General features: G+C 66.6%; 56 protein-coding genes and 1 riboswitch. Of the genes, 29 read left to right on the top strand and 27 right to left on the bottom strand.

Annotation, left to right across the window (positions count from 1 at the left end):
* Positions 1-67: 67 nt before the first annotated feature.
* From hemP to bfr, 7 genes are all read right to left on the bottom strand, one after another.
* A complete protein-coding gene (gene hemP / locus ACIPRI_RS00280) occupies positions 68-235 on the bottom strand; it encodes a hemin uptake protein HemP (RefSeq protein WP_446587300.1) in 168 nt (55 codons plus the stop codon).
* Positions 236-375: 140 nt separating this feature from the next.
* Positions 376-789: an ExbD/TolR family protein gene (locus ACIPRI_RS00275; protein ID WP_446587298.1), complete on the bottom strand. Its 414-nt coding sequence runs from the start codon at positions 787-789 to the stop codon at positions 376-378.
* 5 nt (positions 790-794) lie between these two features.
* Entirely contained in the window at positions 795-1,514 is a 720-nt protein-coding gene (locus ACIPRI_RS00270) for a MotA/TolQ/ExbB proton channel family protein (RefSeq protein WP_446587296.1), read from the bottom strand.
* Positions 1,515-1,537: 23 nt separating this feature from the next.
* Positions 1,538-2,209, bottom strand: coding sequence for an energy transducer TonB (locus ACIPRI_RS00265; protein WP_446587294.1), 672 nt, complete (start codon positions 2,207-2,209; stop codon positions 1,538-1,540).
* Positions 2,210-2,310: 101 nt separating this feature from the next.
* Positions 2,311-2,580, bottom strand: a complete 270-nt coding sequence (locus ACIPRI_RS00260; protein WP_446587292.1) for a (2Fe-2S)-binding protein — start codon at positions 2,578-2,580, stop codon at positions 2,311-2,313.
* 96 nt (positions 2,581-2,676) lie between these two features.
* Entirely contained in the window at positions 2,677-3,357 is a 681-nt protein-coding gene (locus ACIPRI_RS00255) for a Fe2+-dependent dioxygenase (RefSeq protein ID WP_446587290.1), read from the bottom strand.
* A gap of 121 nt (positions 3,358-3,478) precedes the next feature.
* The gene (bfr, locus tag ACIPRI_RS00250) at positions 3,479-3,955 is read right to left on the bottom strand and encodes a bacterioferritin (RefSeq protein WP_446587288.1); all 477 of its coding nucleotides are present in this window, start codon (positions 3,953-3,955) and stop codon (positions 3,479-3,481) included.
* A gap of 234 nt (positions 3,956-4,189) precedes the next feature.
* Here bfr and ahpC point away from each other — a divergent pair, with 234 nt between their 5' ends.
* Together ahpC and ahpF are read left to right on the top strand one after the other, a co-directional pair.
* On the top strand, positions 4,190-4,753 hold the full coding sequence (ahpC, locus tag ACIPRI_RS00245) for an alkyl hydroperoxide reductase subunit C (protein ID WP_446587286.1): 564 nt from the start codon (positions 4,190-4,192) through the stop codon (positions 4,751-4,753).
* Positions 4,754-4,837: 84 nt separating this feature from the next.
* On the top strand, positions 4,838-6,397 hold the full coding sequence (ahpF, locus tag ACIPRI_RS00240; protein WP_446587284.1) for an alkyl hydroperoxide reductase subunit F: 1,560 nt from the start codon (positions 4,838-4,840) through the stop codon (positions 6,395-6,397).
* A 121-nt stretch (positions 6,398-6,518) separates the two neighbouring features.
* On the opposite strand, the gene ppsR is transcribed toward ahpF, so the two are convergent.
* A complete protein-coding gene (ppsR, locus tag ACIPRI_RS00235; protein WP_446587282.1) occupies positions 6,519-7,340 on the bottom strand; it encodes a posphoenolpyruvate synthetase regulatory kinase/phosphorylase PpsR in 822 nt (273 codons plus the stop codon).
* Between the two features lie 205 nt (positions 7,341-7,545).
* On the opposite strand from ppsR, the gene ppsA reads away from it, so the two are divergent.
* The 7 genes from ppsA (at position 7,546) to dnaB (ending at position 13,746) form a co-directional block, all read left to right on the top strand.
* Positions 7,546-9,939, top strand: coding sequence for a phosphoenolpyruvate synthase (gene ppsA / locus ACIPRI_RS00230; RefSeq protein WP_446587280.1), 2,394 nt, complete (start codon positions 7,546-7,548; stop codon positions 9,937-9,939).
* A 142-nt stretch (positions 9,940-10,081) separates the two neighbouring features.
* Positions 10,082-10,555: a hypothetical protein gene (locus ACIPRI_RS00225; protein WP_446587278.1), complete on the top strand. Its 474-nt coding sequence runs from the start codon at positions 10,082-10,084 to the stop codon at positions 10,553-10,555.
* A gap of 152 nt (positions 10,556-10,707) precedes the next feature.
* Complete coding sequence (rpsF, locus tag ACIPRI_RS00220) at positions 10,708-11,088, top strand: 30S ribosomal protein S6 (RefSeq protein WP_446587276.1); 381 nt, start codon at positions 10,708-10,710, stop codon at positions 11,086-11,088.
* Positions 11,089-11,101: 13 nt separating this feature from the next.
* On the top strand, positions 11,102-11,395 hold the full coding sequence (gene priB / locus ACIPRI_RS00215; RefSeq protein WP_446587273.1) for a primosomal replication protein N: 294 nt from the start codon (positions 11,102-11,104) through the stop codon (positions 11,393-11,395).
* Positions 11,396-11,416: 21 nt separating this feature from the next.
* Positions 11,417-11,698, top strand: a complete 282-nt coding sequence (gene rpsR, locus ACIPRI_RS00210; protein WP_446587271.1) for a 30S ribosomal protein S18 — start codon at positions 11,417-11,419, stop codon at positions 11,696-11,698.
* 12 nt (positions 11,699-11,710) lie between these two features.
* Positions 11,711-12,163, top strand: a complete 453-nt coding sequence (gene rplI, locus ACIPRI_RS00205; protein ID WP_446587268.1) for a 50S ribosomal protein L9 — start codon at positions 11,711-11,713, stop codon at positions 12,161-12,163.
* A gap of 179 nt (positions 12,164-12,342) precedes the next feature.
* Positions 12,343-13,746, top strand: a complete 1,404-nt coding sequence (dnaB, locus tag ACIPRI_RS00200; RefSeq protein WP_446587266.1) for a replicative DNA helicase — start codon at positions 12,343-12,345, stop codon at positions 13,744-13,746.
* A gap of 29 nt (positions 13,747-13,775) precedes the next feature.
* Here dnaB and ACIPRI_RS00195 read toward each other — a convergent pair whose 3' ends face one another.
* The 6 genes from ACIPRI_RS00195 to ACIPRI_RS00170 all read right to left on the bottom strand — a co-directional run bounded on the left by ACIPRI_RS00195 (position 13,776) and on the right by ACIPRI_RS00170 (position 18,693).
* Positions 13,776-14,477, bottom strand: coding sequence for a helix-turn-helix transcriptional regulator (locus ACIPRI_RS00195; RefSeq protein ID WP_446587264.1), 702 nt, complete (start codon positions 14,475-14,477; stop codon positions 13,776-13,778).
* A gap of 21 nt (positions 14,478-14,498) precedes the next feature.
* On the bottom strand, positions 14,499-14,966 hold the full coding sequence (locus ACIPRI_RS00190) for a GyrI-like domain-containing protein (protein ID WP_446587261.1): 468 nt from the start codon (positions 14,964-14,966) through the stop codon (positions 14,499-14,501).
* Between the two features lie 16 nt (positions 14,967-14,982).
* On the bottom strand, positions 14,983-15,354 hold the full coding sequence (locus ACIPRI_RS00185; protein ID WP_446587259.1) for a VOC family protein: 372 nt from the start codon (positions 15,352-15,354) through the stop codon (positions 14,983-14,985).
* 230 nt (positions 15,355-15,584) lie between these two features.
* Entirely contained in the window at positions 15,585-17,330 is a 1,746-nt protein-coding gene (locus ACIPRI_RS00180) for a PhoH family protein (protein WP_446587257.1), read from the bottom strand.
* 200 nt (positions 17,331-17,530) lie between these two features.
* Entirely contained in the window at positions 17,531-18,007 is a 477-nt protein-coding gene (locus tag ACIPRI_RS00175) for a peroxiredoxin (protein WP_446587255.1), read from the bottom strand.
* 299 nt (positions 18,008-18,306) lie between these two features.
* A complete protein-coding gene (locus tag ACIPRI_RS00170; protein ID WP_446587253.1) occupies positions 18,307-18,693 on the bottom strand; it encodes an Mth938-like domain-containing protein in 387 nt (128 codons plus the stop codon).
* A gap of 67 nt (positions 18,694-18,760) precedes the next feature.
* Here ACIPRI_RS00170 and ACIPRI_RS00165 point away from each other — a divergent pair, with 67 nt between their 5' ends.
* Genes ACIPRI_RS00165 through moaD form a run of 6 tightly spaced genes read left to right on the top strand, consistent with a single transcriptional unit; the run spans position 18,761 to position 24,878 of the window.
* The gene (locus tag ACIPRI_RS00165; RefSeq protein ID WP_446587251.1) at positions 18,761-19,987 is read left to right on the top strand and encodes a pyridoxal phosphate-dependent aminotransferase; all 1,227 of its coding nucleotides are present in this window, start codon (positions 18,761-18,763) and stop codon (positions 19,985-19,987) included.
* Between the two features lie 58 nt (positions 19,988-20,045).
* Positions 20,046-21,368: a homoserine dehydrogenase gene (locus tag ACIPRI_RS00160; RefSeq protein WP_446587248.1), complete on the top strand. Its 1,323-nt coding sequence runs from the start codon at positions 20,046-20,048 to the stop codon at positions 21,366-21,368.
* Positions 21,368-22,783 carry a threonine synthase gene (gene thrC / locus ACIPRI_RS00155; RefSeq protein ID WP_446587246.1) on the top strand — a complete coding sequence of 472 codons (1,416 nt, stop codon included), beginning with the start codon at positions 21,368-21,370 and terminating at the stop codon, positions 22,781-22,783. The genes ACIPRI_RS00160 and thrC overlap by 1 nt, the downstream gene beginning before the upstream one ends.
* 25 nt (positions 22,784-22,808) lie before the next feature.
* Positions 22,809-23,390, top strand: a complete 582-nt coding sequence (gene mobB / locus ACIPRI_RS00150; RefSeq protein WP_446620343.1) for a molybdopterin-guanine dinucleotide biosynthesis protein B — start codon at positions 22,809-22,811, stop codon at positions 23,388-23,390.
* A gap of 19 nt (positions 23,391-23,409) precedes the next feature.
* Positions 23,410-24,624, top strand: coding sequence for a molybdopterin molybdotransferase MoeA (locus ACIPRI_RS00145; RefSeq protein WP_446620342.1), 1,215 nt, complete (start codon positions 23,410-23,412; stop codon positions 24,622-24,624).
* Positions 24,621-24,878, top strand: a complete 258-nt coding sequence (gene moaD / locus ACIPRI_RS00140) for a molybdopterin converting factor subunit 1 (RefSeq protein WP_446587244.1) — start codon at positions 24,621-24,623, stop codon at positions 24,876-24,878. The genes ACIPRI_RS00145 and moaD overlap by 4 nt, the downstream gene beginning before the upstream one ends.
* Here moaD and dapA read toward each other — a convergent pair.
* Positions 24,865-25,749, bottom strand: coding sequence for a 4-hydroxy-tetrahydrodipicolinate synthase (gene dapA, locus ACIPRI_RS00135; RefSeq protein ID WP_446587242.1), 885 nt, complete (start codon positions 25,747-25,749; stop codon positions 24,865-24,867). The two genes, moaD and dapA, sit on opposite strands and share 14 nt — an antisense overlap.
* A 277-nt stretch (positions 25,750-26,026) precedes the next feature.
* Here dapA and ACIPRI_RS00130 point away from each other — a divergent pair, with 277 nt between their 5' ends.
* Positions 26,027-26,503: a molybdenum cofactor biosynthesis protein MoaE gene (locus ACIPRI_RS00130; RefSeq protein WP_446587240.1), complete on the top strand. Its 477-nt coding sequence runs from the start codon at positions 26,027-26,029 to the stop codon at positions 26,501-26,503.
* 18 nt (positions 26,504-26,521) lie between these two features.
* Here the strand turns inward: ACIPRI_RS00130 and ACIPRI_RS00125 are convergent, their stop codons facing one another.
* Positions 26,522-27,517, bottom strand: coding sequence for a Bug family tripartite tricarboxylate transporter substrate binding protein (locus tag ACIPRI_RS00125; protein WP_446587238.1), 996 nt, complete (start codon positions 27,515-27,517; stop codon positions 26,522-26,524).
* A gap of 123 nt (positions 27,518-27,640) precedes the next feature.
* Here ACIPRI_RS00125 and clpB point away from each other — a divergent pair, with 123 nt between their 5' ends.
* The 4 genes from clpB to arfB all read left to right on the top strand — a co-directional run bounded on the left by clpB (position 27,641) and on the right by arfB (position 32,437).
* A complete protein-coding gene (clpB, locus tag ACIPRI_RS00120) occupies positions 27,641-30,262 on the top strand; it encodes an ATP-dependent chaperone ClpB (RefSeq protein ID WP_446587236.1) in 2,622 nt (873 codons plus the stop codon).
* A 6-nt stretch (positions 30,263-30,268) separates the two neighbouring features.
* Positions 30,269-30,604 carry a hypothetical protein gene (locus ACIPRI_RS00115; protein WP_446587234.1) on the top strand — a complete coding sequence of 112 codons (336 nt, stop codon included), beginning with the start codon at positions 30,269-30,271 and terminating at the stop codon, positions 30,602-30,604.
* A gap of 124 nt (positions 30,605-30,728) precedes the next feature.
* On the top strand, positions 30,729-31,913 hold the full coding sequence (locus ACIPRI_RS00110; protein WP_446587232.1) for an acetyl-CoA C-acyltransferase family protein: 1,185 nt from the start codon (positions 30,729-30,731) through the stop codon (positions 31,911-31,913).
* A 107-nt stretch (positions 31,914-32,020) separates the two neighbouring features.
* Complete coding sequence (gene arfB / locus ACIPRI_RS00105) at positions 32,021-32,437, top strand: alternative ribosome rescue aminoacyl-tRNA hydrolase ArfB (RefSeq protein ID WP_446587230.1); 417 nt, start codon at positions 32,021-32,023, stop codon at positions 32,435-32,437.
* A 686-nt stretch (positions 32,438-33,123) separates the two neighbouring features.
* Here arfB and ACIPRI_RS00100 read toward each other — a convergent pair.
* Complete coding sequence (locus ACIPRI_RS00100; protein WP_446587228.1) at positions 33,124-34,833, bottom strand: SulP family inorganic anion transporter; 1,710 nt, start codon at positions 34,831-34,833, stop codon at positions 33,124-33,126.
* Positions 34,830-35,663 (bottom strand): AraC family transcriptional regulator, encoded by an 834-nt coding sequence (locus tag ACIPRI_RS00095; protein WP_446620341.1) that lies wholly within the window; start codon positions 35,661-35,663, stop codon positions 34,830-34,832. The genes ACIPRI_RS00100 and ACIPRI_RS00095 overlap by 4 nt, the downstream gene beginning before the upstream one ends.
* 142 nt (positions 35,664-35,805) lie before the next feature.
* Between ACIPRI_RS00095 and ACIPRI_RS00090 the strand changes: the two genes are divergently transcribed.
* The 3 genes from ACIPRI_RS00090 to ACIPRI_RS00080 all read left to right on the top strand — a co-directional run bounded on the left by ACIPRI_RS00090 (position 35,806) and on the right by ACIPRI_RS00080 (position 38,227).
* Complete coding sequence (locus tag ACIPRI_RS00090; protein ID WP_446587226.1) at positions 35,806-37,047, top strand: MFS transporter; 1,242 nt, start codon at positions 35,806-35,808, stop codon at positions 37,045-37,047.
* Between the two features lie 79 nt (positions 37,048-37,126).
* Positions 37,127-37,885, top strand: a complete 759-nt coding sequence (locus ACIPRI_RS00085) for a sulfite exporter TauE/SafE family protein (protein WP_446587223.1) — start codon at positions 37,127-37,129, stop codon at positions 37,883-37,885.
* 102 nt (positions 37,886-37,987) lie between these two features.
* Positions 37,988-38,227, top strand: a complete 240-nt coding sequence (locus ACIPRI_RS00080) for a hypothetical protein (protein ID WP_446587221.1) — start codon at positions 37,988-37,990, stop codon at positions 38,225-38,227.
* Between the two features lie 36 nt (positions 38,228-38,263).
* Here the strand turns inward: ACIPRI_RS00080 and ACIPRI_RS00075 are convergent, their stop codons facing one another.
* The 6 genes from ACIPRI_RS00075 to ACIPRI_RS00050 form a co-directional block, all read right to left on the bottom strand.
* Positions 38,264-38,833, bottom strand: a complete 570-nt coding sequence (locus ACIPRI_RS00075) for a DUF924 family protein (RefSeq protein ID WP_446587219.1) — start codon at positions 38,831-38,833, stop codon at positions 38,264-38,266.
* Positions 38,830-39,348, bottom strand: a complete 519-nt coding sequence (locus ACIPRI_RS00070) for a 6,7-dimethyl-8-ribityllumazine synthase (protein ID WP_446587217.1) — start codon at positions 39,346-39,348, stop codon at positions 38,830-38,832. The genes ACIPRI_RS00075 and ACIPRI_RS00070 overlap by 4 nt, the downstream gene beginning before the upstream one ends.
* Positions 39,349-39,445: 97 nt before the next feature.
* Positions 39,446-39,604: riboswitch (FMN riboswitch) on the bottom strand.
* 76 nt (positions 39,605-39,680) lie between these two features.
* Positions 39,681-41,000 (bottom strand): threonine/serine ThrE exporter family protein, encoded by a 1,320-nt coding sequence (locus ACIPRI_RS00065; protein WP_446587215.1) that lies wholly within the window; start codon positions 40,998-41,000, stop codon positions 39,681-39,683.
* 11 nt (positions 41,001-41,011) lie between these two features.
* The gene (locus tag ACIPRI_RS00060; RefSeq protein WP_446587213.1) at positions 41,012-42,388 is read right to left on the bottom strand and encodes a TAXI family TRAP transporter solute-binding subunit; all 1,377 of its coding nucleotides are present in this window, start codon (positions 42,386-42,388) and stop codon (positions 41,012-41,014) included.
* Positions 42,389-42,393: 5 nt separating this feature from the next.
* Positions 42,394-43,437, bottom strand: a complete 1,044-nt coding sequence (locus ACIPRI_RS00055; RefSeq protein WP_446587210.1) for a P1 family peptidase — start codon at positions 43,435-43,437, stop codon at positions 42,394-42,396.
* Positions 43,438-43,504: 67 nt separating this feature from the next.
* Positions 43,505-45,529, bottom strand: coding sequence for a heavy metal translocating P-type ATPase (locus ACIPRI_RS00050; RefSeq protein ID WP_446587208.1), 2,025 nt, complete (start codon positions 45,527-45,529; stop codon positions 43,505-43,507).
* 79 nt (positions 45,530-45,608) lie between these two features.
* Between ACIPRI_RS00050 and ACIPRI_RS00045 the strand changes: the two genes are divergently transcribed.
* Positions 45,609-46,097 (top strand): Cd(II)/Pb(II)-responsive transcriptional regulator, encoded by a 489-nt coding sequence (locus ACIPRI_RS00045; RefSeq protein ID WP_446587206.1) that lies wholly within the window; start codon positions 45,609-45,611, stop codon positions 46,095-46,097.
* Positions 46,098-46,099: 2 nt separating this feature from the next.
* Here the strand turns inward: ACIPRI_RS00045 and ACIPRI_RS00040 are convergent, their stop codons facing one another.
* The gene (locus tag ACIPRI_RS00040; protein ID WP_446587204.1) at positions 46,100-47,095 is read right to left on the bottom strand and encodes a glycerophosphodiester phosphodiesterase; all 996 of its coding nucleotides are present in this window, start codon (positions 47,093-47,095) and stop codon (positions 46,100-46,102) included.
* 99 nt (positions 47,096-47,194) lie between these two features.
* Here ACIPRI_RS00040 and ACIPRI_RS00035 point away from each other — a divergent pair, with 99 nt between their 5' ends.
* On the top strand, positions 47,195-48,001 hold the full coding sequence (locus ACIPRI_RS00035; RefSeq protein WP_446587202.1) for an SDR family NAD(P)-dependent oxidoreductase: 807 nt from the start codon (positions 47,195-47,197) through the stop codon (positions 47,999-48,001).
* A 10-nt stretch (positions 48,002-48,011) separates the two neighbouring features.
* Here the strand turns inward: ACIPRI_RS00035 and ACIPRI_RS00030 are convergent, their stop codons facing one another.
* Positions 48,012-48,686: an ankyrin repeat domain-containing protein gene (locus ACIPRI_RS00030; protein ID WP_446587200.1), complete on the bottom strand. Its 675-nt coding sequence runs from the start codon at positions 48,684-48,686 to the stop codon at positions 48,012-48,014.
* A gap of 213 nt (positions 48,687-48,899) precedes the next feature.
* Here ACIPRI_RS00030 and ACIPRI_RS00025 point away from each other — a divergent pair, with 213 nt between their 5' ends.
* Genes ACIPRI_RS00025 through ACIPRI_RS00010 form a run of 4 tightly spaced genes read left to right on the top strand, consistent with a single transcriptional unit; the run spans position 48,900 to position 52,804 of the window.
* Positions 48,900-50,627 (top strand): outer membrane protein assembly factor BamB family protein, encoded by a 1,728-nt coding sequence (locus ACIPRI_RS00025; RefSeq protein WP_446587198.1) that lies wholly within the window; start codon positions 48,900-48,902, stop codon positions 50,625-50,627.
* 4 nt (positions 50,628-50,631) lie between these two features.
* A complete protein-coding gene (locus ACIPRI_RS00020) occupies positions 50,632-51,246 on the top strand; it encodes a c-type cytochrome (RefSeq protein WP_446587196.1) in 615 nt (204 codons plus the stop codon).
* A 16-nt stretch (positions 51,247-51,262) separates the two neighbouring features.
* Complete coding sequence (locus ACIPRI_RS00015) at positions 51,263-51,832, top strand: cytochrome b (protein WP_446587193.1); 570 nt, start codon at positions 51,263-51,265, stop codon at positions 51,830-51,832.
* A gap of 45 nt (positions 51,833-51,877) precedes the next feature.
* Positions 51,878-52,804, top strand: coding sequence for a beta-propeller fold lactonase family protein (locus tag ACIPRI_RS00010; RefSeq protein ID WP_446587191.1), 927 nt, complete (start codon positions 51,878-51,880; stop codon positions 52,802-52,804).
* Here the strand turns inward: ACIPRI_RS00010 and ACIPRI_RS00005 are convergent.
* Positions 52,785-53,360 (bottom strand): DUF1439 domain-containing protein, encoded by a 576-nt coding sequence (locus tag ACIPRI_RS00005; RefSeq protein WP_446587189.1) that lies wholly within the window; start codon positions 53,358-53,360, stop codon positions 52,785-52,787. The two genes, ACIPRI_RS00010 and ACIPRI_RS00005, sit on opposite strands and share 20 nt — an antisense overlap.
* Positions 53,361-53,807 lie beyond the last annotated feature (447 nt).

Raw genomic sequence — 53,807 nt, 5'->3', positions numbered from 1 at the left:
TGGAGAATGCTCTCCTCAAGTCGCCCCACGATGAAACTTGCAACTTGTGCCTGGGGGTGGCTGACCGCTACTTGGTGAGGATCAGCTTGCCGAGTTTGGTGGCTTGCAGGCGATAGAGCGAACCGTTGTGCAGGATGCCCACCGTCTTGTGGCCCTGCAGCAGGTCGGTGCTTTCGACGAGTGCCGCCGGCCGTTCGCCTTGCTCATTGACGCGCGCGCCAGAAGCAGCGGGCATCGGGCGGGGGGTGGCGTTGAAGGAGTGCATGGTGGTTTGCATAGGACAAGCGAACTTTGGCGGTGTCGAAGGCTAAATGATAATGGTTCGCATTCAAAAGTCAATCGATTTGATAGCGAAATTGCGAACCATCCATTCGCTCACTGTGGCTTGGGCTCGGTGATGAAGCCGATCTTGCGCAGGCCGGCCTCACGCGCTGCCGACATGGCTTGCGCGACGCGCTCGTAGCGCACTTCCTTGTCGCCGCGGATATGCAGTTCGGGCTGCGGCTCCTTGGCGGCCTCGGCGGCCATGCGGCTCGGCAGATCGCCGTCGGCGATCTTCTGTTCGTTCCAGTAGTAGCTGCCGTCGGCCGCCACGCTGAACTGGATATTTTCCGGCTTGGTCAACTCGCGCTCGCTGCTGGCGCGCGGCAGGTCGATGTTGACCGCATGCTTCATCACCGGCACGGTGATGATGAAGATGATGAGCAGCACCAGCATGACGTCGACCAGCGGCGTCATGTTGATCTCGTTCATCACGTCATCGGTGTCGTCTTGGGTACCGAAAGCCATGGCGATCAGACCTTCTTGAGCGGGACCACGGTGGCGTCGCTGCCGCCGCCGGCCTGAACGCGGGCGCCGGTGACGAAGTAGGCGTGCAGGTCGTGGGCAAAGCTGTTGAGCTTGGTCAGCACGAACTTGTTGCCGCGCACCAGCGCGTTGTAGCCGAGCACGGCCGGGATGGCGACTGCCAGGCCCAATGCCGTCATCACCAGTGCTTCGCCGATCGGGCCCGCCACCTTGTCGATGGTGGCCTGGCCAGCGCTGCCGATGCTCATCAGCGCGTGATAGATGCCCCACACCGTACCGAACAGGCCGATGAAGGGGGCGGTGGATCCCACCGAGGCCAGCACCGCCAGGCCGCTTTGCAGGCGCGCGGTGAATTCGTCAATGCCGTTGCGCAGCGAGCGCGTGACCCAGTCGCTCACGTCCAGCGTGTCGTGCAGGTGCGCCTTGGTGTTGCGGTGGTGCGCCGTGGCTTCGCGGCCTTCCAGCGCCAGCGCGCGGAAGGGGTTGCCGTCGCCCTTGCCCAGTTTCTCGAGGGCGGTGGCGAAGTCCTCGCTGTGCCAGAAGTCGGAGGAGCGGCGTGCCTGGCGCTTGTACTTGATGATGTCCAGGGCCTTGATCAGGATGACGATCCAGGACGCCAGCGACATGCCGACCAGCAGCAGCGCCACTGCCTTGGTGACCAGGTCGCCCTGCATCCACAGGTGCATCAGACCGAATTGGGATTCCATACGAAGCTACTCCAGCGAAAGTTTCAGTTGTTGTTCAGGACGAAGTTGACCGGCGCGTCGTAGGCCATCGACTGCGCCGCGCCATTGACCTTGCCGGGTACGAAGCGGCAGCGCAGCATGGCTTCGCGCGCGGCCTCGTCCAGGCGGTCGAAGCCGCTCGATCTCTTGATGTCGACCTGCTTGGGCGAGCCATCGGCGCCGACCACCACCTTGACCACGACGCGCCCCTGTTCGCCCAGGCGCTTGCTCATCGACGGATAGATCGGCTTGCAGCTTTGCGCGTAGTCGGCATCGGTGCTGGGCAACTGCACGGCCGGTGGCGCGGGCGGCGCTGGCGCGGGGGCCGGTGGTGCGGGCGGCGCAGCAACGGGCGGTGCCGGCGGCTGCGGCTCCACCACGCCAACCGGTGCGCTGGGCGCAGGCTTGGGATCGCGGATGGCCATCGGCCGAGGAGGCGGGGTCTTCACCACTTCGCGCTTGGGCGCGGGCGGCGGTGGGGGAGGGGGAGGCTCGACCGGTTTGGGCGGATCGATGAACTCGGCCAGGATTTCCACGGGCACCACCACTTCGGCGGCGCGCCGCAGCAAGCCGCTGTGCATGGCCCATAGCACCGCCACATGAAACAGCACCACGCCGCTGGCGATCAGGGCGTTGCGGGAGATCCCGGGTGACGTCGATTGAAAGCGCTCAGACACTGTGAACCATATGACAGATGGCGGCCACACAAGTGCCCGCCCGCAACCCATGCGGGGCCGCTATTTATGAAGGATCCACCAAGCCGATCCGAGGACCAGGATCAAGCTGCAACCGACTGCGACGAGTGCCATGCCCTGCTTTCCGAGATGGAAGTGGCAAGCTGGATGGCGACCTGACCGGCGTCGCAATGCAAGGCGGCGACCGGATGCGACGCGTTGCACTGGGCAACGACGTCACGCGCGCATCCCTCGCACTGGCCGCACTGGGTGGCCACGCCGAGTTCGAGCTGGACTTCGTCAAAGCTCATTCCGGCACGCGCATGGCGCGCGATTTCGCGGTCAGAAACTCGACGGCATACACAGACGATCATGGCGAGAGAGCGAGGACTGGCTGGCTGTTGATGATGAAGTGAAGTCATTATAAATACGAATTCCTCGCATTTGCAATAACTATCACCCCAACAGCGTCATATCTCGCTCCACATCCGTAACAGGTTGTGATAGTGACCGGTCAGGGCCACCGTTTCCTCCGCTTCGCCCAAGCGCGCGCGCAGCTTGACGATGGCCTGGTCGAGTTCGAACAGCGTTCGCCGGCGCGCCTCGTCGCGCACCATGCTCTGCACCCAGAAGAAGGAGCACACGCGCGCACCGCGCGTCACCGGGTGGACGCGGTGCAGGCTGCTCGAAGGGTAGAGGATCAGGTCGCCGGCAGGCAGCTTGACTTCGTGGGTGCCGTAGGTGTCGACCACCTCCAGTTCGCCGCCTTCATAGTCCTCGGGCTGGCACAGGAACAGCGTGCACGACAGGTCGGTGCGCAGCCGCTCGCCCGAGACCGGCAGCGAGCGCACCGCGCCGTCCACGTGCAGGCCGTAGTGCTCGCCGCCTTCGTAGCGGTTGAAGAGGGGCGGCACGAAGCGCAGTGGAAGCGCGGCCGAGAAGAAGAGCGGGTTCCTCAAAAGCGCGGCCAGGACGCTCTTGCCAAGTTCGCGCCCCACCCGCGAATGCTCAGGCAGCTGGCGGTTGTGCTTGACCGGGGCGCCTTGCTGGCCGGCAGTCTCGCTGCCGTCGACCCAGTCGGCGGCATCCAGCGCATGGCGCAGTTCGCGCACCTCGGCGGCGCTCAGCACGCCGGGCACATGCAGCATCATCGTCGTCCCGCTTTCAAGTAAGAAATGAGAGCAGTCCGAGTGTCGCACCACAACGCTGCCTCGATGCAGGCAAAAAAAAGCGGGGCATCAGCCCCGCTCGTTCTCATGCCGAAGACCCCTGTCAGGAAATCTCGCCCATCAGCGACTGCTGGTAGTTCTGCAGGCCGACCTTGTCGATCAGCTCGATCTGGGTTTCCAGAAAATCGATGTGTTCTTCGGTGTCGTCCAGGATCTCTTGCAGCAGATCGCGTGACACGTAGTCGCGCGCCGTCTCGCAGTAGGCAATGCCGTCCTTGATGGTGGCTTGCGCGCCTTGCTCGCTTTGCAGGTCGCAAGACAGGATCTCGGGCACGTCCTCGCCGACGCGCAGCTTGGCCAGGTCCTGCAGATTGGGCAGGCCGTCGAGCATGAAGATGCGGTCCATCAGCTTGTCGGCGTGCTTCATCTCGCCAATGGATTCTTCGTATTCCTTCTTGGCCAGCTTGTCCAGGCCCCACTGCTTGAGCATGCGGTAGTGCAGGAAGTACTGGTTGATGGCCGTCAGCTCGTTCTTGAGCTGGGCTTGCAGGTGTTCGATGACTTTGGGATCGCCCTTCATGGCTTGTTCCTTTTCTTATTGAATGACGCATTGTCCCGGGGCGCGAGGGGCGTGTGCAAGCCAAACCCATGCGTGACCGGTCTGCATGCGTGTGAGGCTGATAGGCGTTCGCGTTCCGCGTCACGCACATAGGCGGGCGCAATTGATTCAATAGCGTCGATCTATTCAAAAGGCTTGATATTGTTGTTTATACTATCGACTCGCAAGCTTCATTAACCAGGAAAGGAAGACCTAATGTCCGTGATCAACACCGAAATCAAGCCGTTCAAAGCCAGTGCCTACAAGGACGGCAAGTTCATCGAAGTGTCGGATGCCGATGTCAAGGGGAAGTGGGCGGTGTTCTTCTTCTACCCGGCGGATTTCACCTTTGTCTGCCCGACCGAACTCGGTGACGTGGCCGACTACTACTCCGAATTCAAGGAACTGGGCGTGGAGATCTACTCGGTCTCGACCGACACCCACTTCACGCACAAGGCCTGGCACGACACCTCGGACACCATCGCAAAGATCAAGTACCCGATGATCGGCGACCCGACGCTGCAAATCAGCCGCAACTTCGAAGTGCTGCGTGAAGACCAGGGCCTTGCCAACCGCGGCACCTTCATCGTCGATCCGCAAGGCGTGATCCAGGCCGTGGAAATCACTGCCGAAGGCATCGGCCGCGACGCCAAGGACCTGCTGCGCAAGGTCCGCGCAGCCCAGTACGTCGCCGCGCACCCCGGCGAAGTCTGCCCCGCCAAGTGGGAAGAAGGCTCGGCCACGTTGAAGCCCTCGTTCGACCTGGTCGGCAAGATCTAAGCATCTGCTCCTCGACAAAGCCCGGGCGCTGTCCGAGCCCCGGGCTTTTTTGTTCCCATTTTTTGCATTGAAAGTGATTCCTCCATGCTCGACGCAGACACCAAAGCCCAATTGAAGTCCTACCTCGAACGCGCCACGCAGCCGATCGAGCTCGTCGCGTCGCTCGACGACAGCAAGGCCTCGGCGGACACGTTGTCGCTGCTGAAGGACATCGCGCAGGCGTCGCCGCTGGTCAAGCTGAGCGAAAGCCGCAACGACGGCCATCGCAAGCCCTCTTTTTCAATCAACCGTCCCAGCGAAAACCACGGTCCGCGCTTTGCCGGCCTGCCGATGGGCCATGAATTCACGTCGCTGATCCTTGCATTGCTGCAGATCGGCGGCTATCCCCCCAAGGTCGAGCAGGCGGTGCTCGACCAGATCCGCGCGCTGGACGGCGACTTCGAGTTCGAGGTCTATGTCTCGCTGAGCTGCCACAACTGCCCGGATGTGGTGCAGGCGCTCAACTTGATGGCCGTGCAGAACCCGCGCATCCGCACCACCATGATCGAGGGCGGTACCTTCCAGGAAGAAGTGAAGGAACGCCAGGTCATGGCCGTGCCCACCGTGTTCCTCAATGGCACCGAATTCGGACAGGGCCGCATGACGCTGGAAGAAATCCTCGCCAAGATCGACACCAGCGGCGCCCTGCGCGAAGCCGCCAAGATCGCCGCCAAGGACCCCTTTGACGTGCTGATCGTCGGCGGCGGCCCGGCCGGCGCTGCGGCTGCCGTGTACGCGGCGCGCAAGGGCATCCGCACCGGCGTGGCTTCCGAGCGTTTCGGCGGCCAGGTGCTGGACACCCTGGGCATCGAGAACTTCATCTCGGTCAAGGAAACCGAAGGGCCGAAGTTCGCGCACGCGCTGGAAGAGCACGTGCGCGACTACGACGTCGACATCATGAACCTGCAGCGCGCCAAGGCACTGGTGCCCGGCAACGGCCTGATCGAGGTGCATCTGGAGAGCGGCGCCACATTGAAGAGCAAGTCGGTGGTGATCTCCACCGGCGCACGCTGGCGCAACATCAACGTGCCGGGCGAGCAGGAATACAAGAACAAGGGCGTGGCCTACTGCCCGCACTGCGACGGCCCGCTGTTCAAGGGCAAGCGCGTGGCGGTGATCGGCGGCGGAAACTCCGGCGTCGAGGCGGCCATCGACCTGGCGGGCATCGTCGGCCACGTGACCCTGATCGAGTTCGACACCCAACTGCGTGCCGATGCGGTGCTGCAGCGCAAGCTGAACAGCCTGCCGAACGTGACCACCATCCTCAATGCCCAGACGACCGAAGTGACCGGCGACGGCCAGAAGGTGAACGGACTGGCCTACAAGGACCGTGCGAACGGCGAAGAGAAAAAGGTCGAGCTGGAGGGCGTTTTCGTGCAGATCGGCCTGGTGCCCAACACCGACTGGCTCAAGGGCGCGGTCGAGCTGTCCAAGCACGGCGAGATCATCGTGGACGCGCGCGGCCAGACCTCGGTGCCCGGCGTTTTTGCAGCGGGCGACGCGACCACGGTGCCCTTCAAGCAGATCATCATCGCCGCCGGCGATGGCGCGAAGGCGGCGCTGGGCGCCTTCGATCACCTGATCCGTACCTCGGCCCCCGCTTGAAGATTGCGCGGACCGCAATCGGTTCGGGAAACACCGCGGAACTGGCTTTGCCAGGCCGCTGGTGTTGCCCCTTGAGGGGGATCCGGAGCGACACGAAGTGCGCGGAGATTCGGGGTGGTCGTCAGTAAGTGAGGCGCTCGGGGCGCAGCTCCTGCAGGATGGTGGTGGCGATCTCCTCGATCGACTTGGTCGTGGTCGACAGCCACCGGATGCCCGAGCGCCGCATCATCGCTTCGGCCTCCGACACTTCGTGCCGGCAGTTCTCCAGGCTCGCATAGCGGGAGTCGGGCCGCCGTTCGTTGCGAATCTCGGCCAGCCGCTCGGGCTGGATGGTCAGGCCGAAAATCTTCTTGCGATGCGGCATCAGCGCTGGCGGCAACTGGCGCCGCTCGAAGTCTTCCGGAATGAGAGGGTAGTTGGCTGCCTTCAAGCCGTGCTGCATGGCCAGATAGAGCGAAGTCGGCGTCTTGCCACTGCGGCTCACGCCCACCAGGATCACGTCGGCGCCCTCCAGGTCGCGATTGCTCTGGCCGTCGTCGTGCGCCAGGCTGAAGTCGATTGCGGCGATGCGCTCGTTGTATTCCTTGCTCTTGCTGGCGTCGCTGAAGCGGCCGATGCGGTGGTTGGACTTCATCGCCAGCTCGATCTCGAGCGGGCGCACGAAGGTGCCGAACATGTCCAGGAGCATGCCCTTGCAGCCGTTTTCGATGACCTCGAGCACTTCCGTGTTGGCCAGGGTGGTAAAGACCAGAGGGCGCACGCCTTCGATCTCCGCCGTGTGATTGATCTGCCGCACGGCCTGGTGCGCCTTGTCCACCGTATCGGTGAAGGGCAGGCGCACATGCCGCGGCTTGATCTCGAACTGCGCCAGAACGGCATTGCCAAAGGTCTCGGCGGTGATGCCGGTGCCGTCGGACACGAAGAAAACGGAACGGTTGGTCATGAATCGGCGCCCTTGTCCTGCGCTGCGCCCAAACAGGGGGCGCCTACAATCCCGGCCATTATCAGGACTTCCAGCGCCTGGCCCGGGCGCCTGGCACCACCCGTCTTCTTCTCTCCATGCCCGCCGCGACCGCACCCAAAGCAACGAGAACGATCGTGCGCTGCCGCCTGCATGGGACACCGCCTTCAACTTTAGGAGCTTTCCCATGTCTGCATTGTTCGACGCGACCGCCCTGGTCGTACCGTTTGAGAACCTGAGGATGACCGACGTCGAGGCGGTCGGCGGCAAGAACGCCAGCCTCGGCGAAATGATCTCCCAGCTGCCCCAGGGCGTGCAGGTGCCGACCGGCTTTGCGACCACGGCCCATGCCTTTCGCGCGTTCCTGGCGCATGACGGACTGGCCGATCGCATCAACGCCCGTCTGGCCAAGCTCAACACAGACGATGTGCGCGCGCTGGCGGCCGCTGGCGCCGAGATCCGCGCCATGGTGGAGGCTCAGCCCTTTCCGGCCGACCTGCAAAAGGCCATCAGCGAAGCCTTCACCAAGCTGAGCGCCGGCAACCCGCAGGCCAGCTTTGCGGTGCGTTCCTCCGCCACGGCCGAAGATCTGCCGGACGCTTCCTTTGCCGGCCAGCAGGAGACCTTCCTGAACGTGGTGGGCATCGAGGACATCCTGCACAAGATGAAGGAAGTGTTCGCCTCCCTCTACAACGACCGCGCCATCAGCTACCGCGTGCACAAGGGCTTTGCCCACGACGTGGTGGCGCTGTCGGCCGGCGTGCAGCGCATGGTGCGCTCCGACTTGGGCGCCGCCGGCGTGATGTTCACCATCGACACCGAGTCCGGCTTCCAGGATGTGGTCTTCATCACCTCCAGCTACGGTCTGGGCGAGACGGTGGTGCAGGGCGCCGTGAATCCGGATGAGTTCTACGTGCACAAGCCGACCTTGAGGGCTGGCAAGCGCGCGGTGATCCGCCGCAACCTGGGCTCCAAGCTGGTTCAGATGGAGTTCGCCAGTGCGGCCGAGAAGGCCGCCAGCGGCAAGCTGGTGAAGACCACCGACGTGCCGGCCGAGCAGCGCAATCGCTATTCGCTGACCGATGCCGAGGTCGAGCAGCTTGCCAAGTACGCACTGGTCATCGAAGAGCACTACGGCCGTCCGATGGACATCGAATGGGGCAAGGACGGCACCGACGGCCGGATCTACATCCTGCAGGCGCGCCCGGAAACGGTGAAGAGCCAGCAGCAGGGCAAGTCCGAGCAGCGCTACAAGCTCAAGGGCCGCAGCAGCGTGCTGGCCGAGGGCCGGGCGATCGGTCAAAAGGTCGGCACCGGCCCGGTGCGCCTGGTGCATCACATCAGCGAGATGGACAAGGTGCAGCCCGGCGACGTGCTGGTCACCGACATGACCGACCCGAACTGGGAACCGGTGATGAAGCGCGCCAGCGCCATCGTGACGAACCGAGGCGGCCGCACCTGCCACGCGGCCATCATCGCGCGCGAGCTGGGCATCCCGGCCGTGGTCGGCTGCGGCGACGCGACCGAGCTGCTGAAGGAAGGCACGCTGGTCACGGTGAGCTGCTCCGAAGGCGATACCGGCTTCATCTACGACGGCCTGCTCGAGACCGAGGTCACCGAGGTCCAGCGCGGCGAGATGCCCGAGATCGACCTGCAGATCATGATGAACATCGGCAATCCGCAGCTGGCCTTCGACTTTGCCCAGTTGCCCAACCATGGCGTGGGCCTGGCGCGGCTGGAGTTCATCATCAACAACAACATCGGCGTGCACCCGAAGGCCATCCTCGACTATCCCAATGTCGACAACGACCTGAAGAAGGCGGTGGAGTCGGTGGCCCGCGGCCATGCTTCGCCGCGCGCCTTCTATGTCGACAAGGTGGCCGAAGGCGTGGCGACCATCGCTGCGGCCTTCTGGCCGAAGAAGGTGATCGTGCGCCTGTCGGACTTCAAGTCCAACGAATACCGCAAGCTGATCGGCGGCTCGCGCTACGAGCCGGAAGAAGAGAACCCGATGCTGGGCTTCCGCGGTGCGGCGCGCTACATCAGCAAGGAGTTCGGCGAGGCGTTTGCCATGGAGTGCGAGGCGCTCAAGCGCGTGCGCAACGACATGGGCCTGACCAACGTGCAGATCATGGTGCCTTTCGTGCGCACCCTGGGACAGGCCGAGCGCGTGACGCAGCTGCTGGCGGCGCAAGGCCTCAAGCGCGGCGAGAACGAGCTCAAGATCATCATGATGTGCGAGGTGCCGAGCAACGCCATCCTGGCCGACGAGTTCCTGGAGTACTTCGACGGCTTCTCGATCGGCTCGAACGACCTGACCCAGCTCACGCTTGGCCTGGATCGCGATTCCGGCCTGGAGTTGCTGGCTGCGGACTTCGACGAACGCGATCCGGCCGTCAAGGCCATGCTTTCGCGCGCCATCAAGGCTTGCAAGGCCAAGGGCGCCTATGTCGGCATCTGCGGCCAAGGCCCCAGCGATCACCCCGACTTCGCGCTGTGGCTGGCGGAGCAAGGGATCGAGTCGATCTCGCTCAATCCCGACAGCGTGATCGAAACCTGGAAGCAGCTGGCGGCGCGCTGAGCACGGCCGTCGTGCGTTGGTTGTTGCCATCGCACGACGAAAGAGATCACGTTGTCCCGCGTAATCCCTGCGTCGGTCTTGGGAGTTTGAAACCAAACGCTTCTTTGGTGTCAAACTTTGAGACGATGCAGAGGATTCAGACATGATCTTGGTCAAGACAGAGGCGGGGCACCTGGCCCTCAGAGACCGCGCGCTGGGCCTGAGTCCGCGCCAGCGCTCGGCCTTCATCCTCTTTGACGGCAAGCGTTCGGTGAGCGACGTGCTCGCCGCCGGCTTGGGCGTCACTCAGCAGGACATCGAGCAGATGTTGAGCCTGGGCATGCTCGGCGTGCCGGGTGATGGTGGTGCGGGCGTGGCTGCGGCAGCGCCCGCCCAAGTCCAGATGGCACCGAGCGCGGCGGCACCGGAAGCCGGCCGTACGCCACAGGAGCGCTACCAGGCAGCCTATCCGGTCGCGACGCGGCTCACCGCCAGCCTGGGCCTGCGCGGATTCAAGCTGAACCTGCAGGTGGAGGGGGCCACCAGCTTCGAAGAACTGCTGGCGCTGGCGCCCAAGATCCGGGCAGCGGTCAGTTCGGAAATGGCGGCCGAGCTGGAGCGCGCGCTGAAGGCCTGAGCCGCTGGATCGCCTTCCTCATCCTCTCGCCCAATTTGCAGGAACCCGGCTATAATGCTCGGTTCCCCGCCTTGCCACACCGCGCTTGACGCTGCGGGTGGCTTTTCATAGCTCGATAGCCTCGTCTGTCGAGAAAACCCAAAAGGAGTGCCATGCGTCACTACGAAATCATTTTGCTGATCCATCCGGATCAGAGCGAACAAGTTCCGGCCATGCTGGAGCGCTACAAGGGCATGATCACCGCCGGCGGCGGCAAGATCCACCGCGTGGAAGACTGGGGCCGCCGTCAGCTGGCCTACCAGATCAACAAGCTGAGCAAGGCCCACTACCTGTGCGTCAACATCGAAGCCGACCAGGCCGTGATGGCTGAACTGGAACACGCGTTCAAGTTCAACGACGCCGTGCTGCGCCACCTGACGGTGGTCAAGAAAAAGGCCGACACCGCTCCTTCTTCGATGATGAAGACCGTCGAGCGCGAAGAAGCCCGCAAGGCCCAGCAAGCCGAGTACGCTGCCGCCAACAACAACGGTTGATGCGAGGCGACCGGTGGCAGCCAATCAGCTGGTGCTGACTGCCTGCCTCGCCGAACGCGGATCCTTGCGCTACACGCCTGCCGGATTGCCGGCTCTCGATCTCAGGCTCGAACACGAGTCCACGGTCGAAGACGCCGGGCAACGAAGGCAGGTGAAGGCGGCCTTGAAGGCCGTGGCCTTCGGCAGCAATGCCGAGCGGCTCGCAGGGCAGGCGTTGGGAAGTCTCTGGCGATTCCAGGGCTTTCTCGCCACCCCAGGTTCGGCCAAGCATCCGGTACTGCACATCCAGGATTTTCAGCAAGATTAATTTTCGAAGAGAGGTCCCGAAATGGCCACGTTCAAGAAATTCAACAAAGACAAGCGCCCCAAGCGCAACACCCAGTCGCTGCTGTTCAAGCGCAAGCGCTTCTGCCGTTTCACCGTCGCCGGCGTCGAAGAAATCGACTACAAGGATGTCGACACGCTGCGTGACTTCATCAGCGAAAACGGCAAGATCATCCCCGCGCGCCTGACCGGCACGCGTGCGATCTATCAGCGTCAGCTGAACACTGCGATCAAGCGTGCCCGCTTCCTCGCGATGGTGCCCTACACCGATCAGCACCGCGTCTAAGGAGAAACGAACATGCAAGTCATTCTTCTGGACAAGGTTGTCAACCTGGGCACCCTGGGCGAAATCGTCAAGGTCAAGGACGGCTACGCCCGCAACTTCCTGATCCCCACGGGCCGCGCCCGCCGCGCCACCGAAGCCAACAAGGCTGAGTTCGCCGCCAAGCGCGCCGAACTCGAGAAGGCTGCTGCCGCCAAGCTGGCCGAATCGCAGGCCCAAGGCGAAAAGCTGGCTGGCACCACGATCAAGCTGACGCAGAAGGCCGGCGTTGACGGCCGCCTGTTCGGTTCGGTCACCAACCACGACATCGCCGAAGAGCTGAATAAGCAAGGCTACAAGGTCGTGAAGGCACAAGTGCGCATGCCCAACGGCCCGATCAAGGTGGTTGGCGACAGCACCGTGTCGGTGGCATTGCACACCGACGTGGTCGTCGAGATCAACGTTACGGTCTACGGCGAAAGCGCCTGATCCCCCGAGCGCGCTTTTTCAAGCGCGCATCGATGCAAAGGCCGCCTCCGGGCGGCCTTTGTTTTTTGGCCGTGCCCAGGTTGTCCAGCCCGGTGCACTGGAAGATCACCGGTTATTCACAGCTTTGTCCAGTGACGGGCGGCGTCATGCGCCGTAGCATGCAGGGCTCCAAGAAATCTATGTCAGCAGTCTTTTCGTACGCAGACAACGACTCCTCGGGCGACCGTCAGGTTGCCCAGCTGCGCGTTCCCCCGCATTCCATCGAAGCCGAGTCGAGCGTGCTCGGCGGCCTGCTGCTCGACAACGGCGCCTGGGACCGCGTGGGCGACCTGCTGGCGGAAGGCGACTTTTACCGCCACGAGCACAAGCTGATCTTCACGTCGATGGAGCAGCTCATCAACGCCAGCAAGCCGGCGGACGTGATCACGGTCTACGAGAACTTGCAGAGCCTTGGAAAGTCCGAAGAAATCGGCGGGCTGGTGTATCTCAATTCGCTCGCGCAGTACGTGCCGAGTGCGAGCAACATCCGCCGCTACGCGGAAATCGTGCGCGAGCGCTCGATCCTGCGCAAGCTGGTGAGCGCCAGCGACGAGATCGCCACCAATGCCTTCAATCCGCAGGGCAAGCCGGTCGACAAGATCCTGGACGAGGCCGAGCAGAAGATCTTCCACATCGGGGAAGAGGGCACCCGGATGAAGCAGGGCTTCCAGAGCATGGATTCCCTGGTGGTCGAGCTCCTGGACCGCGTGACCGAAATGGCCGACAACCCGAACGACATCACGGGCGTTCGCACCGGCTTCTACGAATTCGACAAGATGACCTCGGGCCTGCAGCCCGGCGACATGATCGTGCTGGCCGCCCGACCCTCGATGGGCAAGACCTCGCTGGCCATCAACATTGCCGAGCACGTGGCCATCGAGGAAGGCCTGCCGGTGGCGGTTTTCTCCATGGAAATGGGCGCCTCGCAGCTGGCGGTGCGTATCGTGGGCTCCATCGGCCGCATCGACCAGGGCCACCTGCGCACCGGCCGACTCACCGACGAGGAATGGCCGCGCCTGACCGAAGCCATCGAAAAGCTGCGCACCGTGTCGCTGCATATCGACGAAACGCCGGGCCTCACCACCAGCGAGCTGCGCGCCAATTCGCGGCGCCTGGCGCGTCAGTACGGGCGGCTGGGCCTGATCGTGGTCGACTACCTGCAGCTGATGAGCGTGTCCAGCGGCATGGCGGACGAAAACCGCGCCACGGCCGTGGGCGAAATCTCGCGCGGCCTGAAGATGCTGGCCAAGGAACTCAAGTGCCCGGTGATCGCGCTGTCGCAGCTCAGCCGCGGGGTGGAAAGCCGCACCGACAAGCGTCCCATGATGAGCGACCTGCGCGAATCCGGCGCCATCGAGCAGGACGCGGACATCATCATGTTCATCTACCGCGACGACTACTACAACAAGGACAGCAAGGAGCCGGGCGTTGCCGAGGTGATCATCAGCAAGCACCGCAACGGCCCGACGGGTACCGTGAAGCTCGCTTTCCTGAAGCCGCTGACCAAGTTCGAGAACCTGGCGGGCGGCGGCATGGACTACTGATCCGCCGACCTTCCCGGGGCGGGCTCGCGCTACATCACGCGCGAGGGGTCGGCCTGCAGCCGGCGCAGCATCTCGGCCAAGGTCTTGCCGTCCTCCTCCTGGAAGCGCTCTGGCAGCACCTCGATGTCGTCGATGCGGTCGACGCGAAAGCCCCGGAAGTCCTGGCGCAGCTCGCACCAGGCGGAAAAAGTCCAGACCTTGCCCCAGTAGAAGCAGCCGAGCGGGCGCACCACGCGCTGGCTGGGCGAGCCGATCACGTCGTGGTAGCGCATACGCAGCTTGTGCCGCGACTGCACGGCTTCGCGCAGAGTCTGCAGGCGCATGCGCGTGGCGTCGTCGAGTGCCCAGGAAGGCGCCGGCGCAAACAGCGCCAGGCTTTCTGCCGAGGCGCGTGCCACCGGTGGCAACACCGAGACCACCTTGCCGATGGCCGTCTGGATATCGCGCGCCATGGCCGGGTCCACCCAGCTTTGCGCCAGCCGGGCGGCAGCGACCAACGCCGTTGCTTCCTCCTGGGTGAACATCAGCGGCGGCAGGTCAAAGCCGGTGCCCAGCCGGTAGCCGACACCGGCCTCGCCCTCGATCGGCACGCCCTGCACCTGCAGGTCGGCCACGTCGCGGTAGATGGTGCGTTCCGACACCTCCAGCCGCTGCGCCAGGAAGGCGGCGGTCGTGAGGCGTCGGCCACGGATGAGTTGGACGATCTGGAACAGGCGGTCGGCGCGGCGCATTGATGGTTGACGTGTGGGCGTTCAGACGGGCTCGCGCTCGCGCGCGTCCACACCGATGTGGATGTCGACCTGATCGGGTCCGCCGTAGGATTCGAAATCGCTGCGGTAGGTGCGCCGGATTTCGGGATGATCCTCGAAATACTGCCAGATCGATTGCCACAACGCGAGCACCAATTGCGGCATCTGGCCTTGGCCGCTGAAGACCAGGTATTCGCCGGCCTCGATGTGCACCGTCGCCGGATCGCCCGACACGGCCACGCCGGCGGTGATGTTGAAGGCGCCGTCATCGCCGGCCTCATAGCCGGAATACACGCCATACAGGCGCATGTCGCCCACGCGATGCGGCGCTTCGTAGGCGCATTCGTCGAAGAAGCGGCTCCAGAGCTTGCCGATGCGGGCCGAACGGGGATCGCGCTCGTCCTTGTTGCAGGTGCGGGTGGTGAGGCCGGCGACGCTGAAAGCTTCGCGGCGTCGAAGTTGCGGATGCATGCTCACTCCGGCTTCCTCAGGCCAGGGCATGCAGGCCGATGACGTTGCCTTCGGTGTCGCGCACGTGGGCGAAGAAGCCCATGCTCGGCGGCAGGGCTGTCTTGGCCACGACCACGGCACCGCCCGATGTCTCGACGCGCTTCAGCGCTGCATCGATGCCGGGCATGCAGTCCAGGTAGATGCGAACGCCTTGCCCGTTGGCGGCGGGCTTGTTCGCGTCAGCCAGCAGGCAGCCGCCTGCGTTGGGCTCGTCGTAGGGAAATACGGCCAGGACTTGATCGCCCATGGTTTCGCGGCGCAGCGTGCGCGCAAGCACGGCTTCGTAGAAGCGCTGTGCACGATCGATATCGGAAACAGGAATTTCGAACCAGTTGATGGCGTTTGGCATGAGGCACTCTCCTTTCGCAATGGAAATGCGAGCCTCCATGCTGCGCGCCAGCTCCTGACAACGTGATGTCAGGAGCTTTGCGTCAGTTGTTTGATAACAGCCCGCCGGAACGGCGCGCCCCTGTTCCAGTCCCGCACCGCGGAACCGGCTTCGCCGGGCCGCAGGTGAGGTCCCCTCCTCGGGAGGTGGCGAATTACACGCAGCGAAGCGCAGTGAAAAGCCGGGAGGCCCTAAAGTGCATCGCTCGCGAAATCCGCCAGGCGCGAGCGCTCGCCCCGTGCCAGCGTGATGTGCCCGCCGTGCGGCCAGCCCTTGAAGCGGTCGACCGCGTAGGTGAGGCCCGAAGACCCTTCGGTCAGGTAGGGCGTATCGATCTGCGCGATGTTGCCCATGCAGATGATCTTGGTGCCCGGGCCGGCGCGGGTGATCAGCGTCTTCATCTGCTTGGGCGTCAGGTTCTGCGCCTCGTCGATGATGACGTACTTGTTCATGAAGGTGCGCCCGCGCATGAAGTTCATGCTCTTGATCTTGATGCGGCTGCGGATCAGCTCGTTGGTGGCGGCGCGCCCCCATTCGCCGGCGCCGCCGCCGTCGCCTTTGGCCAGAAACTCGAGGTTGTCGTCCAGCGCCCCCATCCAGGGGCCCATCTTTTCTTCCTCGGTGCCGGGCAGGAAACCGATGTCCTCGCCCACGCTGACGGTGGCGCGGGTCATGATGATCTCTGTGTAGCGGCGATCGTCCAGCACCTGCGTCAAGCCAGAGGCGAGTGCCATCAGCGTCTTGCCGGTGCCGGCGGTGCCGGTGAGGGTGACGAAGTCGACGTCCGGGTCCATCAGCAGGTTCATCGCGAAGTTCTGCTCGCGATTGCGGGTGGTGACGCCCCACACCGCGTTCTTGCCGGACGAATAGTCCTTCAAGGTCTTGAGCACAGCCGTGTTCTCGCGGATCTCGGTCACGCGGGCGTACATGCTGGGCTCGCCGGGGGCCTCGAAAAACACGAACTGGTTGATGTACAGGCTGGGCACGATCGGACCGCTGATGCGATAGAAGGTGCTGCTGCCGCTTTGCCAGCTTTCCACCGTCTTGCTCTGGCGCGTCCAGAAGTCGGGCGGCAGGGCCAGGGAGCCGGAATAGAGCAGGTCGCCGTCTTCCAGCGTCTTGTCGTTCTGGTAGTCGTCGGCAGCCAGGCCCAAGGCCCGCGCCTTGACGCGCATGTTGATGTCCTTGGACACCAGCACCACGTCCAGCTTGGGTTGACCCGGCGCGTCTGCCGCGTAACGGTCGCGCAGCGCCTGCACCACGCCCAGGATCTGGTTGTCGGCCTTGCCCTGGGGCAGGCTGGTGGGCAGCGTGTATTCGAGCGGTGAGGTCTGGAAGAAAAGCTTGCCGCCGGCCTCCTTGTGCCCGGTGGAATCGAGCTTCAGGCCCTTGCCGATGTCGGCGCCCTGGGCCGCGGCCAGCGCGTCCAGCGTGCGGCTGCTCTGGCGCCCGTTGCGGGCGACTTCGGTCGTTCCCTTCTTGTGGCCGTCCAGTTCTTCCAGCACGATCATCGGCAGGAAGATGTCGTGTTCCTCGAAGCGGAACAAGCAGGTCGGGTCGTGCAGCAGCACGTTGGTGTCGAGCACGAAGAGCTTGGTCAGCCCATTCGATTTGCCGCGTTTGGCGCGCGGCGCCGGCTGGGGCGCCAGGGACGGCACGGCGGGCAGGACATCGGCGCTGCGGCGCTTGGCCTTGGGCGCGGCCGGGGCGGGCACCAGGGCTTGAAGTGCGCCGGGGGGGACGATTTCCTGTATGCCGCCGGCATCGGTGGCATGCCGATCGAACAACTCGAGGGCCTGGGGACCGGCAGGCGCCCGATCGTCGGGGCGACGGTCGTTGGCGCGGCGGGCGCCCTTATGCGAGGTTCGCGCCGGCGCGTCGAGCGCGTCCGGCGACAGGAATGCAGCGCGTTTCGTGGGGGCGGGAGGCAGAGGCATGTGGCGGTTCGCTCGCTGGAAGTGAGGAAAGGGCAGGGCCGGAAAGCAAAAAAGCCGCCTTGAGCTCAAGGCGGCTTTTTGCGGTGAATGCGGTCGCGGGCGTCAACGGCATGAAGCCATTATGCACACCACGCGTGACAGCAGTTGGGGCCGTTGCGCACCACCAACGTGTCTGCGCAAAAGAGCACCCATCAAGAGGGTCAGGCGGCCTTCTTGAGCGCCTTGACGGCCTTGAGCACGTCGTCGACATGGCCGGGGACCTTCAGGCCGCGCCATTCGGCCTTGAGCACGCCATCGGCACCGATCAGGAAGGTGCTGCGTTCGATGCCCTTGACCTTCTTGCCGTACATGATCTTGTTCTTGACCACGCCGAACATGTGGCACATCTTTTCTTCCGTGTCGGCGATCAGTTCGAAGGGCAGCTCGAGCTTGGCCTTGAACTCGTCGTGCGACTTCATGTTGTCGCGCGAGACACCGAACACGGTGGCGCCGGCCTTCTCGAAATCCTTGTAGCGATCGCGGAATTGCATGGCTTCCGTGGTGCAGCCCGGCGTGTTGTCCTTGGGGTAGAAGTACATCACCAGCACGTGGCCCAAGTGCGAGGTGTTGGAGACCTTGATGCCACCGGTGGCATTGGCTTCGAATTCTGGAATTGGTTTATTGACAACGATCGCCATGAAACTGTGTATCTCCGCTTAGATTCCCCGCAAGGAAGGTTGGTCGTTGCGCACCTGTGAGCCCGGACACCGAGAAAAAACGGCCAGTCCGGACGCAACGCGAACGGAAAGCACCTCCTGTACATTTGGGCACCCTTCGGTGCGCCTGGTGCACTGGCAGATTCAATTGCGGACTCCGTGCGGGAATCCTCAATGAAATCGGGGCCGGCCATTCAGATTGCAACCTGTAATTTTACCCCGAAACCTGTCCCAACAGGCTGTGAACGGGTACCAAACACCCGCGCCTTGAAGGACTCTGCCTAACCGGCATCCGGCGGGAGCTCCACCAGCAAGGCCGCGACCACATGGCGGCCCTCGGCCGCAAGAATGTTGTAGGTGCGGCAGGCGGCGCCGGTGTCCATGGTTTCGACACCGGTGCGCTTGGCCATCAGTGCCGTGAGCCAGGCGGCTTTGGGGAAACGGATGCGCGCACCGCTACCGAAGATGACCAGTTCGGCGCCCAAACCGGCCAATTGCTCGAAGTGCCGGGCACCCAGTTCGTCGAAATGGCCGCAGTCCCAGGCAAAGCGTTCGCCGCGGGAGCCCACCACCACACTGCCTTCGACCTTCTCGTTGTTGATGGCCACCCAGCCGGGGCCGTGCGCGGTGAGGGTCTGGACGTCGGACTTGTCGGGTTGCAGCTTCATCGAATGGGGTGGCGATCTGTGGTCAAATTATAGGTTTTCCCCCGTAAAAGTACGCCCCGGAGGGCCTTTGAAGACCATTTCGAAATCCGCCAAGCTGGCCAATGTGCTCTATGACATTCGTGGTCCGATCATGGATGCGGCCAAGCAGATGGAGGAAGAGGGGCACAAGATCATCAAACTGAATCTCGGCAATCTGGCCGTGTTCGGTTTCGATGCGCCGGAAGAAGTGCAGCAGGACATGATCCGCAACCTGCCCAACTCGGCCGGGTATTCGGACAGCAAGGGCATCTTCGCGGCGCGCAAGGCGGTCATGCACTACACCCAGCAGCAAGGGATTGCGGGGGTCACGCTGGACGACGTCTACCTGGGCAACGGCGCCAGTGAGCTGATCGCCATGGCCACCAACGCACTGCTCGACGACGGCGACGAGCTGCTCCTGCCGGCGCCGGACTATCCCCTGTGGACCGCCGTCACCAGCCTGTCGGGCGGCCGGCCTGTGCACTACATCTGCGACGAGGCCAGCCACTGGATGCCGAACCTGGACGACATCCGCGCCAAGATCACGCCGCGCACCAAGGGCATCGTCGTCATCAATCCGAACAATCCGACCGGGGTGGTCTATTCGGACGAACTCCTCAAGGGCATTGTGCAGATCGCGCGCGAGCACGGCCTGGTGATCCTGGCCGACGAGGTGTACGACAAGGTGCTGTACGACGGCGTCAAGCACACGGCGCTGGGCAGCCTGTCGAGCGACGTGCTCACGCTCACCTTCAATTCGCTGTCCAAGAGCTACCGCTCCTGCGGCTATCGCGCGGGCTGGCTGGTGGTGTCGGGCGACAAGTCGAACGCGGGTGACTACATCGAGGGCCTGAACATGCTCTCGAACATGAAGCTGTGCGCCAACGTGCCCGGCCAATGGGCGATCCAGACCGCGCTGGGCGGCTACCAGAGCATCAACGACCTGACCGGCGACGGCGGGCGCCTGCGCCGCCAGCGCGACCTGGCCTATGAGCTGATCACGCAGATTCCGGGCGTGAGCTGCGTGCGGCCCACGGCGGCGCTGTACATGTTCCCCAAGCTCGATCCCAAGGTCTACCCGATCGAGGACGATCGGCAGTTCTTCCTGGAACTGCTGAAGGAAACCAAGGTGATGCTGGTGCAGGGCACCGGTTTCAACTGGGCCACGCCCGACCACTTCCGCATCGTTTTCCTGCCCCATGAGGAAGACCTGCGCGAGGCCATCGGCCGCATCGCGCGCTTCCTCGAGCGCTATCGCAAGCGGCACAGCGCCTGAATCTCCCCACATCTCTTTTCCCGACGCTGCGGCGCCTTTGATTGAAATGACTGAATCCATGAAACCCATCCAGGTCGGCCTGCTTGGCGCCGGCACCGTCGGCAGCGGCACCTTCAAGGTCCTGCAACGCAATCAGGAAGAGATCAAGCGCCGCGCCGGCCGCGGCATCGAGATCACCATGGTGGCCGACCTCGATACCACCCGTGCCCAGGCTGTGGCGGGCGAGGGCGTGCAGGTGGTGAACGACGCGCGCGCCGTCATTGCCAACCCCGACATCGACATCGTGATCGAGCTGATCGGCGGCTACGGCATCGCCCGGCAGCTGGTGCTGGAAGCCATTGCGGCCGGCAAGCACGTGGTGACGGCCAACAAGGCGCTCCTGGCCGTGCATGGCACCGAGATCTTCGCGGCGGCGCACGCCAAAGGCGTGATGGTGGCCTTCGAGGCCGCGGTGGCCGGCGGCATCCCGATCATCAAGGCACTGCGCGAAGGCCTGACGGCCAACTCGATCCAGTGGATCGCCGGCATCATCAACGGCACGACCAACTTCATCCTGTCCGAGATGCGCGACAAGGGCCTGGACTTCGAGACCGTGCTCAAAGAAGCGCAGCGCCTGGGCTACGCCGAAGCCGACCCGACCTTCGACATCGAGGGCGTGGACGCGGCCCACAAGGTCACGCTGATGAGCGCCATCGCCTTTGGCACTGCCGTGCAGTTCGACAAGGCGCACGTGGAAGGCATCACCAAGCTGGCCGCGCAGGACATCAAGTACGCCGAGCAGCTGGGCTACCGCATCAAGCTTTTGGGCATCACCAAGCGCAAGGCCAACGGCATCGAGCTGCGCGTGCACCCCAGCCTGGTGCCCTCCAAGCGCCTGCTGGCCAACGTCGAGGGTGCGATGAACGCGGTGGTGGTCAACGGCGACGCCGTCGGCACCACGCTCTACTACGGCAAGGGGGCCGGCAGCGAGCCCACGGCCAGCGCCGTGATCGCCGACCTGGTCGACATCACCCGCCTGCACACGGCCGACGCGGCGCATCGCGTGCCGCACCTGGCCTTCCATCCGCATGCCATGAGCGACCTCGAGATCCTGCCGATGCGCGAGGTGGTCACCAGCTATTACCTGCGCATGCGCGTGGCCGACGAGGCCGGCGTGCTGGCCAAGGTCACGGGCCTCCTGGCCACGGCCGGCATCAGCATCGACGCGGTGCTGCAGCGCGAAGCCGACGAAGTAGGCGGCGAGGGCTCGACCCAGACCGATGTCATCATCCTCACGCACGACGTCCGTGAGGGCACGCTGGACGACGCCATGGCGCAGCTGCAGGCGTTGCCCACGGTGCTGGCGCCGATCGTGCGCCTGCGCAAGGAAGAGTTGTCGTGATGCGCTACCTCTCCACGCGCGGCCACCGCGACCGCCGGCGCTTCTGCGAGATCCTGCTCGAGGGCCTGGCGCCCGACGGCGGCCTGTACCTGCCCGAGCACTATCCGCAGGTCGACGCCGCCACGCTCGACAAGTGGCGCGTGCTGCCCTATGCGGAACTGGCCTTCGAAGTGCTGTCGCTCTACATCGACGACATCCCGCCGGCCGACCTGCGCGCCCTGTGCGCCAAGACCTACACGGCCGAGGTTTTCGGCACGGAAGAGATCGTCCCCTTGCGCGAGCTGGAAGACGGCGTCTACCTGGAAGCCCTGTCCAACGGCCCGACCCTGGCCTTCAAGGACATGGCGATGCAGCTCCTGGGCAACCTGTTCGAGTACGAGCTGGCGCGCCGCGGCGAAGAGCTCAACATCCTGGGCGCCACCAGCGGCGACACCGGCAGCGCCGCCGAGTACGCGATGCGCGGCAAGAAGGGCGTGCGCGTCTTCATGACCTCGCCCGATGGCCGCATGAGCCCCTTTCAGCAGGCCCAGATGTTCAGCCTGCAGGACGCCAACATCCACAACCTGGCGATCGAAGGCGTGTTCGACGACTGCCAGGACATCGTGAAGGCGGTGTCCAACGACCTGGCCTTCAAGCGCCAGTACAAGATCGGCACCGTCAACTCGATCAACTGGGCGCGCCTCTTGGCGCAGGTGGTGTATTACTTCGCCGGCTACTTCCAGGCGACCGCCTCCAATGAACAGAAGGTCAGCTTCGCCGTGCCCTCTGGCAACTTCGGCAACGTCTGCGCCGGCCACGTGGCCCGCTCGATGGGGCTGCCGATCCATCAACTCGTGGTGGCGACCAACGAGAACGACGTGCTCGACGAGTTCTTCCGCACCGGCGTCTACCGGGTGCGCGGCGCGGCCGACACCCACGAAACCTCGAGCCCTTCGATGGACATCAGCAAGGCCAGCAATTTCGAGCGCTTCATGTTCGACCTGCTGGGCCGCGACGCCGGCAGGGCCCGCGCGCTGTTCGAAGGCGAGCTGGGCAAATCCGGCCGCTTCGATCTGAGCCAGGACCCGGCTTTCGCCCAGGCAGCCACGCGCTTCGGCTTTGTCAGCAGCAGCAGCACGCACGCCGACCGCATCGCCACCATCCGCGACACCGACAAGCGCTTCGCCACGCTGATCGACACCCACACGGCCGACGGCCTGAAGGCCGCCCGCGAGCACCTCGCGCCCGGCGTGCCGATGATCGTTCTGGAAACCGCGCTGCCGATCAAGTTCGCCGCCAGCATCGTCGAGGCCCTGGGCCACGAGCCGGATCGCCCGGCGCGCTTCGTCGGCATTGAAGCACTGCCCAAGCGGGTAACCCGGCTGCCGGCGGACGTCGAAGCCGTCAAGCGATACATTTCGCAGCACTGCGATTGAATTGGCGCAGCCGGCGCATGGGGCGCTGGCCTCAAGCGGCAGGAGACGACAAGGTGGTGCGATGAAGGTGATCGGCTTTTCGGGCTACTCGGGCGCGGGCAAGACCACGCTGGTGGAGCGCCTCATTCCCGTACTCAAGCTGCAGGGGCAGCGCGTGTCGGTGGTCAAGCATGCGCACCACAAGTTCGACATCGACCATCCCGGCAAGGACACGCATCGCCACCGCGAGGCCGGTGCCTTCGAGGTGGTCGTGGCATCGGACAAGCGCCTGGCGCTGATCCGCGAGTTCGAGCAGCCGGCGCAGCTGAACGTGCACCATCTGATCGCCGAGCTCTACGAAGGCGTGGACTGGGTGCTGGTCGAGGGCTTCAAGCACAGCGACCTCTTGAAGATCGAGGTGTGGCGCCAGCCCGAGCCGGGCTCGGTGGCGCGCCCGGTGCTGTACCCCGACGACGACTACATCTGCGCCATCGCCACCGACGCGGCCGGCAAGCTGCCGCAGCCCACCGGCCTGCCGGTCTTCGACGTCAACGATGCCGACGCGATCGGCCAATGGCTGCTCGATAGCGCCGACCGCTTCGAATACAACGCCGAGCTCTATGTCTGAAGGCAAGCGCCCTCCCTTGATGCCCTTGGACGAGGCGTTGGCGCGCCTTCTGGAAAACGCGCAGCCGCGCCTTCGCACCGAGCGCGTGTCCACCTTCGAGGCCGACGGCCGGGTGCTGGCGCAGGATGCGGTCTCCGCGCTCACCGTGCCGCCGCGCGACAACAGCGCGATGGACGGCTACGCGGTACGCGCCGCCGATTGCGCCCAGCCGGGCGCCGTGTTGTCGGTGGCGCAGCGCATTCCCGCCGGCATCGTGGGCACGCCCCTGGCCGCCGGCAGCGCCGCACGCATCTTCACCGGCGCCCAGATTCCCGAAGGCGCCGACGCGGTGGTCATGCAGGAAGACACGGCCCCCCTGGAAGGCGATGGCCTGGGCCGGGTGCGCGTCGAGGCGCCGCCCACGGCCGGTCAATGGATTCGCCGCGCCGGCGAGGACGTGGCCAGCGGCGACGTGGTGCTGCACCGTGGCGAGCGCCTGACGCCGCAGGCCCTGGGCCTGGCGGCCAGCATCGGCATGGACACGCTGGAAGTGTCCATGCGTCCGCGTGTGGCCCTGCTGTCGACCGGCGACGAGCTGGTGATGCCCGGCGAAGTGGCGCCGCAGGACATGAAGCCCGGTGCCATCTACAACTCCAACCGCTTCTTCATGCGCGCGCTGCTGCGCCGCCTAGGCTGCGAGGTGAGCGACCTGGGCATCGTGCCCGACAAGCGCGAGGCCACGATCGAGGCGCTGCGCCAGGCCGCCGCCAGCCACGACCTGATCGTCACCACCGGCGGCGTGTCGGTGGGCGAGGAAGACCATATCAAGGCCGCCGTGCAGGCGCTGGGCAGCCTGGAGCTGTGGTCGCTCTCGATGAAACCCGGCAAGCCCTTTGCGTATGGCCGCATCGGCGATGCGCACATCTGCGGGCTGCCGGGCAACCCGGTGTCCAGTTTCCTGACTTTCCTGCTGCTGGTGCGCCCCTTCCTGCTCACGCTGCAAGGCGCCACCCGCGTGGCGCCGCAGCCCGTGCCGATGCGCGCCGATTTCGACTGGCCGCGCGCCGACCGGCGCCGCGAGTTCCTGCGCGCGCGGCGCAACGCGGCTGGCGGGCTCGATCTGTTTTCCAACCAGAGCTCGGGCGTGCTCACCTCCACCGTGTGGGGCGACGGCGTGATCGACACGCCGGCCGGCCAGCCCTTCAAGGCCGGCGACCTCGTCCAGTTCATTTCCTTCGCTTCCCTGCTGGCATGACGACCAAGGTTCACGTGCGCTATTTCGCCTCGGTGCGCGAGGCCCTGGGTACCGGCAGCGAAAGCGTCGAGAGTGCGGCCACCACGCTGGCCGGACTGCGCGACGAACTGATCGCGCGCGGCGGTGCTCATGCACAGGCGCTGGCGCGCGGCCGCGCGGTGCGCATGGCGCTCGATCAGGTCATGAGCGCCGAAGACGCGGCCCTGCGCGAGGGTTGCGAGGTGGCCTTCTTCCCGCCGGTCACCGGCGGCTGAGAAGCCCCGCCAGGCTTTCGCGCACCGCATCGCTGGCGCGCGTCATGGGCGCACGCAGCTCCTCCTGGATCAAGCCCTCGCGCGCCAGCAGGGCCTTCAGCGGGCCGGGGTTGGCATCGGCAAAGAGCAGTTCGATCAGCGGCAGCAGTGGCTGCCATTGGCTGCGCGCCTGTTCGAGCCGGCCCGCACGAAGGTGCTCGATGACTTGCGCGAACTGCCGCGTCCGCACATGGGCGCTGGCCGCAATGGCACCCGCGCCTCCTTGGGCCACGGTGGAAAAGATCTGCGCGTCCTCGCCCGCCAACACTGCCAGGCGTCCGTCGGCGGTCAGTGCCTGGGTCTTGCCGGTGTCGCCGCCGCAATCCTTGATCGCGCGAATCTGCGGATGAGCCGCCAGGCGTAGCAGAGTCTGGAGCGCCAGCGTGGACCCGGTGCGATAGGGAATGTCATAGACGACGATGGGCGCCGCGCTGGCCTTGGCAATCGCCTCGAACCATTGGAGCAGGCCTTCTTGCGAGGGGCGGATGTAGTGGGGCGCCGGCACCAGCAGGCCCGCCAGCGCCCGCTGGTTAAGCCGCTCGATCCAGCCGAGCATCTTGCCCAGGTGGTAGCCGCTCACGCCCATGATGCGCGGCAGCTCGGGTGCCGCGGCGGCCACGGTGTCCAGCACCGCCAGCTGCTCGTCTTCATCGAGCGCCGCCGCCTCGCCGGTGGAGCCGCACACCACGAAGCCGTCGATGCCCTCGCCGGCGAGGCGCCGCACAAGTGTTCTGAGCGCGGTGTGGTCGACGGCGCCGTCGCGAAGAAAGGGCGTGACGAGCGGAATCCACAGGCCGCTGAAAGAAGGGGATGAAGCAGGTTGTTGTTGCACGCGATGTCCTTGAACAAGATGCCGACCGATGGAAGGAACCATCGCCGGACGCGCGCACAACACAAGCTGGAGCCATGGGGAAGCTGGCCGGTTCCGTCGCTCATCCGACGACGGAGCCGCAGCTCCGGTCAGACGAGCTGGGGTTTTTTGGAGGCCTTGCCGCTGACCGATTGGCGCAGGACGAAGCAGCCTTCGGGCGAAGGTGACGACGAGCACACAAGGGACATGGGCATCGTGCAAGTCTAGCGGCTCTTCGCCCGATGCCACAATGGCCCGCATGAGCCAGCCGCGCGTTTTCATCCAGACCCAGGACTTCGATCTGCAGGCCGAAATCGCCGCCCTGCGCGGCCAGGACGCGCACGTTGGGGCTGTCTGCAGCTTCATCGGCACGGTGCGCGACCGCAACGATGGCAGCACGGTCGCCTCGATGGAGCTGGAGCATTACCCCGGCATGACCGAGAAGGCCATCGAGGCCATGATCGACGAGGCGCATCGGCGCTTCGACATCCTGGGCGCGCGCGTGATCCATCGCGTGGGCCTCTTGCAGCCGCTCGACCAGATCATGATGGTGGCCGTCATCTCCGCCCACCGCGGCGAGAGCTTCCAGGCCTGCGAATTCCTGATGGACTACCTCAAGACCCAGGCGCCCTTCTGGAAAAAGGAAGAGACGCCCGAAGGCGCGCGCTGGGTCGACGCGCGGGTGGCCGACGACAAGGCGCTGGCGCGCTGGGGCATCGAAGCCGGCAACGCCTGATGGCTGCCGGGGTGATGCTCACTGCGCCTTGAACCCACTCGCCTTGATGATCCGTTCCCAGGTCTGCGTGTAGCTGCGCACGCGCCCGGCGAACTGGCCCTGCGGCTCGAAGCCCACCGCGAGGCCCAGGGCGGTGAGCTTGCTGCGCACATCCGGCATGGCCAGCACCTTGGACAGCGCCGCGCCGAAGCGATCGATGAAGGCCTGCGGCGTGCCTACCGGCGCGAAGATGCCGTAGTAGGGCAGGTCGTCCAGGTTCGCGAAGCCCAGCTCGGCAAAGGTCGGCACCTGCGGCAGCAGGGCCTGGCGCCTGGCGCCGATGGTCGCCACGATGCGCAGCTTGCCGGCCTTGTGGTTCTCGATGAAGTCGGGCACCGAGCCGATGCCGGCATTGATCTGGTTGCCCAGCATGTCGGCCATCATGGGTGCGCTGCCGCGGTAGGGTGCGCTCTGCAGGTCGAGCTTGTACTTGTCGCCCACCATCTTGACCAGGAACTCGGGGATCGAGGCCGGCGCCGGTATGCCGATGGTGCCCTTGCCACCGCCCTTGCTGCGCACCCAGTTGACGTACTCGTTGACCGTCTTGGCAGGCGTGCCGCCCGACAGCGCCAGCGCATTGGCGAAGGTGGCAAAGCCAGCCACCGCCACGAAGTCGGTGGCAGGGTTGAATCCCGGGTTCTTGACCACCTGCGGCAGGATGGAGATGCTGTGGTCATGCGAGAGGAACAGCGTGTGGCCGTCGGGCGCCGCCGCCTTGAGCGCCTGGGCGGCGATCTGGCCGCCGGCGCCGCCGCGGTTTTCCACCACCACCGGCATGCCGAGTTCGTCCTTGAGCTTGTCGGCCAGGGTGCGGGCAATGGCATCGCTGCCGCCGCCGGCCGGAAAGCCGACCAGGATGCGGATCGGCGTGCCGCTGCCCTGGGCCTGTGCCAGGCTGGCCAGCGATGCAAGGCCGCCCAGGGCCACGGCGCCGCGCAGGCCGGCGGACAGGACGTCACGTCTTGAAAAGGACATCGTCGACTCCAATGCTTTGGGTTGTTGTGTTGACTGTGAGATGGATCAAATCGCGGCAGATGGTGCTCGCGCACCCTTGAATCGGCCGGCCAAGCCCCTATTTTGATTGCAGGAATCAAGCCAATGCGCCAAGACAAATTCACCACCAAGTTTCAAGAAGCCCTGGCCGACGCACAGTCGCTCGCGCTCGGAAGCGACAACGCTTATATCGAACCGGTCCACCTCTTGCTCGCCATGTTGCGCCAGGATGACGGGCCGCGTGCGCTGCTCGAGCGCGCCGGCGCCAACGTGCCGGGGCTCATCAAGGCCAGCGAAGCCGCGATCAAGAAGCTGCCGCAGGTCCAGGGCCATGACGTGGTCCAGGTCGGCCCCGAACTGGTCAAGCTGCTGCAGGCCACCGAGAGGGAGTCGATCAAGCGCAATGACCAGTTCATTGCCGGCGAGCTCTTCTTGCTGGCCGTGGCCGACAGCAAGGCCGACATCGGCAGGTTGGCCAAGGAGAACGGCCTCAGCCGCAAATCGCTGGAAGCCGCGATCGACGCGGTGCGCGGCGGCCAGGGCGTGAACAGCGCCGATGCCGAAGGTCAGCGCGAAGCCCTCAAAAAATACTGCCTCGACCTCACCGAGCGCGCCCGCCTGGGCAAGCTCGACCCGGTGATCGGCCGCGACGAGGAAATCCGCCGCGCCATCCAGGTGCTGCAGCGCCGCACCAAGAACAACCCCGTGCTGATCGGCGAACCCGGCGTCGGCAAGACCGCCATCGTCGAAGGCCTGGCCCAGCGCATCGTGGCCGGCGAGGTCCCCGAGTCGCTGAAGAACAAGCGCGTGCTGTCGCTCGACATGGCGGCCCTCCTGGCCGGTGCCAAGTTCCGCGGCGAGTTCGAGGAGCGCCTGAAGACGGTGCTGAACGAGTTGGCCAAGGACGAGGGCCAGACCATCGTCTTCATCGACGAACTGCACACCATGGTGGGCGCCGGCAAGGCCGAGGGCGCGATGGACGCCGGCAACATGCTCAAGCCGGCCCTCGCGCGAGGCGAACTGCATTGCGTGGGCGCCACCACCCTGGACGAATACCGCAAGTACATCGAGAAGGACGCCGCGCTGGAGCGCCGCTTCCAGAAGATCCTGGTGGGCGAGCCCAGCGTGGAGGCCACCATCGCCATCCTGCGCGGACTGCAGGAAAAGTACGAGCTGCACCACGGCGTGGAGATCACCGACCCGGCCATCGTGGCCGCGGCCGAATTGAGCGACCGCTACGTCACCGACCGCTTCCTGCCCGACAAGGCCATCGACCTCATCGACGAGGCCGCCGCCAAGATCAAGATCGAGATGGATTCCAAGCCCGAGGTGATGGACCGGCTGGACCGCCGCCTGATCCAGCTGCAGATCGAGCGCGAGGCCGTGCGCCGCGAGAAGGACGAAGCCTCGCAGAAGCGCTTTTCCCTGATCGAGGAAGAGATCGCCAAGCTGCAAAAGGAAATCGCCGATCTCGACGAGATCTGGCAGGCCGAGAAGGCGCAGGCCCAGGGCAGCGCGCAGATCCGCGAAGAGATCGACAAGCTTAAGTTCCAGATCGAGGAGTTCACCCGCAAGGGCGACTTCAACAAGGTGGCCGAGCTGCAATACGGGCAGCTGCCGGGCCTGGAAAAGCGTTTGAAGGAAGCGCTGGCCAGCGAAGAGAAGAAGGGCAAGTCGAGCGCGCCCAAGCTGCTGCGCACCCAGGTCGGCGCCGAAGAGATCGCCGAGGTGGTGGCGCGCGCCACGGGTATTCCGGTGTCCAAGCTGATGCAGGGCGAGCGCGAGAAGCTCTTGCAAATGGAAGACAAGCTGCACGAGCGCGTGGTGGGCCAGGACGAGGCGATTGCCGCCGTGTCCAACGCCATCCGCCGTTCGCGCTCGGGCCTGTCCGACCCGAACCGTCCCACCGGTTCCTTCCTGTTCCTCGGCCCCACGGGTGTGGGCAAGACCGAGCTGTGCAAGGCGCTGGCGGGCTTCCTGTTCGACAGCGAAGACCATCTCATCCGCATCGACATGAGCGAGTTCATGGAGAAGCATTCGGTGGCGCGCCTCATCGGTGCGCCGCCCGGCTACGTGGGCTACGAAGAGGGCGGCTACCTGACCGAAGCGGTGCGCCGCAAGCCCTACAGCGTGGTGCTGCTCGACGAGGTCGAGAAGGCGCACCCCGACGTCTTCAACGTGCTCTTGCAGGTGCTCGACGATGGCCGCCTCACCGACGGCCAGGGCCGCACCGTGGACTTCAAGAACGCGGTGATCGTGATGACCAGCAACATCGGCTCGCCCATCATCCAGCAGATGGTGGGACGGCCTGGCGAGGAGATCAAGGACGCGGTGTGGGACGAACTGAAGAACTACTTCCGCCCCGAGTTTCTGAATCGCATCGACGAAACGGTGGTGTTCCACGCGCTCGACGCGAAGAACATCGAGGCCATCGCGGAAATTCAGCTGAAGGTGCTGCAGGCGCGCTTGGCCAAGATGGACCTGGGGCTGGAGGTGACGCCGGCGGCGCTGGCCGAGATCGCCAAGGTCGGATTCGACCCGGTGTTCGGTGCGCGGCCGCTCAAGCGGGCCATCCAGCACCGCATCGAGAATCCCTTGTCGCGGCTGCTGCTGGACGGTACCTTCGGCCCGAAGGACACGATCCGCGTCGAAACGGATCCGATCCAGAAGCCCGGCCAGTTCAGCTTTACCCGGGCCGGGGAACCAACGGCCGCCGAGGCGGCCTAATCTCAGATGTTCAATTTCCTGCTTCGTGTCATTTTGTTCATGCTGGGCCTGGTGTTCGCCGCCAGCCTCGCGGTGGCCGTGCTGCTGCTGGGCGCCCTGTGGGCCCTGCGCTATGGCTGGGCCAGGCTGAGCGGCAAGCCCGTCACGCCCTGGGTCATGCGATTTCACCCGGGGCAGGGCTTTGACCGCTTCCGCGCCGCCGCGCAGCCGGCCGAGCCCAGCGCGGCCGACGTGGCCAATGCCCGCGCCCGCGGCGAATCGGTGCGCAGCCCGGTCGTCCTGGGCGACGCCGGCGACGTCACCGACGTGCGTGCCCGTCCTGCTGCGCCGCGTCCCGAATAACGCCCGGTAGGGAGCCTCCTTAAAATCAGGGCTGGCCGCGTGCATTGCGCGGCCAGCCCTTTTTCTTGCCTGCCGCCCCCGCGCGCGCCGCCTTTTCCATTTCTTTTTCTTTGGAGAGATTCCCATGACCCAACGCGACATCTTCGTGGTCGGCGCCGCCCGCACCGCCATCGGCACTTTCGGCGGCTCGCTGAAGGACGTGCCCAACACGCAGCTGGCCACCACCGCCGTCAAGGCCGCCATCGAGCGCAGCGGCGTGGCGCCGGCGCAGGTCGGCCACTTGGTGATGGGCAACGTGATCCCCACCGACACGCGCGATGCCTACCTGAGCCGCGTGGCCGCCGTTGATGCGGGCTGCCCGATCGAGACGCCGGCCTTCAACGTGAACCGCCTGTGCGGCTCCGGGCTGCAGGCCATCGTGTCGGCGGCCCAGGCCATCGCGCTGGGCGACTGCGACGTGGCGATCGGTGCCGGTTCCGAATCGATGAGCCGCGGCCCGTACTTCGACACCGCAGCCCGCCATGGCGCGCGCATGGGCGATGCGGTGCTGGTCGACTACATGCTCGGCATCCTGCACGACCCCTGGGAGAAGATGCACATGGGCATCACCGCCGAGAACGTCGCGGCGCGCTACGGCATCTCGCGCGAGCAGCAGGACGAACTGGCGGTGCTGAGCCAGCAGCGCGCCGCTGCCGCCATTGCCGCCGGCCGCTTCAAGGAGCAAATCGTTCCGGTGGAAGTGAAGACGCGCAAGGGCGTGGTGCTGTTCGACACCGACGAGCATGTGCGCGCCGACACCACGCTCGATGCGCTGGCCAAGATGAAGCCGGCCTTCAAGAAGGACGGCGTGGTCACCGCCGGCAATGCCTCGGGCATCAATGACGGCGCCGGCGCGGTGGTGCTGGCAGAGGGCGGCCGCGTCAAGGCGCTGGGCCTGAAGCCGCTGGCCCGCCTGGTCGGCTATGCGCACGCCGGCGTCGAGCCGGCCTACATGGGCATCGGCCCGGTGCCGGCCACGCGCAAGGTGCTGGAGCGCACCGGCTTGAAGGTGAGCGACCTGGACGTGATCGAATCCAATGAAGCCTTCGCCGCCCAGGCCTGCGCCGTCATCAAGGAACTGGGCTTCGACCCGGCCAAGGTCAACCCCAACGGATCGGGCATCTCGCTGGGCCACCCGGTGGGCGCCACCGGCGCCATCATCACGGTGAAGGCGATTGCCGAGCTGCACCGCGTGCAGGGCCGCTATGCGCTGGTGACCATGTGCATCGGCGGCGGCCAGGGCATTGCCGCCATCTTCGAACGCGTTTGATTGGCGCTCGTTCTCTAGGATGAAACTGCCCCCACGCTCATCGCTTCGCGTATCGCTGCCCCCCGAGGGGGCGAGTCAGCGGCTACGGGCGGCCGGGCGCCACTGACATGGAAGCCCGCGTCCACCGCATCCTGATCGATCCGAACGAGGTGGAGATCACGGCCATCCGCGCGCAGGGCGCGGGCGGGCAGAACGTCAACAAGGTGTCGAGCGCGGTGCATCTGCGCTTCGACATCGCTGCTTCGTCATTGCCCGAGCCGGTGAAGGAGCGGCTGCTCGCCACGCGCGACAGCCGCATCACGCAAGAAGGCGTGCTGGTGCTGAAGGCGCAGCAGTACCGCAGCCAGGACATGAACCGAGCCGATGCGCTTGAGCGCTTGCAGGCCATCGTCGACAGCGTGGCGGTGGCACCGCGCGTGCGGCGGGCGACTCGGCCTACCTTGGCTTCCAAGAAGCGGCGGCTGGAGGGGAAGAGTCAGCGTGCCGACGTCAAGCGTTCTCGTGGGCGGGTGGGGTTGGACTGACGGTCATTTGAGTGCTGGGGAGCGGCAAAGGCCTGTGTGCCCCTGCGCCGGCACTTCGCTCGGACGGTCGGCGCGTAGCGCCGACTCCCCTGCGATGCTCGCGGACCCGGCCCTGCGGCAGAACTCGCGGCGTTCACTTCGTTCACTCTGCTCAAACAGCTGCCGCAAGCTAGAGGTTGAAGCACGCGTGTCCTTCGGCACGCGTGCGGGCCGGGCCCACTGCGCTTCTCGGCGCCCGAGAGGCGCGCCGGCACAGGGGCACACAAGCCTTTGCCGAGACGCCGGGCGCCTGATCGGCCGTTCTTTCCCGGGTTGTTCAACCGCAGCGCGTCAGCGCGGCAGGTGTTTGCCGCGGCGAGCGATTTGTGCGGCGGCGAGAAGCGCAGCGCAGGGGGCGTGCGCGTGTGCCGAAGGACACACGCGCTTCAACATCTGGCTCGTCGCAGTTGTTTGAGCAGAGTGAACGAAGTGAACGTCGCGAGTTCTGCGACGCACGCCCCCTGTGGGAGCATCGCAGCGGAGTCGATGCGCAGCATCGACCGCCGCACTACGAGCCCGCCGCGGCAAACACCTGCCGCGCCACCCCCAGCCCAGTTCTCGCACTACAGGTGACCGCTCAGCGCTCAGCACTCAGCACTCAGCACTCAGCACTCAGCACTCAGCACTCAGCACTCAGCACTCAGCACTCAGCACTCAGCACTCAGCGCCGCCAACGCATCCGCATCCGTCCGATAGCTGCACAGCAGAGGCCCCGGCGTCAGCAGCCCGGCGCGATCCAGCACCTGTTGCGCCGGCAGCTTCAGCCCCGAGATGTGCAGGCACACGCCCCTGGATTCGAGCAGCCGGCGGATGCTGCCGAAGACTTCGGCGCCGGTGATGTCGACGCGATTGATCGGCTGGGCGAACAGGCACACGTCGGTCAGTCCCGGGCGTTGCGCCAATGCGATGTTGATGGCGCGCTCCAGGGTGCTGGCGGAGGCGAAGTCGAGCTCGGCGTCCATGCGCAGGGCGTACAGCTGCGGCGCCAGTGGCGGCAGCTGCCACAGGTGGCGGTCGCGCAGGCTGCCGTCGGGGTGCAGGCCCACTTCGATGATGCGCGGATGCAGGTGCCGGTACATGTAATGCGCCAGCGCGGCCAGCAGGCCGCCGAGCACGCCCCAGTAGATCTCCGGCGCCGAGGCAATGGTCAGCGCGAAGGTGGCCAGCGAGATGGCGGCCTCGATGCGCGACACCTTCCACAGCGCGACGAAGGCCGAAGGCTTCATCAGGCCGATGGTGGCCGTCACCACCACCGAGGCCAGCACCGCTTGCGGCACGTGGTAGAGCAGCGGCATGGCCCACAAAAGGGCGCCCGCTACCACCGCCACGCTGAACAGCGTGGCCCATTGCGTCTTGGCGCCCGCATAGAGCGTGATGGCCGAGCGCGAGAAGGAAGAGCTGGTCGGAAAGGAGCCGGTCAGGCCGGAGGCGATCTTGGCCAGGCCCTGGCCGATCAGGTCCTGGTTCTCGTTCCACAAGGTGCCGGCGCGGGCGTTGTCGACCTTGGCGCTCGATGCGGTCTCCAGAAAACTCACCAGCGTGATCAGGAAAGCCGGCAGCAGCAGCGTGCCCAGGCCCGCGCCGCTCACCAGCTGCGGGATGTAGAGCGAAGGCAGGCCCGAGGGCAGGGCGCCGATCACCGCGCCGCCTTGCAGCGCATAGCTGATGGCGTAGCTGACGATGGCGGTTACGGCCACCAGCGCCATGGTGGTCGGCAGCTTGGGCACGAAGCGCTTGCCCAGCCACAGCATTGCCATGCCGCCCAGGCCGAAGCCGATGGCGTAGAAGTCCGGCGGCGGTCCCTGCAGCAGTTGTGCGTAGCTGCGGCCCGTGAAGCCCAGCAGCGCCGGCAACTGCGACAAGGTGATCAGCACGGCCGCGCCCTGGGTGAAGCCCATCAGCACCGGCGAGTTCACCAGCCGCAGCAGCCAACCGAAACGCACCGCCCCCAGCAGCACCTGCATCGCCCCCGACAGCAAGGTGAGCCAGACCGCCAGCGCCACCCATTCGTCGCTGCCTGGCACCGCCAGCGGCGTCAGCGAGGCGCCTACCAGCACGCTGGTCAGCGCCGTGGGGCCGACCGACAGCCGCGCCGACGAGCTGAACAGCACGGCGATCAGCGCCGGGAACAGGGCCGCGTAGATGCCCGTCACCAGCGGCATGCCGGCCAGGGCGGCATAGGCCACGCCTTGCGGAATCACCATCAGCGCAACGGTGACGCCGGCCGATGCTTCGTTGATCAGCAAAGCCCGGTCGGGCCGGGGCCAGGAAAGAAAGGGGAACCAGCGCAGAAGGCGCTCGCGGGTCTTGTTCGCGTTCTTGTCGTTGTTGTTGCTGTTGTTGTCGGCGGCGGTCATTGAGGCGGGCTGGATTTCTTCTTGTGCTGAAAGGATGTGGGTGATTGTCCCGTAGCCGCCTTGAACATGGCGCAGAAGGCGCTGTCGGTGGCATAGCCGCTGGCGGCTGCCACCTGGCTCACCGGCATGCCGCGCGCCAAGAGCGGCAGCGCATGCGCCAGCACCGCCTGCTGGCGCCACTGCTGCCAGCTCATGCCGAGCTGGTCGCGAAACATGCGCGCCACCGTGCGCTCGCTGGCGCCGATGGCCTGCGCACGCTCGGCCAGGGTGGCGCGGCTGGCCGGTGCGCGCAACAGCACTTCGCACAACTGGCGCAGGCGCTTGTCGGCCGGCAGCGGCACGTCGATGCGGATCTGGGTGGCGCGCTCCAGTTCGTCGATCAACAGGGGGGCGATCCAGCGCTCGCGCTGCGCCGCATGCGGATCGGCCAGCGGCTGGCCGTCGGGCGTGGTGTCCAGCGCCAGCATCAGTGCGCGCAAGAGCGGGCTGATCTCCAGCACCTCGCACTTCTCCCAGGCCGGCGCCATCCAGCTGTGGACATACACGGTGCGCAGCTCGGCGTCTTCGATCAGCGTGATGCTGTGCGGCATGTTGGCCGGCACCCAGAGCGCGCGCGAGGGCGGCACGATGTAGCTGCCATCTTCGGTCGACAGGCGGATCACGCCGCGGGTGGAGAAGGTGAGCTGCGGCCAGTCATGGGTGTGCAGCTCGACGAAGGTGTCGGCCTTGAGGAAGTGCTCCTTGGCACGCAGCGGGCGCACGGCGTCGGGCGCGAACAGGTGCGGCGTCAGCGAGGCGACGCTGTTGACCGGAGCCGGCATGCGCGCCATGGCAGTGCCGGCGCGGGCAGCTCGGGCTCGGGAGGGCGTTTCGGTGTTTGGCATGGTTTCGACAAATGTTGTCGCTATATCGCCATTCTGACGCGAGAGGCGCGGATAGGATCAGGGTGTCCCCCTAGATTTGTAGCCAGAAATGACAGCCTCGACCGCCGCATCCCCCTCTCGTTCACTGAGCGCGGATGCGCAACTGATCGGCCTGGTGGGACTGGCACATGCCATCAGCCACTTCAGCCAGCTGGTGCTGCCGCCGCTCTTTCCCTGGATCAAGGATGCGTTCGCGCTGAGCTATACGCAGCTGGGCGCGGTGCTCACCGTGTTCTTCGTGGTGTCCTGCGTGGTGCAGGCCGCTTCCGGCTTCCTGGTCGACAAGCTGGGGCCGCGGCCGGTGCTGTTCGTCGGGCTGGGGCTGCTGGCGCTGTCGGGCTTTGTCTACGCGATGGCGCAGGCCTACTGGATGCTGTTCATCGCAGCAGCGCTGGCCGGCATCGGCAACGGCGTGTTCCATCCGGTCGACTACACCCTGTTCAACCGCAAGGTGACACCCACGCGCCTGGGCCATGCCTACAGCGTGCACGGCATCACCGGCAGCCTGGGCTGGGCGCTGGCGCCGGCCTTCGTGGTGCCGCTGGCCATCGCCTTCTCCTGGCGCGTCGCGCTGGCGGCCGCCGGTGGCGTGGCGCTGGTGGTGCTGCTGGTCTTGTGGGCCTACCGCCGCGTGCTCGAGCTGGACGCGCCGGAAGTGCACAAGGCCACCGGCCAGGGCGCGCCGCATGCAGCTGCCGGCGAGTTCGACTTCCTGCGCATCCCGGCGGTGTGGATGTGCTTCGGTTTCTTCTTTCTCTACGCGGTGGTGATCAGCGTGGTGCAGACCTTCGCGCCGGCCGCGGCCGGCCAGCTGCACGCGGCGCCGGTGGCGCTGATCGCGATCTGCCTCACGGCGTACATGGTGTCCAGCGCCGGCGGCATGCTGGTGGGCGGCTTCCTGGTGGCCGACCCGTCGCGCTGCGAGCGCATCGTGGGCATCGGCTTCGGGCTGGCCGCGACGCTCGCCCTGATCCTGGCGCTGGCGCAGTTCCCGCCGGTCCTGGTACCGGTGCTGTTCGGCGCCATGGGCTTTGCCACCGGCCTGGCCGGGCCATCGCGCGACCTGCTGGTCAAGCGCTCGACCCCAGCCAATGCCACCGGGCGCGTCTACGGCGTGGTCTATGCGGGGCTGGATATCGGGCAGGCTGCCGCGCCGCTGGTCTTCGGCGTCCTGATGGACCACGGCCAGTACCGCAGCGTGATCCTCGGCCTGGCGCTGGTGCAGGCGGTGCTGATTGCCAGCGCTTTCAACGTGCAGCGGGTGCGACGTACGGCGCTGGTGTCGGCTTGAGCGCCGCACGGCCGCCCGAAGGCGCGAAGACCCCCTTGGGGGGCAGCGAGCCACACGCAGTGGGCGAGCGAGGGGGGCGATGAGCGCCGAGCTCATCGCGATCGTCGCGCTGGGCGCGGTGGTCGCGGGCTTCGTGCAGGGGCTGTCGGGCTTTGCCTTCGGCATGGTCGCCATGTCGATCTGGGCCTGGTCTGTGGACCCGCGGCTGGCGGCGGTGCTGTCGGTGTTTGGCGCGCTCGTCGGGCAGATCATCGCGGCCGTCACCGTGCGGCGCGCTTTCGAGCGCACGCTGCTGTGGCCCTTCCTGGCCGGCGGCGTGCTGGGCGTACCGCTGGGCATCTGGCTGTTGCCGCGCTTCGACGTCCCACTGTCCCAGGCTTGCCTGGGCGTGCTGCTGGCCGTGTGGTGCCCGCTGATGCTGTTCTCCGACAGGTTGCCCGCGATCCGCTGGGGTGGCCGCCCCGCCGACGCCGTGATCGGCGGCATCGGCGGCGTGATGGGCGGCATCGGCGGCTTTGCCGGCGTGGTGCCCACGCTGTGGTGCACTTTGCGCCAGATGCCGCGCGACCAGCAGCGCGCCGTGATCCAGAACTTCAACCTGGCGATGCAGACGGTGGCCTTCGCCCTGCACGTGGCCAGCGGCAACGTCAGCTGGAACATGGTGCCGCTCTTGACCCTGGTGGCGGTCGCGGTGCTGGTGCCGGTGCTGCTGGGTGGGCGGCTCTATGCGGGCATCAGCGAGGCAGGCTTTCGCAAGATCGTGCTGGGCCTGCTGACCGCCTCCGGCTTCGCGCTGCTGGCGGCGTCGCTGCCGGTGCTGCTGCGACGCCTCGGCTGACGGCATGGCAAAAAGCGGAACTAGTTGGCATCGTCCTACGGCTGCATACGCCTTGTGGCTGATGGTGGTTTGGAACTAAAGAATTAATCTGGACGCCGGCTCGTGAGTAGGGAGTCCAAGATGCTCAACACCCAGCAAAAATCGCAAATCCTGAAGAAGGCCGGTCACCCGGTTCCCGCCCTGCCGGGCGGCAACGGCCCCGAACTTGAGGCCTGGACCCGCGAAATCGAAAACCTCTACGTTTCCTACGTGGCGGCCCGCGCAGCCAGGAGCCTGCGCGAAGCCGAAGAAGCGCGCCAGCTCGAGCGCCTGCGCCGCCTGGCCTCCAGCGTCTACGTCTGACCCCGGTCCCGCGCGGCCCTTCGGGCGGCCGCTGGCTTAGCCGGCAAAGCCGCCTTCGTCCAGAAAGCGTTGTTCTTCCGGCGTGGTGGTGCGCCCCAGCACCGCATTGCGATGCGGAAAGCGACCGAAGCGCGCAATGATGTCTCGGTGGTGCTGCGCAAAGCGCAGGTTCTCCGGGTCTGCCTTGCTGCACAGTTGCACCGAGCGCTCCTGGTCCGCCAGCGATTCCGAGTGCATGAAGGGCAGGTAGAAGAAGGCCCGCAGCTTCGGGTCGTCGATCTGCTCATCCAGCCCCGCATCCACCGCCGCGCGCGCGATGGCTTGCGCCTTGCCGTCGGTGGCGTACATGTGGCCGCTGCCACGCCAGGTGTTGCGCGGCAGTTGGTCCAGCAGCACCAGCAAGGCGAGGGCGCCGGTGGCGTCTTGCGCCCACGCGTCCAGCGCGCCGGTCGCGGCCGCGTGATGGGCGGCCTCGAAGCGCGACTTGAACTCGGCGTCGAAGGCCGCGTCCTTCTTGAACCAGCGCTGCGGCCCGGCCGCGCGCCAGAAGTCCACCACGGCCTGGGCGGTGAAGCTCTCTGGTGTTGCTGCTGTTGTGTTGCTCATGCGGGCGATGATGCCAACAAGGCGTCCACTTTCTGCAGCGCCGCCACCGTCTTGACGCAGGCCTGGGCCGCCTCGGTGCCTTTGATGGCGAAGTGGCGGTGAAAGTACTTGCGGTGCTCCACATGCTCGTGGAAGTGGTGCGGCGTGAGCACCGCCGACAGCACCGGCACGCCGGTTTCCAGCTGCAGCGACATCAGGCTCGAAACCACCGTGTTGGCCACGAACTCGTGGCGGTAGATGCCGCCGTCCACCACCAGCGCGCAGGCGACGATGGCGGCATAGCGGCCCGACAGCGCGAGCCGCTTGGCGTGCAGCGGAATCTCGAAGGCGCCGGGCACCTCGAAGATGTCGATCTGCTCGCGCGGCACGCCGCTTGCGCGCATCTCCTCGAGGAAGGCGTCGCGCGCCTGGTGGACGATGTCTTCGTGCCATTGCGCCTGGACGAAGGCGATGCGCCGTTGGCCGTCTTCGATGGCGGACGTGGCGGAAAGGGGAAGGTCGTTGATCTGACTCATGGTGTACCTCTTGGTAGGACTGCCTGAATCAGGGCGCACGAAACCACGGCAGGCGCGCACGCATGGCAACAAAGCATGCGCACGGCCCCACGGGGCATCGCGCTCTCTTTCATCCGGACTGTGACCGTCGGCCCCGGAATCCAACCGGGTCTGCTGACCCCGCGGCACGAAGCAGTGCTCGAGCCACGGGCGCTCGCGGACTTGTGCTTTCGCCATTACCGCCGGTGGGGAGTTTCACCCCGCCCTGAGAACGCTTTTCCAGCCAGCGGCTGGAGCGGCGATTGTGGCGTGGCTCGGAGCGGGAGGCTGTCCCGCCAAGGACAAGGCCCTGCTCAGCGTCTGAGTTTCAGATAGCGCAGCATGATGTCCGCCATCGTCCCCGCGCGCTGGAACACCGGCTCGAACAGCATGTTGTAGACCGCGGTGCCCACCACCGTGCCCAGGCCGATGGCGACGATGGAAAAGAGCGTGGTGACGAAGTTCTCGACGCCGGCGAGCCGGTCGTTGCCGACCAGCTCCGCCATCCCGATCAGCCCCAGCGAGCCCGGCACCAGGATCCACAGCGCCGGCATGAAGGTCACCATGGCCGGCGGGCCGCCGAAGCGGTACTGCACGATGTAGGAGGCGGGGGTGATCAGCATGGCGGCAAAGAAGCCGCTCATGTAACCGCCGAAGGCCGCGTTGCCCAGCTGCTGGCCGGCCTGGGCCACCAGCAGCAGGGCCATCATCCAGGGCAGGGCGCGCAAGGTGGCGGAGTAGTGCAGCCAGTGGCCGACGGCAAACAGCAGAACCCCCAGCCAGGGCGCCCACGCGCGCACTGTCGCGTCGGACACCGGCACCAGCAACTTTTCCGGCGGCAGGCCGACGATCGAAGCCGCCGCCAACATGCCCAGCATCAGGAACACCAGCTGCAGCAGGCCCGAGACGAAGCGCGTGGCGCCCGAGACCACGTCGCCGTACGCCAGTTCCACCGTGGCCGTGGCCAGGGTGCCGCCGGGCAGGAAGGTGAGCAGCGAGGCCACCAGCACGTAGATGGGGCTTGCCGCCATGCCGTGGCGCGCTGCCAAGAGCGCCACCAGCGCCACCACGAAGGCCGAGAACATCGGCAGCAGGGTGGTCACGATGCCGCGCTGGTTCGCCAGCAGCCGCAGCGTGCCCACCAGCAGGCCGAAGAAGGCGGCGGCGCCGACCACGTCGGATGAAGGCCGCAACACCAGCGCGATGCCCACCGTGGCCAGCACGTGGCCCAGCACGCCCCACTGCAACTTGTAGCGCGGCGGCATGGCCAGGATGGCGTTGATGCGGCGCAGGCCCTCGGTGGGATCGAGCGCGTCGCGCTCGGCGTCGCGCGCCAGCTCGTAGGTCGCCTCGATCTGGTCGAAGCGCAGCACCAGGCCCTGCTCGGCGGTGAACTCGATTTGCAGGTTCGCGTCTTCTTCCGCAAAGTTGACGAACACCACGGTGGGCAGCGCCAGCGCGTTGAACTGCTTGATCTGGTAGTTCTGCGCCACGCGGCGCAGGGTGGTCTCGACCAGCCCGGCCGGTGCGCCGGTGGCCAGCAACAGGTGGCCCAGGCGCAGCAGGAAGCGCAGTAGCCGGCGGCGCTCCTGCTGCGCGAGGCTGTCCGCATCGGTGCCGGCAGGCTGAACCATGGCCTCGCTCATCATGCCTGCGGCCTGAGCGCCATCAGGCGCCGCCGCGTCGCGTAGATGTTGCTGCGCAGCTCGTACAGCTCGTTGGCGTAGGACAGCGGCACGGTGATCTTGTTGGCGTTGGATTCCAGCTCTTCCAGCTCGTGCAGCAGCACGTCGGGCGCCTCGGCCCTGCTGTCGGCACGCTGCTCGATGTCGCGCAGCTGCGCATACCAGCGAAACACGCGTGAGCGCACCCGGAACTGGTAGAGCGGCGGCACCACCCGCCCCAGCGGCAGCATCAGCACCACCAGGCCGCCCAGCACCAGCCACATGCGCTCGAACAGATTGCTGGCCCAGAAGGGCAGGTAGCGTTGCCAGAAGGGCGGCGTGCCGTTGATGGCGCGATCGCCCTCGGGGCTCACCGGCAGCTCGCTGGTCCTGGTGTTGGGAAAGTCGCGCGCCCGGTTGAACCAGCCGCCGGAGCTGTGGATGGTCTGCGCGCTCTGCGCAAAGAGCTGGCGCAGCGCCGGATGGGTCCTGTCGCGCGACAGCAGCGAGGTGGTGGTGGCCAGCAGCGTCACGTCATGCAGCGGCAGATCGGACGCCAGGTCGACCACGCCGCGCGGCAAGGTCACGTCCGACAGGAAGGCAAAGCGCCGCACATAGGCTTCGCCCTGCTCGAAGTTCATCAGCTCGATGCCAGGCGCGCGCAACAACTTTTGCACCAGCGGCGACTGCGGCGCCGAGGCCAGCACGATGGCGTCCAGCAGGCCGGCCTCCAGCGCTTCGGTGGCGGGCATCTGGTCGAGATAGGACAGCTCGATCGACTTGGGGTCGATGCGGTTGGCGCGCAGCAATTGCTCCACCACCTGCGGCACGCCGCTGCCGGGCTTGTCGATGTTCAGGCGAAAGCCCTTGAGCTGGGCCAGCGCGTTGAGCTCGCCGTTGCTGATTTCATTCTTGCGCTCGTTCTTCTTTTGCTTGTGCGCCACGCGGCGCGCGGCGTCGCTGCGATAGAACACCCACATGGGCTCGTAGAACAGGGCGCCCAGCGAAGTGAGTCCGGCTTCCTCGTCGGCCACCGGGTCGGCACTGCCGCCGCGTACAAAGGCGACGTCAGCCTCGCCCCTGCGCAAGAGCTCCAGGTTGTCGAGCGAGCCGTCGGTGGTCTTGAGGATCACCTCGATGCCGCTGGGCTTGAGCGCAGCCGCGTAGCGCTTGCCGAACTCGGCATAGGCGCTGCCGGCCGGGCCGGTGGCCAGGGTCACCTGCTTGGGCGGCTGCGGCTCCAGCCACCAGTAGGCCAGCACCAGCAGGCCGATCACGATGAAGGCCACCGGCCCGATGGAGACCAGCAGGTCGCGGATCGACAGCAGGATCAGTTTCAGGGTCTTGGGCATCTGCATGAGGATCAGGCCAGGTCGCTGGCGCAAGGAACGTGCAGCGGCACGCCGCCCGACAAGGTGTCGATGGCGCGCGCCGCCAGCACCGCGCGCAGGGTGGCGCGGGCCACGGCCTCGGCCGCCATGGCGCTGAGCACCGTCATGCCCAGGGCCTCGCTGCCGGCCGGGGCGCGGCCCGTGGCCAGCGCGAAGACGGTGTCGCCGTCGCTCATGGTGTGCACCGGGTTGATGGCGCGCGCCAGTCCGTCGTGCGCGACCATGGCCAGGCGATTGGCCTGCACCTTGGTGAGCGTGGCGTCGGTGGCGACCACTCCCAATGTGGTGTTGGTGCCCGCCAGCAAGGGCTTGGGCAGTTCGCCGCGCAACAGGGCGCGGCGCGTGTCGAGCAGGCCGAGGCCGTCCGCCGTGCGTGCGCCGGCCACCACCTGCGCGGTGTCGGGGTCGAGCACGTCGCCCAGAGCGTTGCAGGCGACCAGAGCGCCGACCGTGATGCCGGCCACGCTGACCGAGGCCGTGCCGATGCCGCCTTTCATGGCGCGCTCCACGCCGAACAGCTTGCCGACCAGCGCGCCGCTGCCGGCGCCCACGTTGCCCTCGGCGGGCGCCGCGCTCGAAGCAGCTTCGCAGGCGGCGTAGCCGGCGTTGGCATCGGGGCGGATGCGGGCGTCGCCCACGGGCAGGTCGAACAGCACCGCGGCGGGCACGATGGGCAGGATGCCGAATCGCACGTCCATGCCGACGCCGCGCTCTTCCAGCCAGCGCACCGCGCCTTCGGCGGCGGCCAGGCCCCAGGCGCTGCCGCCGGCCAGCATCACGGCATGCACCTGTTGCACCAGGTTGCCGGGCGAAAGAAGATCGGTTTCGCGCGTGCCGGGTGCGGCGCCGCGCACGTCGACGCCGGCCACCGCGCCTTGCTGCGCCAGGATCACGGTGCAGCCGGTGGGCCGGCGTGGGTCGCTGTAGTGGCCGACCTCGATGCCGGCCACGTCGGTGATGGCGCCGGCCGGTGCGGCTGCGGATGCGTTGGATGCGGCGTTCTGTCCCAGGGGCATGGCGGCCGATTATGGGTGCACGCCTGCAAGCCGTGTGTCGGTCTGTGCCGACGTCTTCAGGACCGCTTCAGCGCGAGCCGTTCAACAGCCGCAGGCCGTTGGCGATCACCAGCAGGCTGGCCCCCATGTCGGCGAACACCGCCATCCACATGGTGGCGCTGCCCGCCACCGCCAGGAGCAGGAAGGCGCCCTTGATGCCCAGCGCCAGCGAGATGTTCTGCCACAGCACGCGATGGGTGCGGCGCGACAGGCGCACCGTCTCGGCCAGCCGGTGCAGGTCGTCGTTCATGATGACCACGTCGGCCGCTTCCATCGCGATATCGGTGCCGGCCTTGCCCATCGCAAAGCCGATGTCGGCCTGCGCCAGGGCGGGGGCGTCGTTGATGCCGTCGCCGGTCATGCCGGTGGGACCGTGGCGGCGCTGAAGCGCGCGGATGGCCTCCTGTTTTTCCTCGGGCAGCAGGTTGCCGCGCAGCTCGGTGATACCGGCCTGCGCCGCCACCGCGCGCGCGGTGGCTTCGTTGTCGCCGGTCAGCATCACCGGCGCCACGCCCAGCGCGGCGAGCTCTGCAATGGCGTCGCGCGAGCTGGGCTTGACGGTGTCGGCCACCGCGAAGATCCCGATCACGCTGCGCGCGCTGGCCAGCAGGGTGACGGTGCGGCCCTGGCGCTCGTGCTCTTTCAGCACCGCCTCCAGCGCGTCGCTGCACTGGCCGCGTTCCTCGATCAGACGGTGGTTGCCCAGCACCAGCTGCTCGCCGGCGATCCGGCCTGTGGTCCCGCGGCCGGGCAGGGCCTTGAAGTCGGTGACTTCGTAGGCCTCTTCGGTGCGCATGGCCGGTGCAACGCCGTCGCGGATGGCGCGCGAGACCGGGTGGTCCGAGCGGCCCGCCAGGCCGGCGGCGGCCCGCTGCACGTCGCGCGCCTGCGCGCCGCCCCAGACCTGCCAGTGCACCAGGGCCGGCTTGCCTTCGGTGATGGTGCCTGTCTTGTCCAGCGCGATGGCCTTGAGCCCGCGCGCCGCTTCCAGGTAGTTGCCGCCCTTGATGAGAATGCCGCGCCGCGCGCCCGCGGTGAGCGCACTCACCACCGTGACCGGGGTGGACAGCACCAGCGCGCAGGGGCAGGCGATCACCAGCAGCACCAGCGCCTTGTAGATGGCATCGAGCCAGGCCCAGCCCAACAGCAGCGGCGCGCCCACGGCCAGCAGCACCGCCAGCAGGAACACGGCGGGCGTGTAGATCGCGGCAAAGCGGTCGACGAAGCGCTGCGACGGTGCCCGCGTGGCCTGCGCCTGTTCCACCGCGTGAATGATGCGGTCCAGCGTGGTGCGGCCGGCGGCGGCCGTCACGCGCAGTTGCAGCGCGCCGCCCTGGTTGATGGTGCCGGCAAAGACCGCGTCGCCCACGCCCTTGTCCACCGGAATGCTTTCGCCGGTGACGCTGGACTGGTCGATGGCGCTGTTGCCGACGGTCACCACGCCATCAAATGGCAGGCGTTCGCCCGGGCGCACGCGCACGGTGGCGCCCAGCGCCACGTCGCGCGTTGGCAGGCGGCGCCAGGCGCCGCCGTCGCCCAGCACTTCGGCCTCTTGCGGCGCCAGCGCCATCAGGCTGGAGATGGCATGGCGCGCGCGGTCGGCGGCGCGGTGCTCGATCAGCTCGGCCAGCGCGTAGAGCGCCATCACCATCGCGGCTTCGGGCCATTGACCGATCAGGAAGGCGCCGGTCACGGCCACCGTCATCAACGCGTCGATGCCCAGCTTGCCGCGCAGCAGCGAACGCAGGCCGCTCTTGTAGATGCCGACGCCGGCCAGCGCGATGGCCAGCGCCGCCAGCGCCATGCCGGCGATGCGCCAGGCGCCGGTGTCGGGCGCCATGAAGTGCATCAGCTCGGCGCCGATGGCAGCGACCAGCGAGGCCGCCAGGCGCTTGGCGCCGGGCAGGGGACCGTGGTCATGGCCATCTTCGGAATGGTCGTGCGCGGCGCCGCCGGCCGCGGGCGAGCAGCCGCAGGAAATGGCGGACGCCAGGGCCGGCGTCACGGCGGGCGCGGGGGGCTTGGGGGTGGTGTTGCAGCAGGCGTCGGACATGGGGGGAAGTCTTGTGGCGGGGTTGTTCTTTTCGTCTGTGCCACCATTGAAAAGCCTCAAGTCCCTTCAAGGTCAAGCCATGTCAGAACCAAGCCCGCCCGGCGCAAAGGGTTATGCGCCGGGCTATCGCATCGGCCAGGCGGCCGACAAGAGCGGTGTGAGCGCCGCCAACATCCGCTATTACGAAGCCCAGGGCCTCATCGCGCCGGCCGGCCGCGCCGACAACAGCTATCGCCTGTATTCCGACGCCGATCTGCACCAGCTGCGCTTCATCCGGCTGTGCCGCGCCATGGACATGTCGCTGGACGAGGTGCGCACGCTATTGCGCCTGGACCTGTCGCGCAAGGCCGATTGCGAGTCGGCCAACCAGTCGCTGGACGCGCACCTGGCGCATGTGCGCGAGCGCATGGCCGAACTGCGCGCGCTGGAGGCCGATCTGCTGGCCCTGCGCGACTGCTGCGACGGCAGCGGCCCGCGTTGCCGCATCATCGAGGCGCTGCACCGGCGCGCCGACACGCAGGCGCTGGACGAGGCGCGCGTGGGCTCAGTGGTCACGCGCCACGTCTAGTTTCAAGAGGCTGAAGACGCGCGTATCGGCTTGGGCAGCGCCATCCCGCGCTCGCGCATCAGCTCGCGCAGCACATCGGGGTAGTCGGTGATGAGGCCGTCCACCTTCCAGTCGATCAGCTTCGCCATGTCCTCGCGCCGGTTCACCGTCCAGGGCATCACGGCGAAGCCGAGGCTGTGGGCTTCCTTCACCTGCTCTTGCGTCAGGTCGGCAAAGCTGGGCGACCAGATCACCGGCGCGTTGGTGCCGGCGACGGCCGACGCGGCGCGCACCAGTTGCGGCGTGGAGCTGTACTGCGAAGCCTCGAAGCCGGCGGTCCAGCGGCTGTCCTTGAGCGTTCGCGGGCTGGTGAGGTAGGCGCGCGGCATGGCGGGCATCAGTCGGCCGACCAGCGCCAGCGTGCGCCAGTCGAAGCTCTGGATGGTGACGCGCCCGTTCATGCCCGAAGCGGCAACCTCGGCCAGCAGTGCGCCCACCATGTCTTCGGGCGACGCGCTGAGTTCGGGCTGTGTGGGGTCGAGCTTGGTCTCGATGTTGAAGCGCAACTTGCCGGCGGCGGGCTGCGACGTGACCTTGGTGAAGAGTTGCGCCAGGGTCGGGATGCGGACGCCGTCCTGCCCGCGTTGCTGCGCGAACTGCTTGCCATAGGCGCTGTCGGGCCTGATGCGGCCCACGTCGTAGCCTTGCAGCTGTGCAAGCGTCAGCGTGTGCAGGGCCGGGCCTTTGTCGGCCAGCCAGGCGCCCTTGGCGTCGCGCGCCAGGTCGGGGTTGAGCACCAGGTCATGCGCGACCACCACCACCTTGTCCGCCGTCAGGCCGATGTCCAGCTCCAGCGTGTCGACGCCCAGTGCCATCGCGTGCTCGAAGGCAACCAGTGTGTTCTCGGGCGCCAGGCCGCGGCCGCCGCGATGGGCCTGCAGGTCGAAGGCGGCGGCGGGCAGCGCCACGCCGGCGAGGGCAACGAGCGCGAGAGCGGACATGGCGAGTGAATGGCGCATGGATATTTCTTTGGGTTGCAGCTGTCGCCGAGGTTGTACTCCAGCCGCGTGACCCCCGCTTAACATGCCCCGAACCGACCACCACCAGGAGATTTCGACATGAGCGAACGCAAGGCAGCCATCGTCACCGGATCGGGCACCGGCGTGGGCGCCGCCACCGCCCTGGCGCTGGCGCGCCGCGGCTGGAACGTGCTGATCAACTATTCGAAGAGCGAAGCGCAGGCGCGCGAGGCCGAGGCCGCCTGCCGTGCCGCCGGTGCCGACACCCTGCTGGTGCAGGGCGACGTGGCCAGCAATGACGCCTGCCAGGCCATGGCGCGCGCCGCACAAGAGCGCTGGCAGCGGCTCGACGCGCTGGTCAACAACGCGGGCATCACCACCTTTGCAGGAGGCGGCGGCAACTGGGACGCGCTGGATGCCGAGGCCTTCCAGCGCATCTACGCGGTGAACGTGATCGGCGCCTTCCAGATGGTGCGGGCGTGCGCCCCGGCGCTCAAGGCCGGCGGTAACGGCGCCATCGTCAACGTGTCGTCGATCGCCGGCAGCCTGGGCATCGGCTCGTCGGTGCCTTATGTGGCGTCCAAGGGCGCCGTCAATTCGACGACCCTGCACCTGGCCCGCGCGCTGGCACCCGAGGTGCGGGTCAACGCCGTGTGCCCGGGTCTCATCACCACCCGCTGGTTCGTCGACGGCGTGGGCGCCGAAGGCTACGAGAAGCTCAAGGCCAACTACGAACACATGGTGCCGCTGGCCCGTGCCAGCAGCGCCGAGGATGTGGCCGAGGCGGTGCTGTGGCTGATCGAGGGCGCGCGCAGCACCACCGGCGAGATGATCCAGCTCGATGGTGGCATGCACTTGGGCGCGGCGCCGCGCATCCCGCAGCCGCCGGCGGCCGCGGGCCGCTGAACGCGGCGCCTCACTTCGTCAGGCCAGCCGCCTCCACCACCTGCTGCTGGCCCGCGCCCCGGGCAATGTCCAGCGCCGTCAGGCCGCGGTCGTCGCGCAGGTCGGTACGCGCGCCGCGCGCCAGCAGCAGCCGCACGGCGTCGGCCCGGCCCTGGCCGGCCGCCCACATCAGCAAGGTCAACTGGTGCTCGTAGGGCGCGTTGACGTCCACGCCCGCGCCGAGCAGCGCATCGAGGGCCGCCGTGCTGCCCTGGGCGGCGGCATACACCGGGGCGCTCTTGTTCATGCGGTCCACCGGCCCGACCTGGGCGCCGGCCTTGAGCAGGCGCTTCACCAGCTCGGCGTCGCCGCTGTAGCTGGCGGCCATCAATGGCGTGACGCGCTCGAGCGACGCCTGGCTGACGTTGGCACCGGCTTCGATCAGCAGCAAGCCCAACTGCGTATTGGCCTTCTCGCAGGCGATGAGCAGCGGTGTCTTGCCCAGCCGATTGCGCGAGTCGACCGCCGCGCCGCCAGCGATCAATTCTTTCACTCGGGCGAGATGGCCTTCTCGCGCGGCCACCAGCAGCTGGGCGTTGGCGTTGGGGTTGCTCGGGGCCTGCGCGGCCGCGTTCAGGCAGGTCGATGCAAGGCCCAAAGCGACCAGCAGCATCGCCAGTTTCTGAAGCATGGAGAGCAAGGTCATGGTGTTCATCCTCCGGCTATGAATGCTGCGACGCGTCATCAAATTTCCCTATTCAGTGGACATGAATGGGACTACGCTTGCAAGCGAGGCATCGGCGCGCGATCCCACCGCCCGCGCTGCAAGGCCGCCTCCACGGGCCATTCGCGTTCCTGCACGAAGACTCGCGTCGGTGGAAACAAGAAGGCGCGCGACACACGCCTCCAGGAGACCACGATGCTCACCCCATTCGTCCCCTCGCGTTCGGGCTTGCTGGCGCTGGCCCTCATCTCTTCTTCTTTTGCAACCGCCTTCGCCCAGGAAGTGGCGGGCCAGGCACAGGCCATGGGCGCCCCCGTGCCCAAGGCCATCTCGGTGTCGCAACAGCAGCTGGACGCGGCCGACAAGGACGCCGCGAACTTCCTGCACTCCAACATGAGCTACGCGCAGACGCGCTACCACCCGGCCGCACAGATCAACACGGGCAACGTCGCCAGGCTGCGCCCCGCCTTCACCTTCCAGACCGAGGTGATCGAGTCGATGGAGACGGCGCCGATCGTGGTCGGCGGCATCATGTTCATCACCACCTCGTACAACCACATCTACGCGCTGGATGCGGCCACCGGCAAGGAGTTCTGGCACTACAAGCACAAGATGGGGCCGGTCACGACCTACTGCTGCGGGCCCAACAACCGTGGCGTGGCCGTGATGGGCGACCGCCTCTTCATGGGCACGCTCGACGCCAAGCTGATGGCCTTCGAGGCCAAGACCGGCAAGGTGCTGTGGTCCACGCAGATCGCCGACCCCGAACTGGGCTACTCCGAAACCATGGCGCCGGTGGCGATCAACGGCAAGATCCTGATCGGCACCAACGGCGGCGAATACGGCGTGCGCGGCTTCGTCAAGGCCTACGACGCCAACGACGGCAAGCTCCTGTGGACCTTCGACACCATTCCCGAGAAAGGGCATGAGGGCGTCTGGGCCGTGAACGACGCAACGGGCCGCAACATGCGGCGCGACATTGCGGCCGAGAAGGCGCAGCTGGCCAAGGCCGGCGGCGACTTCTACAAGACGCTGGGCGGTGGCGTCTGGATGGCGCCGGCGGTGGACAAGGCCAGCAACACGGTGGTCTTCGTGGTGGGCAACCCCAGCCCCGACCTGTACGGCGCCGAGCGGCCCGGCGACAACCTCTATACCGACTCCATCGTCGCGGTCGACCTCAACACCGGCGCCCTCAAGTGGTACTACCAGTACGTGGCGCACGACGTGTGGGACCTGGACGCCGCCTCGCCGGTGATCCTGACCGAGGCCAAGGGCAAGGACGGGAAGATGCGCAAGGTGGCCATCCACGGCGGCAAGACCGGGCATGTGTATGTGCACGACATGGCCGACGGCAAGCTGATCCGTTTCAGCGAAGCGATGGTGCCGCAGGAGAACATGTGGGTGCTGCCCACCAAGGAAGGCGCGCGCATGCTGCCCGGGGCCAACGGCGGGGTGGAGTGGAGCCCGATGGCGATCAACCCCAAGCTGCGCCTGGCCTATGCCGCCAACCTGCACCAGCCCATGACCTACCACGTCGAGGAATCCAAGTACCCCGGCGGCAAGCTGTGGCTGGGCGGCGCCTTCAAGGTCATCCCTGGCGAGAAGCAGTGGGGCCGGCTGGCGGCCGTCAACATCGACACCGGCAAGATGGCCTGGAAGTTCGACACCGAGCAGCCGCTGATCGGCGGCGTGCTGGCCACCGCCGGCAACCTGGTCTTCAACGGCGAAGGCAACGGCCTGTTCCGCGCCTTCGATGCCGCCAGCGGCAAGAAGCTGTGGGAATACCAGTGCGGGGCCGGCGTCAACGCGCCGGCCGTGACCTACACCGCCAAGGGCAAGCAGTACGTGGCGGTGGCGGCCGGCGGCAACACGCAGCTGGACTTCAAGCGCGGCAATTCCGTCGTGGTGTTCAGCCTGCCCTGACTGAATGCGCTGCCGCACCAGTCCACCACACGCCATCGGCGCGGCCGCCTTCGCTGTTGCGGCGGCCACGTTTTCTCTTTCGGCCGCGGCCCAGACCCAGCCCCAGCCCACCGTCGGCGCCATGCCGCCCAAGGCGGCCACCTGCGCCGCCTGCCACGGCGCGGACGGACGGCCGATCCAGCCGGTCTATCCCATCATCGCCGGCCAGACCGCGCGCTACCTGTACCTGCAGATGCGCGACTACCAGGAAGGCCGGCGCAGCGATCCGCTGATGACGCCCATGGTGGCCGGCATGACGCGCGACGAGATGCGCGAGATTGCCGACTACTTCGCCAGGCAGAAGCCGCCCGGGCAGAAGTTCGCCACCTCGGCCGAGAAGGTCAGGCTGGGCAAGACCAAGTCGGATGAGACGCTGTGCACCATGTGCCACCTGGGCGGCTTTGCCGGGCAGAACGAGGTGCCGCGCGTGGCCGGCCAGAACTACGAATACGTCGTCAAGCAGCTGGCCGACTTCAAGGCCAGGCGCCGCACCAACGACGCCGGCACCATGACCAGCGTGGCCGCCACCTTGAGCGACGCGGACATCCAGAACGTCGCACAGTACCTGGCAGGCATGTGAGGCCCCCCTTCGCAACATGATGCCCGCGCTGACAGCGTCCACGGAACCGGTCGAACGCGCTGGCGAGGGCTACACGCGCACCGCCGTCTGGCTGCATTGGCTTTTGGGCCTGGCGCTGCTGGCGCAGATCGCTTTCGGCTTCTCCCTGGACGAGATTGCGCCGCGCGGCACGCCGGCGCGCTCGGGCGTGGTCAATCTGCACAAGTCCTTCGGCATGGTGCTGGCCCTGCTCATCGCGGTGCGCCTGGCCTGGCGCTTGACGCATGCGCCGCCGCCCTGGCCGGTGTCGATGGGATTGGGCGAGCGGCTGGCCGCGCAGCTGGTGCACCGTCTGCTCTATGCCTGCATGATCCTGATGCCGCTGTCGGGCTACGTCGCTTCCAACTTCAGCAAGTTCGGCGTGGTCTTCTTCGGCATCCACCTGCCGCCCTGGGGGCCGCCCTTGCAGGACATGTACGCCCTGTTCAACGGCATCCACGTCGGCACCGCCTTCATCTTCACCGGCCTGATCGTCGGCCACGTGCTGGCGGCGCTGAAGCACGCGTGGCTGGATCGCGATGGCGTGTTCGGCCGGATGCTTCCCTGATTTGAGGAGCCAACCGCAATGTCGTGTCGCGCCTGGATCCTTCCTTTGCTTCTGCTGCTGACGCCTGTGCCCGCTCTGTCGGCGCCTTTTGCCTACGTGCCCAACGAGGGTTCGGGAACCTTGAGCGTGATCGACACCGCCAGCGACACGGTGGTGGGTGAGATCGCCGCCGGCAAGAAGCCGCGCGGCATCGCCATCGGCGCGCAAGGCCGCATCGCCTACGTGAGCGACCAGCCCAACAACCGGCTGCTGGTGATCGATCTGCCCGGGCGAGCGCAGGTGGGCAGCATCGACCTGGGCGAGTCGCCCGAAGGCGTGGGCATTTCGCCCGACGGCAAGTGGGTGGTTGCGGCGGTGGAGGAATCGAACGACATCGCTTTTGTCGACACGGCGGTAAACCGGCGTGCCTTCGTCGTCAAGGTGCGCGGCAAGAACCCCGAGCATGCCGTCTTCTCGCCGAGCGGCAAGCACGTGTTCGTCAGCGCCGAGGATGGCGATGCGCTGGACATCATCGATGTCGGCAAGCGCCAGCAGGTGGCGCAAATCCCAGTAGGGGCGAGGCCGCGCGGCATCGGCTTTTCGCCGGACGGCAAGCGTGCCTACGTGGCGGCCGAAAACTCGAGCGAGCTCTTCATCATCGACGCGCAAAAATTCGTGGTGCGGAAGAAGCTCAAGGCCGGGCTGCGCGCCAACGGCATCACCGTCCATCCCGACGGCTCGCGCGTCTATGTCTCCAACGGCGGTGAGGCCAGCGTGTCGGTGCTCGACACGCGCAGCGACACCATGGTGGCCACCATTGCCGTCGGCCAGCGGCCCTGGAACATGGCGCTGACGCCCGATGCGGCCAAGCTCTATGTGGCCTGCGGGCGTTCGGGGGTGGTGTCGGTGATCGATACCGCGCGCAACGTCAAGCTGATCGACGTAGCGGTGGGCAAGCTGCCCTGGGGTGTGGCTATTTCAACTGCACCTTGATCTCGTCCTGCCCCACCGTGATGTCGCCGATCTCGTAGGTCTTGCGGCCGAACTTGAATTCCTCGGGCTTGAAGGTGCGCAGCGGGTAGCCCTGCAGCAGCTCCTGCGCGACCACGGCGCCGATGCGCTGCAGGCGCTCGGCATCGCGGCCGGTCACACCCTCCAGCTGCAGCTGCTCGGCGCGCGGGTCCTGCAGGCGCAGGGCGAGGGCCGGGGCGTCGTAGCGCAGCTGGCTGCTGATGGCGACCACGCCGCCCACCGTGGATGGCTGCAGAAAAGGGCTGGCGATGGCCAGCCTTGCTGTGATGGCGGCGCGGTTGCCGGCGGCGTCCAGCCCCAGCACCGGGTCATGGAGCGATACGCTGAACACCTCGGCATAGCGCTGCGTCAGCGGAAAGCGCTTGGAGATCTCGGCCTGAAGCTCCTCGCGGCTGGCGGTGTATTCGCTAAGGAAGAAATTGAAGCCGGCGTGTGCGGACATCGGTACGGCCAGGGGCAAGGTTGCCGCGCCGGTTCGGAGCAGGAACAGGCGTCGGTCGAGCAGGCGAGTGGGCATGTTCTTGCGAGCTTGCCATAGGTCCGCTGGTTCCCTTGGATGTCGGCTTTGTGATGCCGCGGCGGCGGCAAAGGCCTGTGTGCCCCTGCGCCGGCGCTTCACTCGGACGGCCGGCGCTGCGCGCCGGCTCCCCTGCGATGCTCGCGGACCCGGCCCTGCGGCAGAACTCGCGGCGTTCACTTCGTTCACTCTGCTCAAACAGCTGCCGCAAGCTAGATGTTGAAGCACGCGTGTCCTTCGGCACGCGTGCGGGCCGGGCCCGCTGCGCTTCTCGGCGCCCGAGAGGCGCGCCGGCACAGGGGCACACAGGCCTTTGCCGTGACGCCGGGCGCTCGATCGGCCGTTCGTTCCCAGGTTGATCAACCGCAGCGCGTCAGCGCGGCAGGTGTTTGCCGCGGCGGGCGATTTGTGCGGCGGCGAGAAGCGCAGCGCAGGGGGCGTGCACGC

Source organism: Variovorax sp. LARHSF232, assembly GCF_052871435.1.
Note: the sequence above shows the minus strand (reverse complement) of the source record. Positions and strands in the feature narration are given on the sequence as shown.

Excerpts from the sequence above, each read along its gene's own strand:
- ppsA (WP_446587280.1), top strand. The coding sequence starts at position 7,546 with ATGTCTGCATTGTTCGACGCGACCGCCCTGGTCGTACCGTTTGAGAAC.
- ACIPRI_RS00075 (WP_446587219.1), bottom strand. The coding sequence starts at position 38,833 with ATGAGCAACACAACAGCAGCAACACCAGAGAGCTTCACCGCCCAGGCC.
- moaD (WP_446587244.1), top strand. The coding sequence starts at position 24,621 with ATGACGACCAAGGTTCACGTGCGCTATTTCGCCTCGGTGCGCGAGGCC.
- ACIPRI_RS00035 (WP_446587202.1), top strand. The coding sequence starts at position 47,195 with ATGAGCGAACGCAAGGCAGCCATCGTCACCGGATCGGGCACCGGCGTG.
- thrC (WP_446587246.1), top strand. The coding sequence starts at position 21,368 with ATGCGCTACCTCTCCACGCGCGGCCACCGCGACCGCCGGCGCTTCTGC.
- ACIPRI_RS00275 (WP_446587298.1), bottom strand. The coding sequence starts at position 789 with ATGGCTTTCGGTACCCAAGACGACACCGATGACGTGATGAACGAGATC.
- ACIPRI_RS00055 (WP_446587210.1), bottom strand. The coding sequence starts at position 43,437 with ATGCCCCTGGGACAGAACGCCGCATCCAACGCATCCGCAGCCGCACCG.
- ACIPRI_RS00045 (WP_446587206.1), top strand. The coding sequence starts at position 45,609 with ATGTCAGAACCAAGCCCGCCCGGCGCAAAGGGTTATGCGCCGGGCTAT.
- arfB (WP_446587230.1), top strand. The coding sequence starts at position 32,021 with ATGGAAGCCCGCGTCCACCGCATCCTGATCGATCCGAACGAGGTGGAG.
- ACIPRI_RS00180 (WP_446587257.1), bottom strand. The coding sequence starts at position 17,330 with ATGCCTCTGCCTCCCGCCCCCACGAAACGCGCTGCATTCCTGTCGCCG.
- ahpC (WP_446587286.1), top strand. The coding sequence starts at position 4,190 with ATGTCCGTGATCAACACCGAAATCAAGCCGTTCAAAGCCAGTGCCTAC.
- rplI (WP_446587268.1), top strand. The coding sequence starts at position 11,711 with ATGCAAGTCATTCTTCTGGACAAGGTTGTCAACCTGGGCACCCTGGGC.
- ACIPRI_RS00255 (WP_446587290.1), bottom strand. The coding sequence starts at position 3,357 with ATGATGCTGCATGTGCCCGGCGTGCTGAGCGCCGCCGAGGTGCGCGAA.
- ACIPRI_RS00260 (WP_446587292.1), bottom strand. The coding sequence starts at position 2,580 with ATGATCGTCTGTGTATGCCGTCGAGTTTCTGACCGCGAAATCGCGCGC.
- ACIPRI_RS00110 (WP_446587232.1), top strand. The coding sequence starts at position 30,729 with ATGACCCAACGCGACATCTTCGTGGTCGGCGCCGCCCGCACCGCCATC.
- rpsR (WP_446587271.1), top strand. The coding sequence starts at position 11,417 with ATGGCCACGTTCAAGAAATTCAACAAAGACAAGCGCCCCAAGCGCAAC.
- ACIPRI_RS00070 (WP_446587217.1), bottom strand. The coding sequence starts at position 39,348 with ATGAGTCAGATCAACGACCTTCCCCTTTCCGCCACGTCCGCCATCGAA.
- ACIPRI_RS00170 (WP_446587253.1), bottom strand. The coding sequence starts at position 18,693 with ATGAAGCTGCAACCCGACAAGTCCGACGTCCAGACCCTCACCGCGCAC.
- ACIPRI_RS00185 (WP_446587259.1), bottom strand. The coding sequence starts at position 15,354 with ATGCCAAACGCCATCAACTGGTTCGAAATTCCTGTTTCCGATATCGAT.
- hemP (WP_446587300.1), bottom strand. The coding sequence starts at position 235 with ATGCCCGCTGCTTCTGGCGCGCGCGTCAATGAGCAAGGCGAACGGCCG.
- ACIPRI_RS00130 (WP_446587240.1), top strand. The coding sequence starts at position 26,027 with ATGAGCCAGCCGCGCGTTTTCATCCAGACCCAGGACTTCGATCTGCAG.
- ACIPRI_RS00085 (WP_446587223.1), top strand. The coding sequence starts at position 37,127 with ATGAGCGCCGAGCTCATCGCGATCGTCGCGCTGGGCGCGGTGGTCGCG.
- ACIPRI_RS00065 (WP_446587215.1), bottom strand. The coding sequence starts at position 41,000 with ATGGTTCAGCCTGCCGGCACCGATGCGGACAGCCTCGCGCAGCAGGAG.
- ACIPRI_RS00145 (WP_446620342.1), top strand. The coding sequence starts at position 23,410 with ATGCCCTTGGACGAGGCGTTGGCGCGCCTTCTGGAAAACGCGCAGCCG.
- ACIPRI_RS00100 (WP_446587228.1), bottom strand. The coding sequence starts at position 34,833 with ATGACCGCCGCCGACAACAACAGCAACAACAACGACAAGAACGCGAAC.
- ACIPRI_RS00005 (WP_446587189.1), bottom strand. The coding sequence starts at position 53,360 with ATGCCCACTCGCCTGCTCGACCGACGCCTGTTCCTGCTCCGAACCGGC.
- ACIPRI_RS00020 (WP_446587196.1), top strand. The coding sequence starts at position 50,632 with ATGCGCTGCCGCACCAGTCCACCACACGCCATCGGCGCGGCCGCCTTC.
- ACIPRI_RS00175 (WP_446587255.1), bottom strand. The coding sequence starts at position 18,007 with ATGGCGATCGTTGTCAATAAACCAATTCCAGAATTCGAAGCCAATGCC.
- ACIPRI_RS00015 (WP_446587193.1), top strand. The coding sequence starts at position 51,263 with ATGATGCCCGCGCTGACAGCGTCCACGGAACCGGTCGAACGCGCTGGC.
- ACIPRI_RS00025 (WP_446587198.1), top strand. The coding sequence starts at position 48,900 with ATGCTCACCCCATTCGTCCCCTCGCGTTCGGGCTTGCTGGCGCTGGCC.
- ppsR (WP_446587282.1), bottom strand. The coding sequence starts at position 7,340 with ATGACCAACCGTTCCGTTTTCTTCGTGTCCGACGGCACCGGCATCACC.
- ACIPRI_RS00270 (WP_446587296.1), bottom strand. The coding sequence starts at position 1,514 with ATGGAATCCCAATTCGGTCTGATGCACCTGTGGATGCAGGGCGACCTG.
- ACIPRI_RS00090 (WP_446587226.1), top strand. The coding sequence starts at position 35,806 with ATGACAGCCTCGACCGCCGCATCCCCCTCTCGTTCACTGAGCGCGGAT.
- rpsF (WP_446587276.1), top strand. The coding sequence starts at position 10,708 with ATGCGTCACTACGAAATCATTTTGCTGATCCATCCGGATCAGAGCGAA.
- ACIPRI_RS00060 (WP_446587213.1), bottom strand. The coding sequence starts at position 42,388 with ATGCAGATGCCCAAGACCCTGAAACTGATCCTGCTGTCGATCCGCGAC.
- ACIPRI_RS00040 (WP_446587204.1), bottom strand. The coding sequence starts at position 47,095 with ATGCGCCATTCACTCGCCATGTCCGCTCTCGCGCTCGTTGCCCTCGCC.
- ACIPRI_RS00050 (WP_446587208.1), bottom strand. The coding sequence starts at position 45,529 with ATGTCCGACGCCTGCTGCAACACCACCCCCAAGCCCCCCGCGCCCGCC.
- ACIPRI_RS00030 (WP_446587200.1), bottom strand. The coding sequence starts at position 48,686 with ATGACCTTGCTCTCCATGCTTCAGAAACTGGCGATGCTGCTGGTCGCT.
- ACIPRI_RS00115 (WP_446587234.1), top strand. The coding sequence starts at position 30,269 with ATGTTCAATTTCCTGCTTCGTGTCATTTTGTTCATGCTGGGCCTGGTG.
- ACIPRI_RS00125 (WP_446587238.1), bottom strand. The coding sequence starts at position 27,517 with ATGTCCTTTTCAAGACGTGACGTCCTGTCCGCCGGCCTGCGCGGCGCC.
- ACIPRI_RS00160 (WP_446587248.1), top strand. The coding sequence starts at position 20,046 with ATGAAACCCATCCAGGTCGGCCTGCTTGGCGCCGGCACCGTCGGCAGC.
- ACIPRI_RS00095 (WP_446620341.1), bottom strand. The coding sequence starts at position 35,663 with ATGGCGCGCATGCCGGCTCCGGTCAACAGCGTCGCCTCGCTGACGCCG.
- ACIPRI_RS00190 (WP_446587261.1), bottom strand. The coding sequence starts at position 14,966 with ATGCATCCGCAACTTCGACGCCGCGAAGCTTTCAGCGTCGCCGGCCTC.
- clpB (WP_446587236.1), top strand. The coding sequence starts at position 27,641 with ATGCGCCAAGACAAATTCACCACCAAGTTTCAAGAAGCCCTGGCCGAC.
- dnaB (WP_446587266.1), top strand. The coding sequence starts at position 12,343 with ATGTCAGCAGTCTTTTCGTACGCAGACAACGACTCCTCGGGCGACCGT.
- ACIPRI_RS00225 (WP_446587278.1), top strand. The coding sequence starts at position 10,082 with ATGATCTTGGTCAAGACAGAGGCGGGGCACCTGGCCCTCAGAGACCGC.
- ahpF (WP_446587284.1), top strand. The coding sequence starts at position 4,838 with ATGCTCGACGCAGACACCAAAGCCCAATTGAAGTCCTACCTCGAACGC.
- bfr (WP_446587288.1), bottom strand. The coding sequence starts at position 3,955 with ATGAAGGGCGATCCCAAAGTCATCGAACACCTGCAAGCCCAGCTCAAG.
- ACIPRI_RS00195 (WP_446587264.1), bottom strand. The coding sequence starts at position 14,477 with ATGCGCCGCGCCGACCGCCTGTTCCAGATCGTCCAACTCATCCGTGGC.